Origin of the sequence: Arenimonas oryziterrae DSM 21050 = YC6267 (assembly GCF_000420545.1) — a bacterium.
GTDB lineage: Bacteria > Pseudomonadota > Gammaproteobacteria > Xanthomonadales > Xanthomonadaceae > Arenimonas > Arenimonas oryziterrae.
The window spans coordinates 900,891-957,944 of the sequence record NZ_ATVD01000001.1; the positions used below are offsets into that span (position 1 = coordinate 900,891).

The 57,054-nt window shown below is 65.3% G+C and carries 49 protein-coding genes and 2 pseudogenes (1 of these 51 cut by a window edge); 18 read left to right on the forward strand and 33 right to left on the reverse strand.

All coding sequences use genetic code 11. From position 1 onward, the window contains the following. Nucleotides 1-11: 11 nt before the first annotated feature. A complete protein-coding gene (locus G467_RS0104490; protein WP_022968538.1) occupies nt 12-380 on the reverse strand; it encodes a cupin domain-containing protein in 369 nt (122 codons plus the stop codon). Continuing rightward, the gene (locus G467_RS15405) at nt 377-1,309 is read right to left on the reverse strand and encodes a CPBP family intramembrane glutamic endopeptidase (protein WP_022968539.1); all 933 of its coding nucleotides are present in this window, start codon (nt 1,307-1,309) and stop codon (nt 377-379) included. Before G467_RS15405 ends, G467_RS0104490 begins: the two co-directional genes overlap by 4 nt. Nucleotides 1,310-1,386: 77 nt before the next feature. Here G467_RS15405 and G467_RS0104500 point away from each other — a divergent pair, with 77 nt between their 5' ends. Further along, nucleotides 1,387-2,295 (forward strand): LysR family transcriptional regulator, encoded by a 909-nt coding sequence (locus G467_RS0104500; protein WP_245559031.1) that lies wholly within the window; start codon nt 1,387-1,389, stop codon nt 2,293-2,295. A gap of 21 nt (nt 2,296-2,316) precedes the next feature. Here the strand turns inward: G467_RS0104500 and G467_RS17760 are convergent. The 4 genes and pseudogenes from G467_RS17760 to G467_RS15410 form a co-directional block, all read right to left on the reverse strand. Further along, a pseudogene (locus tag G467_RS17760) lies at nt 2,317-2,940 on the reverse strand (lysoplasmalogenase); the annotation flags it as partial. A gap of 34 nt (nt 2,941-2,974) precedes the next feature. Next, complete coding sequence (locus G467_RS0104505) at nt 2,975-3,916, reverse strand: GAF domain-containing protein (protein WP_245559032.1); 942 nt, start codon at nt 3,914-3,916, stop codon at nt 2,975-2,977. Nucleotides 3,917-4,030: 114 nt separating this feature from the next. Continuing rightward, entirely contained in the window at nt 4,031-4,885 is an 855-nt protein-coding gene (locus G467_RS0104510) for a hypothetical protein (protein WP_155844823.1), read from the reverse strand. 156 nt (nt 4,886-5,041) lie between these two features. Further along, nucleotides 5,042-5,488, reverse strand: coding sequence for a hypothetical protein (locus G467_RS15410; RefSeq protein ID WP_022968543.1), 447 nt, complete (start codon nt 5,486-5,488; stop codon nt 5,042-5,044). A 415-nt stretch (nt 5,489-5,903) separates the two neighbouring features. Here G467_RS15410 and G467_RS15415 point away from each other — a divergent pair, with 415 nt between their 5' ends. Beyond that, nucleotides 5,904-6,809, forward strand: a complete 906-nt coding sequence (locus G467_RS15415) for an alpha/beta hydrolase family protein (RefSeq protein ID WP_022968544.1) — start codon at nt 5,904-5,906, stop codon at nt 6,807-6,809. Nucleotides 6,810-6,814: 5 nt separating this feature from the next. On the opposite strand, the gene G467_RS0104525 is transcribed toward G467_RS15415, so the two are convergent. Together G467_RS0104525 and G467_RS0104530 are read right to left on the reverse strand one after the other, a co-directional pair. Then, nucleotides 6,815-7,294, reverse strand: coding sequence for a hypothetical protein (locus G467_RS0104525; RefSeq protein ID WP_022968545.1), 480 nt, complete (start codon nt 7,292-7,294; stop codon nt 6,815-6,817). Between the two features lie 113 nt (nt 7,295-7,407). Further along, nucleotides 7,408-7,626 (reverse strand): hypothetical protein, encoded by a 219-nt coding sequence (locus G467_RS0104530; RefSeq protein ID WP_022968546.1) that lies wholly within the window; start codon nt 7,624-7,626, stop codon nt 7,408-7,410. Between the two features lie 266 nt (nt 7,627-7,892). Between G467_RS0104530 and G467_RS0104535 the strand changes: the two genes are divergently transcribed. After that, nucleotides 7,893-8,333, forward strand: a complete 441-nt coding sequence (locus G467_RS0104535) for a nuclear transport factor 2 family protein (protein ID WP_022968547.1) — start codon at nt 7,893-7,895, stop codon at nt 8,331-8,333. A gap of 7 nt (nt 8,334-8,340) precedes the next feature. Here G467_RS0104535 and G467_RS0104540 read toward each other — a convergent pair whose 3' ends face one another. From G467_RS0104540 to G467_RS18400, 7 genes and pseudogenes are all read right to left on the reverse strand, one after another. Beyond that, nucleotides 8,341-9,000 (reverse strand): glutathione S-transferase family protein, encoded by a 660-nt coding sequence (locus G467_RS0104540; RefSeq protein ID WP_022968548.1) that lies wholly within the window; start codon nt 8,998-9,000, stop codon nt 8,341-8,343. A gap of 72 nt (nt 9,001-9,072) precedes the next feature. Beyond that, complete coding sequence (locus G467_RS0104545) at nt 9,073-9,651, reverse strand: BLUF domain-containing protein (protein ID WP_022968549.1); 579 nt, start codon at nt 9,649-9,651, stop codon at nt 9,073-9,075. Nucleotides 9,652-9,791: 140 nt separating this feature from the next. Next, nucleotides 9,792-10,589: pseudogene (locus G467_RS15420) on the reverse strand (TIGR03915 family putative DNA repair protein); the annotation flags it as partial. Between the two features lie 8 nt (nt 10,590-10,597). Beyond that, nucleotides 10,598-11,857: a putative DNA modification/repair radical SAM protein gene (locus tag G467_RS0104555; RefSeq protein WP_026802354.1), complete on the reverse strand. Its 1,260-nt coding sequence runs from the start codon at nt 11,855-11,857 to the stop codon at nt 10,598-10,600. Nucleotides 11,858-12,021: 164 nt separating this feature from the next. Then, on the reverse strand, nt 12,022-12,990 hold the full coding sequence (locus G467_RS0104560) for a hypothetical protein (RefSeq protein ID WP_022968552.1): 969 nt from the start codon (nt 12,988-12,990) through the stop codon (nt 12,022-12,024). 79 nt (nt 12,991-13,069) lie between these two features. After that, the gene (locus tag G467_RS0104565) at nt 13,070-13,639 is read right to left on the reverse strand and encodes a DUF4199 domain-containing protein (protein ID WP_211214042.1); all 570 of its coding nucleotides are present in this window, start codon (nt 13,637-13,639) and stop codon (nt 13,070-13,072) included. A 73-nt stretch (nt 13,640-13,712) separates the two neighbouring features. Continuing rightward, nucleotides 13,713-14,126, reverse strand: a complete 414-nt coding sequence (locus G467_RS18400; RefSeq protein WP_022968554.1) for a response regulator transcription factor — start codon at nt 14,124-14,126, stop codon at nt 13,713-13,715. Nucleotides 14,127-14,312: 186 nt separating this feature from the next. Between G467_RS18400 and G467_RS15425 the strand changes: the two genes are divergently transcribed. Further along, entirely contained in the window at nt 14,313-15,227 is a 915-nt protein-coding gene (locus G467_RS15425; protein ID WP_022968555.1) for a YHYH protein, read from the forward strand. Nucleotides 15,228-15,290: 63 nt separating this feature from the next. Here G467_RS15425 and G467_RS0104580 read toward each other — a convergent pair whose 3' ends face one another. The 3 genes from G467_RS0104580 to G467_RS0104585 form a co-directional block, all read right to left on the reverse strand. Next, the gene (locus G467_RS0104580; protein ID WP_155844824.1) at nt 15,291-16,049 is read right to left on the reverse strand and encodes a hypothetical protein; all 759 of its coding nucleotides are present in this window, start codon (nt 16,047-16,049) and stop codon (nt 15,291-15,293) included. A 194-nt stretch (nt 16,050-16,243) separates the two neighbouring features. Continuing rightward, on the reverse strand, nt 16,244-16,891 hold the full coding sequence (locus tag G467_RS18485) for a DUF6988 family protein (protein ID WP_425386818.1): 648 nt from the start codon (nt 16,889-16,891) through the stop codon (nt 16,244-16,246). 57 nt (nt 16,892-16,948) lie between these two features. Then, nucleotides 16,949-17,962: a DUF6438 domain-containing protein gene (locus G467_RS0104585; protein WP_022968557.1), complete on the reverse strand. Its 1,014-nt coding sequence runs from the start codon at nt 17,960-17,962 to the stop codon at nt 16,949-16,951. Nucleotides 17,963-18,115: 153 nt separating this feature from the next. On the opposite strand from G467_RS0104585, the gene G467_RS0104590 reads away from it, so the two are divergent. Further along, nucleotides 18,116-19,312 carry a DUF418 domain-containing protein gene (locus G467_RS0104590; RefSeq protein ID WP_022968558.1) on the forward strand — a complete coding sequence of 399 codons (1,197 nt, stop codon included), beginning with the start codon at nt 18,116-18,118 and terminating at the stop codon, nt 19,310-19,312. 92 nt (nt 19,313-19,404) lie between these two features. On the opposite strand, the gene G467_RS0104595 is transcribed toward G467_RS0104590, so the two are convergent. From G467_RS0104595 to G467_RS0104605, 3 genes are all read right to left on the reverse strand, one after another. After that, complete coding sequence (locus G467_RS0104595; protein WP_026802355.1) at nt 19,405-21,531, reverse strand: ankyrin repeat domain-containing protein; 2,127 nt, start codon at nt 21,529-21,531, stop codon at nt 19,405-19,407. Nucleotides 21,532-21,589: 58 nt separating this feature from the next. Next, nucleotides 21,590-22,450: a DUF4019 domain-containing protein gene (locus G467_RS17365; protein ID WP_022968560.1), complete on the reverse strand. Its 861-nt coding sequence runs from the start codon at nt 22,448-22,450 to the stop codon at nt 21,590-21,592. A gap of 138 nt (nt 22,451-22,588) precedes the next feature. Continuing rightward, nucleotides 22,589-23,755 carry a hypothetical protein gene (locus G467_RS0104605; RefSeq protein WP_155844825.1) on the reverse strand — a complete coding sequence of 389 codons (1,167 nt, stop codon included), beginning with the start codon at nt 23,753-23,755 and terminating at the stop codon, nt 22,589-22,591. A gap of 493 nt (nt 23,756-24,248) precedes the next feature. On the opposite strand from G467_RS0104605, the gene G467_RS18440 reads away from it, so the two are divergent. Then, on the forward strand, nt 24,249-24,497 hold the full coding sequence (locus G467_RS18440; RefSeq protein ID WP_342663004.1) for an HNH endonuclease signature motif containing protein: 249 nt from the start codon (nt 24,249-24,251) through the stop codon (nt 24,495-24,497). Between the two features lie 266 nt (nt 24,498-24,763). Here the strand turns inward: G467_RS18440 and G467_RS0104610 are convergent, their stop codons facing one another. From G467_RS0104610 to G467_RS0104620, 3 genes are all read right to left on the reverse strand, one after another. After that, nucleotides 24,764-25,555 (reverse strand): TSCPD domain-containing protein, encoded by a 792-nt coding sequence (locus G467_RS0104610; RefSeq protein ID WP_022968562.1) that lies wholly within the window; start codon nt 25,553-25,555, stop codon nt 24,764-24,766. A gap of 328 nt (nt 25,556-25,883) precedes the next feature. Continuing rightward, complete coding sequence (locus G467_RS15435; RefSeq protein ID WP_022968563.1) at nt 25,884-26,345, reverse strand: hypothetical protein; 462 nt, start codon at nt 26,343-26,345, stop codon at nt 25,884-25,886. Between the two features lie 142 nt (nt 26,346-26,487). Continuing rightward, nucleotides 26,488-28,650, reverse strand: a complete 2,163-nt coding sequence (locus G467_RS0104620) for an adenosylcobalamin-dependent ribonucleoside-diphosphate reductase (protein ID WP_022968564.1) — start codon at nt 28,648-28,650, stop codon at nt 26,488-26,490. 586 nt (nt 28,651-29,236) lie between these two features. Between G467_RS0104620 and G467_RS0104625 the strand changes: the two genes are divergently transcribed. After that, nucleotides 29,237-30,679: a Do family serine endopeptidase gene (locus G467_RS0104625; protein WP_022968565.1), complete on the forward strand. Its 1,443-nt coding sequence runs from the start codon at nt 29,237-29,239 to the stop codon at nt 30,677-30,679. A gap of 117 nt (nt 30,680-30,796) precedes the next feature. On the opposite strand, the gene G467_RS18000 is transcribed toward G467_RS0104625, so the two are convergent. Next, nucleotides 30,797-32,476, reverse strand: coding sequence for a diguanylate cyclase (locus G467_RS18000; protein WP_022968566.1), 1,680 nt, complete (start codon nt 32,474-32,476; stop codon nt 30,797-30,799). A gap of 127 nt (nt 32,477-32,603) precedes the next feature. Between G467_RS18000 and G467_RS0104635 the strand changes: the two genes are divergently transcribed. Then, nucleotides 32,604-34,265: a di-heme-cytochrome C peroxidase gene (locus G467_RS0104635; RefSeq protein WP_022968567.1), complete on the forward strand. Its 1,662-nt coding sequence runs from the start codon at nt 32,604-32,606 to the stop codon at nt 34,263-34,265. Nucleotides 34,266-34,298: 33 nt separating this feature from the next. Here the strand turns inward: G467_RS0104635 and G467_RS18240 are convergent, their stop codons facing one another. Then, nucleotides 34,299-36,374: a patatin-like phospholipase domain-containing protein gene (locus tag G467_RS18240; protein WP_022968568.1), complete on the reverse strand. Its 2,076-nt coding sequence runs from the start codon at nt 36,372-36,374 to the stop codon at nt 34,299-34,301. Beyond that, nucleotides 36,371-38,710, reverse strand: a complete 2,340-nt coding sequence (locus tag G467_RS0104645) for a c-type cytochrome (protein WP_022968569.1) — start codon at nt 38,708-38,710, stop codon at nt 36,371-36,373. The genes G467_RS18240 and G467_RS0104645 overlap by 4 nt, the downstream gene beginning before the upstream one ends. A gap of 114 nt (nt 38,711-38,824) precedes the next feature. Here G467_RS0104645 and G467_RS0104650 point away from each other — a divergent pair, with 114 nt between their 5' ends. From G467_RS0104650 to G467_RS0104680, 7 genes are all read left to right on the forward strand, one after another. Further along, nucleotides 38,825-39,952, forward strand: a complete 1,128-nt coding sequence (locus G467_RS0104650) for an AI-2E family transporter (protein ID WP_022968570.1) — start codon at nt 38,825-38,827, stop codon at nt 39,950-39,952. A gap of 53 nt (nt 39,953-40,005) precedes the next feature. Next, on the forward strand, nt 40,006-40,719 hold the full coding sequence (locus G467_RS0104655) for an HAD family hydrolase (RefSeq protein WP_022968571.1): 714 nt from the start codon (nt 40,006-40,008) through the stop codon (nt 40,717-40,719). Continuing rightward, the gene (locus tag G467_RS0104660; protein WP_022968572.1) at nt 40,716-42,113 is read left to right on the forward strand and encodes a leucyl aminopeptidase family protein; all 1,398 of its coding nucleotides are present in this window, start codon (nt 40,716-40,718) and stop codon (nt 42,111-42,113) included. Before G467_RS0104655 ends, G467_RS0104660 begins: the two co-directional genes overlap by 4 nt. A gap of 227 nt (nt 42,114-42,340) precedes the next feature. Further along, a complete protein-coding gene (locus G467_RS0104665; RefSeq protein ID WP_022968573.1) occupies nt 42,341-43,582 on the forward strand; it encodes an efflux RND transporter periplasmic adaptor subunit in 1,242 nt (413 codons plus the stop codon). A 36-nt stretch (nt 43,583-43,618) separates the two neighbouring features. Continuing rightward, entirely contained in the window at nt 43,619-44,311 is a 693-nt protein-coding gene (locus G467_RS0104670) for an ABC transporter ATP-binding protein (protein WP_022968574.1), read from the forward strand. A 10-nt stretch (nt 44,312-44,321) separates the two neighbouring features. Beyond that, entirely contained in the window at nt 44,322-45,479 is a 1,158-nt protein-coding gene (locus G467_RS0104675) for an ABC transporter permease (protein ID WP_022968575.1), read from the forward strand. A gap of 53 nt (nt 45,480-45,532) precedes the next feature. Next, a complete protein-coding gene (locus G467_RS0104680; RefSeq protein WP_022968576.1) occupies nt 45,533-46,714 on the forward strand; it encodes an ABC transporter permease in 1,182 nt (393 codons plus the stop codon). Nucleotides 46,715-46,791: 77 nt separating this feature from the next. On the opposite strand, the gene yedA is transcribed toward G467_RS0104680, so the two are convergent. The 6 genes from yedA to G467_RS0104710 form a co-directional block, all read right to left on the reverse strand. Next, nucleotides 46,792-47,676: a drug/metabolite exporter YedA gene (yedA, locus tag G467_RS0104685; RefSeq protein WP_022968577.1), complete on the reverse strand. Its 885-nt coding sequence runs from the start codon at nt 47,674-47,676 to the stop codon at nt 46,792-46,794. A gap of 39 nt (nt 47,677-47,715) precedes the next feature. Next, the gene (locus tag G467_RS15445) at nt 47,716-48,561 is read right to left on the reverse strand and encodes a methylated-DNA--[protein]-cysteine S-methyltransferase (protein ID WP_022968578.1); all 846 of its coding nucleotides are present in this window, start codon (nt 48,559-48,561) and stop codon (nt 47,716-47,718) included. A gap of 95 nt (nt 48,562-48,656) precedes the next feature. Continuing rightward, the gene (locus G467_RS0104695) at nt 48,657-50,816 is read right to left on the reverse strand and encodes a carboxy terminal-processing peptidase (protein ID WP_022968579.1); all 2,160 of its coding nucleotides are present in this window, start codon (nt 50,814-50,816) and stop codon (nt 48,657-48,659) included. A gap of 103 nt (nt 50,817-50,919) precedes the next feature. Further along, on the reverse strand, nt 50,920-51,939 hold the full coding sequence (lipA, locus tag G467_RS0104700) for a lipoyl synthase (protein WP_022968580.1): 1,020 nt from the start codon (nt 51,937-51,939) through the stop codon (nt 50,920-50,922). 7 nt (nt 51,940-51,946) lie between these two features. Continuing rightward, nucleotides 51,947-52,633, reverse strand: a complete 687-nt coding sequence (gene lipB, locus G467_RS0104705; RefSeq protein WP_022968581.1) for a lipoyl(octanoyl) transferase LipB — start codon at nt 52,631-52,633, stop codon at nt 51,947-51,949. Then, on the reverse strand, nt 52,621-52,899 hold the full coding sequence (locus G467_RS0104710) for a DUF493 family protein (RefSeq protein WP_026802362.1): 279 nt from the start codon (nt 52,897-52,899) through the stop codon (nt 52,621-52,623). The genes lipB and G467_RS0104710 overlap by 13 nt, the downstream gene beginning before the upstream one ends. A 141-nt stretch (nt 52,900-53,040) precedes the next feature. On the opposite strand from G467_RS0104710, the gene G467_RS0104715 reads away from it, so the two are divergent. The 3 genes from G467_RS0104715 to fghA form a co-directional block, all read left to right on the forward strand. Beyond that, on the forward strand, nt 53,041-55,209 hold the full coding sequence (locus G467_RS0104715) for a M3 family metallopeptidase (protein ID WP_022968582.1): 2,169 nt from the start codon (nt 53,041-53,043) through the stop codon (nt 55,207-55,209). Between the two features lie 113 nt (nt 55,210-55,322). After that, nucleotides 55,323-56,432 (forward strand): S-(hydroxymethyl)glutathione dehydrogenase/class III alcohol dehydrogenase, encoded by a 1,110-nt coding sequence (locus tag G467_RS0104720; protein ID WP_022968583.1) that lies wholly within the window; start codon nt 55,323-55,325, stop codon nt 56,430-56,432. 31 nt (nt 56,433-56,463) lie between these two features. Further along, nucleotides 56,464-57,054, forward strand: the 5' portion of a protein-coding gene (gene fghA, locus G467_RS0104725; protein ID WP_022968584.1) for an S-formylglutathione hydrolase. Its footprint extends 249 nt past the window's final position; the window shows 591 of its 840 coding nt (coding positions 1-591); it begins with the start codon at nt 56,464-56,466; its stop codon lies beyond the right edge, outside the window.

The window sequence follows — 57,054 nt, forward strand, 5'->3', positions numbered from 1 at the left end:
ATCGATCGGGTCTACAGCGGCCGCAGCTGATCGGCAATCGACCGCGTCTTGTCGGTGACCTGGTCGCCGGTATGCAGGGTCGATTTGCGCTCGATGAGCATCACCAGGCATTCGCCGGCGGCGCTCGGATTGTGCCGCACGCCCTTGGGCACGACGTACAACTCGCCCTCGCCCAGTTCGACCGCGCCACTGTCCATGTCGATGCGCAGGCGCCCCTGCAGCACCAGAAACATTTCGTCTTCGTGCTCGTGGCTGTGCCAGCCGAACGTGCCCTCTACCCGCGCAACCTTGACGTAGGAATCGTCGACGTCGGCGATCACGCGTGGAGACCAAAGTTCGGCGAGGTTGGCAGCGATTTGCCGCGGCGATACCACGCTCATGGGCTTTCCTCCGTTCGTATGCCGACGCCAGCTGCGGCCGCCGCCTCGCGCGCTCTGCGACGCCAGATCATGAGCGCGATCGCGACGACAAAAAACACGCTGCACAGGACACTGCCTTCCGGCCCTTCCGTGCCGCCGGTCAGGAGATCCGGACCGTGCGGACGCAAGGCCACCAGCAAGGCCGGAAGGTTCGCATCGATGCCGGTGACGGGCAACTCGAACCCGGTCGAGAGCAGCCAGTTCCAGCCCGTGTGCCAACCCATCACGCCCCAAATGCTCTTGGCGTGCAACGCCCAGACGCAGGCGAACACCGAGAACAGGAACGAGCAGCTCACGATACGCAGCGGCTGGTGCGGGCTGTAGTGCAAGAACGTGAAGGCCAGCGACACCAGCAACACCGCGATCGCGACATTGAACTTGCGCGCGACCGCCGACAACAGCCAGCCGCGGAAAATGATTTCTTCCGTGCCGGCCTGCAGCACGAAACTCGCCAGCAACAGCACCACATGCATCAAGCTCATCGGCGACCGCCATGCCGCGAAAAAACCACCGGCCTGCAGGCCGCCCGCGATCCAGATCGAAATCACCACGATCGATACCGTGCCGGCGCCGATGGCGATGCCGTGCAGAAACTTGTGCAGGGGCTGCGGACCGACCAGGCCGATCGTCGTGAACGGACGGCGTTCGACCCAGCGCACCCAGGCGAGAACTTCCAGCAGGTTCAGCGCGAAGGGAATGGTCAGCAGGGCGTAGAAGCCGCGCAACCCGATCGGCGCGCCCATCGGCTCGAGGAAATGATTCGCCTGCATCCATCCGTCCGTCGCCAGCACCGGCGCCGCCACGAACACGATCAGCAGGATGGGAGCGAGCAGACCCCAGGGCAGCCAGCCGCGGGCAGGTTCGGGCGAATACAGGGAGACGGGGGTCATACGGGGCTCCGGGCCGGTGAAGCGCCAATCTAGCTCACGTAAATTCGCATGGGAACCGACGACGATGAACACCTTCCATGCATACTTGCATGACGCTGTCCGGCGTCATCCGAGGGTCCGGCATGGAATGGAGCGACCTGCGCGTGTTTCTCGCGATTGCGCGCGAAGGCACGCTCGGCGCGGCCGCGCGTCGGCTCGAGCAGACGCAGCCGACGATGGGTCGGCGCCTGCGCGCGCTCGAAGACGCGGTGGGCCACAAACTTTTCCAGCGCACGAGCGCGGGCTTCGTGCTGACCGACGAAGGCAGCGCGGTGCTCGCGCATGCCGAGCGCATGGAAGAAGAAGCGCTGGCGATCGCGCGTCGGCTCACCGGCCAGGAACAGCATCTCGAAGGCGGCCTGCGCGTGACTTCGTCGGACTGGTTCGGAGCGACGGTGCTCACGCCCCTGCTCGCCGAGTTCGCGCAGACGCATCCGCGCATCACCGTCGAGTTGCTCACCGAGGCGCGCTTTCTCAGTCTGTCGCGCCGCGAAGCCGATCTGGCTTTCCGCATCCGCCCCTTCGACGAACCCGACGTGATCTCACGCAAGCTGTTGCATACCCCGTACGCGGTGTATGCGCGGCGCGGCGGCGCATTTTCCGATGTCGGCGAGGGCGAGGACACCGCCCTGCTCGCGCTCGATTCCGCGTTCGCCGGTTTTCCCGATGACAGCTGGCTGCAGACGCGCTTGCCGAAGGCGCGCATCGCGTTTCGCAGCAACAGCCGTCTGGTGCAGGCACGCATGTGCGCACAGGGCCTGGGACTGGCCGTGTTGCCCGTACCGCTAGGCGACAGCCTCGGCGAACTGATGCGCGTGGATCTCGGCGAGCCACCGCCCGGCCGCGATACCTGGATCGGTTATCACCGCGATCTGCGCCGGCTCGCGCGCCTGCGTGCCTTGCTTGATCTGGTCGCGTTGCGGTTGGGGGCCTCGGGGCAGGCCTGACTCACGACTAACCGACAGCGCGATCAGACACTGCGCGATCCAGTACGTCGTCAGCACCGCCGCCATCGCCATGGCGAACGGCGCGCGGAAACGATCGAGGGCGAGCATTGCGTCGGAGGCGACGAAGCACAGTCCGCCGATCGCTGCGAATGCACTCACGCAGTCGCGCTGTCGCCACCACATGCCGGCCGCCTGCGCAGCCATCGCCGCCAGCACCGAGACATAGACCACGACGGGCACGGCCAGCGCTGACGGCAGGGCCGGCCACAGCAGTGAGAGCACGGCGGCTGCGAGCGCTGCATAAACGAGCACTGGCCAGATCACGGCGAACAATCGCGCACGCTGTGAGAACGCGAACAGATAGGCCAGATGCGCGAACAGAAAACTCGCCAGGCCGAACACGAAGGCGTCAACCGGCAGCATCAGCAGCACGTCGCCGAGCGTCGACAGCCCCAGGCCGGCAAGGATGCCGGCGCGATAACGCGGTTCGGTCGCCGGCAGGCGCCAGACCATCGCCACGATGAGCCACGTTGTCACGGGCTTGGCGAGGTAGTGCAGCCAGGGCACTCCGCCATAGACCCCGGCGATGGCCAACAACGCCGCCATCGCCACCGCCGCGAGCCAGCGCGCGCGCTTCGCTTCCATCGATGTCTCGCCTCAAGCCGGTGTCGGAGCGAGCTTACGAGGTCAGGCCAGCCCAGTACACGTCTTTTTGCTGGCTCAACGCGATGTCGGCCCGCAGGAAAACGGATTCGACGCGCTCGTTAGCAGCCTCCGAATCGGCATGCCCCGACAGCACATGCAGGCCGGTCTCGCGTTCGAAGGCGAAGACGCGTTCCTGCAAGCGTTGCAGTGCGTCGCCGACGTCCTTGCCGTGCAGCACCACGATGACTTCCGCACTGCCGGTCGCACGACTGGCGCTGTCGCCCGAGCCCGGGCGCAGGCCATCGTGCAACGCATTCTCCAGATCGAGCACCACGCGTTCGGCGGCACGTTCGCCCAGGCGCGCACCGGCACCGGCGAGATCCTGCACTTCGAAGATCGCCACCGTGAAGGCGCTGTGGTCGATCGACGGCGCCACGGGCACGGGCTCGGGCACGGCCGATGCAAGAAACGCCGCCCGCTCGAGCTCGCGTTCGCGATGTCGGGCTTCCATGAGATTCATCGTCAGGCGCGCGAGCGATGCCAGACCTTCGCGCTGCGCCTCGTTGAGCTCCCGCGGTTCGCGGTCGATCACGCAGACCGTACCGATCGGCGCGCCGCCCGGCGTCACCAGGGGCATGCCGGCATAGAAGCGAATGCCCAACTCCCCGGTCACCAGCGGATTGTCGACAAACCGCGCGTCGCCGAGGGCATCGGGGACTTCCATGAGCCGGTCCGGCTCGCGGATGGCGTGATCGCAGAACGCCTCATCGCGCCGCGTCTGCGTCGCCGCCAGACCCGTGCGCGCCTTGAACCACTGCCGGTCACGATCGATCAGCGAGATCAACGCGATCGGCACGCCGCACAGGGCCGAGGCCACGCGCGTGATGTCGTCGTACGCCGCCTCGGGCAGGCTGTCGACCAGGTGATAGGTGTCCAGGGCGCGTTGTCTTGCCAACTCATCCACGAAAACCGACATGCATTCCTCCATGGCAGGCGCTGATGGGAAGCTCGATGCTGCCACGCCCGGAGTGAATGAAAACCTGCGACAAGCGCATGTGAAGAAGCGCTTCACTGCCTCCCGTCGGTTTGTTTACCGCGCATCACTCGGCGAGGGCCGCTCAGCAGCGGCCGAGGCCTTGAGCGCGGCGGTACTCGCTTCCAAACGCTTGGACGCAGCATCGAAACGACCCGCCAGTCGCTGGAAGGTCTCGCCGGCCGCCTGGTCGGAAAAGATCACGCCGACGCCGTTGGCATCGAGATGCCAGTCCGACCGGTGCGCGTCCAGGTGCAGCAGCAAGGCATCGAGCGCGGCCATCTGCGCGCCGATATCGGCGACCACGCCCTGCAGATGTTGCAGATGCAGCGGCTGTTTCGCCCCGCTGACCCGGCGCACCAGCACGGCGGCATCGCCATCGAGATCGGCGAGCAGGGCATCGAAGGGCGCGGCGGCGGCTTCCTGTTGCGCCAGATAAGCCGGACTGCGCTCGCGCACCTCGCGAATGCGCGCACGCATGTCGGCGAGTTCGCGCACGCTGCTGACCGGACCGAGCCCGTCGACGATGCGTCCGTTCACGCGCTGCAAGGCAACGGCGAAAGAAATTTCGTTGCGCATCTGCGCGGCGACGACCTCGCGCAGGCGCTGCAAGTCGGCGCGACGCGCGACGAACGCGGGGTCCTTCATCGTCGCGTCCAGCGGCACCAGACCAGCCTCGACGATGGGCCCGACCTGCGCCTGCTCGTAAGGCGGATTCGCCGTGTGGTAGTCCATCGTGTCGAGCGCCGCCTGCAGCGCCGATTGCAGCCGGTTGCTCGGCGCGTGATCGGCCGAGAACCAGCGCCAGGCAACGAACCCGCCAGCCAGCAGCAGCACGACCAGCAGCGCCAGCATCGCGCGCGCGCGACGGCGGCCCGAGGGGGAAGAAGACGAGGCGTTCGACGGTGACATGCGACGATCCCGGGGAGCGACGCGCGCAGTCTAGCAGCGGCCTGCCGGGCCCGAAGAACGGCCCGCGCGCAGCCGCACCGGCACGACTGGGCACGGCCCGGCGAAAAAAAGAGCCGTCGCGCGAACGCGACGGCTCCGGTCACTCACACCGCAGGATCACAGGACGGCGGACTTGCCGTTCTCGACATACGTCCAGCCATCATGCACCGCGCCGCGGGCATCGACCCAGGCCAGTTTCGACGTGCCGCGCGTGGATTCCCAATTGCGCTGCAGTTCGGCCTCGATGTCGTCGAACTTGCGGCCCTGCGAACTCGCGTACGAGCTGTAGCCCAGATCGTAGGCCGGCTGGTAGTCGCTCCACTCGCGACCGGCCTGGTAGTAGGGCTTGGCGAGATAGTTTTCTCTCCAGTAGTCGGCATAGACCGTCGGGTTCACGACTTCGGCGAGGCTGTTGCCCGCACCGGCGCCCAGCATGCTGCCGACCACCGCACCGGCCGCCATACCGATCGGTCCGGCGAGAACGCCGACCGCCGCGCCTGCGACCGCACCGGCGACCGCGCCCGTGCCGGTTCCGATGACATGTTCTTTTTTGATATCAGACATAGGTTTTGCTCCTGAAGAGTTGCCGTCCGCATCCGATGCGTCGTTCCCTGAGAGGGAGTGGATACGTTGCGCTTGTCGAAGTTACGGCACGGGGAGCGGCGCGTGAGCCACGCGTGATTCGGGCGATGCGTTTCCGCAAAGTGCCCGATGAGACTGAACCCCTGTCCACCCGGATCCAGGATTCCTGCAATACGCCCTCGAGCTTTACGCGCGGGTCCCGTCACCGCGCGAAACGAGAAGGCGATCCAGGCCAGCGGCTATTTCATGCGTGCTTCCGAGGCCGGGCACCCAATGGCCGCAGGCCGCCGCCGCGCGCCGGCAGTAGTGCAGCGCACTGATTCTTGCTATGAAGATCGCGATGCGGCCCGGATCGAATCGCCCGGCCGTCCGGGGACGACAAGGCAGACAGGCCAGCATGAGTTTCCACGTGGGTTGCCGACGGCGACAGGTCGCGGACGCGACGCAGGGCGTGGCCTTGCCGCTGACCCTGTTGTATCCGACGAGCGCGCCAGTGTCGCCGCATCGTTTCGGCCCCTACCCGCTCGAATTGGCGATGGACGCGCCGGTCACCGGCACGAACCTGCCGCTGGTGCTGTTTTCGCATGGCAACGGCAGCACGCCGCTGACACATCGCGGCCTCGCGAAGCATCTGGCGCGATCCGGTTTCGTCGTGGCGCTGGTCGAACACGTCGGCAATACGCGCGGCGACAACCGGCTGGCCGGGACGGCGGCGAATCTCCAGAACCGGCCGCGCCACGTGTCGCTCGCGCTCGATGCGGCCTTCGCCGATCCCGATCTCGGCGCAGCGATCGCGCCCGGGCGCGCGGGACTCATCGGCGAATCCCTCGGTGGCTACACCGTGCTCGCCGCGGCGGGCGGCAAACCCTGGTGCGGACCGCAGGAATCGCCCGATGGCAAACCGCAACCGATCGCCGTGACCGCCGATCCGCGCGTGCACGCTCTCGTGCTGTTCTCGCCGGCGACGCCCTGGTATCTGCCGGAAGGCTCACTCGCGAACGTGACGGTGCCGATCCTCATGCGCACTGGCGACCGCGACGACATCACCCCCGCCTGGCACGGCGACCTGGTGCATCGCGATATCGACCGCACGCGCATCGATCACCGGATCGTGGCGAACGCCGGTCATTTCTCGTTCCAGACCCCGTTTCCCGACGAGATGGTGCGCCCGGATTTCCCACCCTCGCAGGATCCGCCGGGCTTCGATCGCGCGGGCTATCAGACGGTGTTGCTGGCGGATGTTGAGAGGTTTCTGAGGAAAAACATCTGTTGCGACGGCGACGATGGATCGGCTTCCTTCTGAGGATCTCAGAAACTCCATTTGCGCCGCAGACGAAAGAACTCGTCAACCGCGTCTTCTATTTTTTGTACTTCTGACCGCAAGTCATCCAACGAAAGCCGGATCTCATCTGTCTCGGGCGATCCAGGAATCGACATCGTCAGATTGACGACTTCGTTTTCCTTGCCATCGACAATCCAATAGCCGTGAATAAAGCGATTCCGCTTCTCTCGAATCGGGGTCATGGTCACGTGCCACGCATCCAAGCTAGCGATCAGCTCTCGGTCATCCGCGAAATTCGTCGCAACTTCTTTTCGCCATCGATCGATCCGGTCTTTCAGATTCATGTTTGACACCTGAATCTCGCTGTCTTCTCCAAGCTTTTCCTTGAGAAGTCCTCGGAGACTGAGGTTGAGGTTGATCTCAAAGCGAGACATGACCAAGACCATCTTTCCGATGAGGCTCGCGATTTCTGATTCCAGTGCAGCATGTTTTTCGCGGGTGAGCATGGTGGACCGACGGCCGGAGTTGTTAGCCCAGATATTGGCAGAACTCAGGCAATAAGAAGGCGCCGAAGAAGGCGATACCCCGCCCTCCTCGACGCCCGGGTGCCGCAAGCGTCTTACTTCTGCATCTGACCCGAGAACAGGCAGGTCAGGTACTGGATGCCGCTCATCGTGTACCACGGGTCCTTGCAGGACGTGGCGAGCTGGATCGACTTGCCGCCGCCGACCTGTTTGGCCGGACCAGCGGTGTTGGACTTGGCGTCGACGGGGGCGGCGAACGCGGCGACAGCGATGACGAGCGCGGCCGAGCCGAGCAGGTTGGCAATACGGGACATCGAGAATCCTTTCTGTGATTGAGAAAGAACGAAGACACGGGCGGGGGCCCGTGCCTTCGTTCACCCGGGGGGCGGACCAAGCTTAGCGAGCGCCGACCTGCGATCGCACACCGGTCGGCGACTTGTTCGGTGCTGCTCACGGGGCAAGTGGACCGTGCATCCCGGGCCCGGGGCGATCATGTCCGAAAACGGCGAGCGGTCCCCATCGGCCGGGCGGAAAATGGCGTCCAGCGGGCCGTTTACTGCGCCCGGACCGGAGCCCACCCATGTCGCCCCACGAGACCGATCTCGCCACCTTGCGCGCCTTGAATGCGCGCTTCATCCACAACTTCGTCACGAACGACGCTGCCGGCCATTCGACGATCCTGCATCCGGACTTCATCGAGATCGGCACGACCGGCGCACGTCAGGACCGCGCGGCCTATCTGCTGGAATGGGCGTCGGCCTTCGATCCGGCAGTCATCACCTATTGGGACATGCGCGACGAGAACATCGCCGTGTACGGCGACGTCGCCCTGGTGCGCGCGGCGACGAAATGGGTCCGCCACGGCGTCACCGGCATGACCTGCTACACCGACACCTATCTGCGCGTCGGCGCGCAATGGTTGTGCGTGCAGGCGCAGCTGACGCCGGTCGCCGAGAAAAACTATCCGCCCGACCGCACGATCGTGTGCGAATACCACGACGGCGTGCAGGTCGCCCGCTAGGTCGGACTCAGTCCCGATCCGGGGCGCCGAGGGGGAAATACGACCGGTACGGTCGCGCCTCGTCCACCGCGCGTGCGAACGAGGGCCGCGCGAGCAGACGTTGGCGATAGGCGGTGAGGTTCGGCCGCGACGGCCCGATCGCATGCGTCCAGTCGGCGTAGAACAGGAAGGGCGCCGCAGCGCAATCGGCGAGACTGAAACCCGCGTCCGTCGCCCATTCGCGCGTGGCCATGCGTTTTTCCAGCCAGTCGTAGGACGTGTCGAGCATGTCGCGTGCTTGCTGCACGTCGGCAGGATTGCGATGCTCGGGCGGACGCAGCGCGTTGAACACGATGCGCTGCTGCGGCGTCGAGATGTAGTTGTCGAAGAACCGGTCGAGCATGCGCACGTCCAGCGCGGCGTCCGCGTTCTCGGGAATCAGGCGCACCGGGCCAGGCCGGTGCACGCCGAGGTAGTCGATGATGCTCGTCGCTTCGAAAATCGTCCGCTCCCCATCGACGAGCACGGGGAATTTCTTGATGGGCCACAGCTCGGCGAGCTCGCGCATGGCCGGGTTGTCGCGTCCGTCGAGGGACCGCGGCTCGAACGCGATCGCGTTCTCGTACAACGCGATCAGCACCTTCTGGCAGTACGAGGAAAACGGATGGAAGTACAGCTGCAATGCCATGACAATCGTCCAGGACGAAACCGGCGATCAGAGTACCGTTTCAGTGAACGCTGATGCCACCCCGCCCTGGATCTAAAGCACGATCGCCACAGCCAGCGCGACGACCGATCCGACCAGCGCCAGGGTCGCAAGCGTTCGCGCCCGATGCGCGATGGCCAGCGCGTCTTCGCCGCCGGCGGGACTCGCCCTGTCCTGGCGGTCGCTGACCTGGGCGTCGCGCCCGCTCAGCAACAGACCGATCATGTCGGTCATCATCGCCGGCGTGAATCGATACGGATCGAACACATTCTGTCCGTGCCGGTCGAGCAGCTCACGAACCACGGACGCATTGGGCACGTACTTCATCGACCACCCGGAGAAGGCCGGTTGTCGGATGGGTTCGCGGCTGAGCACCGTCAAGTCGCGATGGCGTGGGTCTGCGGGCAGTCGGGCGTAGAGCGCGTCGACCGCGTCTGCGGGGCCTTCGAGGCACTGGAAGAAGCAGCCGTCGCCGAAGTACAAGGCGCCCACGAGTCCATTCGCCGGATTGTTCCGGCGCGACTGCATCAGTATCCGCGCGACGTCGGAATTCAGGCTGAGCGCGTCCTGGCTCGCGGGAAAGGTGGCCCGGCTCGCATAGACGAGCCTGACGAAATTCGTGGGAAATTCCATGGCGGATCCGCTCGTGTCCGGGTTTGACCGGGCGGCACGATAGGCAAGCACCTGTGTACGGCGCGTCAGCGCCGCAGGGCCTGGCCGAAATTCTACTCTGACCCCTTTTTTTGCTTCGTCGCCGCTATCGCGCGCTCCACCATGCGCGGCTTCGCCGGTGCCTGCGCATCGCGCTCAGCCATCTCCCGCACGCGCACGCCGGCGTTGCGGATCATCTCGGGCAGGCGGTGCGTTTCCGGCAGATGCTTCCAGTATTTCTGCGGCATCTCCTGCCGCATCATGCGCGGGTTCAGCCGTGCCGGATTGAAAATGTTTGCGTAGTAGGTCTGCCACATCGTCTCGCTCGCATCCTCGGCGGGCGCGTCCGAGCGCAGTCCGCCCTCGCCCATCGCCAGCGCATCGCCGTCCCACACCGCGCTGCGGTAGGGCGTGAGGATCGCCCAGCGCATGCCGGCGAAACGGCGCACGAAGAACGGCACGACGAGGTCGAGGATGTGGTGCTCGGGCTCGAACCAGGCAACGAAATCGTCCGTCGTTCCCGGCACCGCGCGAAAGCGCACGAAAGCCTTCATCTTGTGCAGATCGCGTCCGATGGTTTTCGCGAGCGTGCGCGCCCGATGCACGTCTGCGTCGATCGGGTCGGACAGCAGACGCTTCTCCCCATGCGTCAAGCGCCACAGCAGGCGGTACAACAACGCGTGACGCTGCGGCTCGCGGTGCGCGATGACGCCGGCGGCCAATCCCAGAAACTCGGCAGACACGGACGGGGTACGCGCGGGCACCGGCAAACTGTCCACCAACTCGCTGCCGAACAAATCGCCGTCGTTGGCATCGCCCCAGGACAACTGGTCCGGTGCGATGCCGGCGCCGAGCGCCTTGCGTGCCTGCTCACGCCAGGCGGTGAAACTCCACGGCGGATCCACGCGGGCGAGGTACATGCGCGGGCTCAGTCGAACAGCCCGGCCTGCCGGGGCGGCGGCGCGAGCAACGTGCGCAGCCGATCCGGGCGATCCAGGGCGCCGTGCGGGTGATGGTCGGGCAACTGGACGAAGGGCAGCATCTTCTTCACCGGCGCGCGCAGTCGCGCGAGATCGTCCAGACGCAGGCGCCGGTGGCCGCGCGCGCTCAGGATCTTGTCGACGTTGCGTGTACCCAGCCCCGGCACCCGCAACAGGGTCTCGCGTGGCGCGGTATTGAGGTCGACCGGGAAGCAGGCCGGATTGCGCAGCGCCCAGGCGAGTTTCGGATCGATGTCCAGATCGAGCAGGGTCGCGCTGCCGTCGGCCGCCCGTGGCGCGATCTCGTCGACCTCGAATTCGTAGAAGCGCAGCAGCCAGTCGGCCTGGTACAGGCGGTGCTCGCGCACGAGCGGTGGCGATTTCAGCGGCAGGACTTTCGAGGCGTCGGGGATCGGGCTGAAGGCCGAGTAGTACACCCGCTTGAGATGGTAGTCGCCGTACAGTCGCACGCTGGTATCGAGTACATCACGATCATCGGCGGCGTCGGCGCCGACGATCATCTGCGTGCTCTGCCCGGCCGAAGCAAAGGTCGGCGCACGGGCCAGGCGCTTCGCACCCGGCTTCGGTCGCGCCTGCTTGGCTTCCTCGATGCGCCAGCGCAGCTGACCCATGGCATCGCGGATTCCACCGGCATCTTTCTGCGGCGCCAGCTGCTGCAGACCGGCTTCGGTGGGCAATTCGACATTGATGCTGAGGCGATCGGCATAGCGCCCGGCCAGCGCGAGCAGTTCGGGCGAGGCCTCGGGAATCGTCTTGAGATGGATGTAGCCGCGGAACTGGTGATCCTCGCGCAGGCAGCGCGCGACTTCCACGAGCTGCTCCATCGTGTAGTCGCCGTTGCGGATGATGCCGCTCGACAGGAACAGGCCCTCGATGTAGTTGCGCTTGTAGAAGTCCAGCGTCAGCGCCACGACCTCCCCGGTCCGGAAGCGGGCCCGCGGCACATTACTCGACACGCGATTGACGCAATAGGCGCAGTCGTACACGCAGAAGTTGGTCAGCAGGATCTTCAGCAGCGATACGCAGCGGCCGTCCGGCGTATACGAATGGCAGATACCCATGCCGCCGGTACTGCCGATGCCGCCGCCCTTGCCGAGCGAATCCTGCTTGCGCGCGCCGCTCGACGCGCAGGACGCATCGTATTTGGCGGCATCGGCGAGGATGGCGAGTTTTTCGAGGGTGGACACGGTCATGGTTCCGCCGAGAGTATCCGACAGTTTTCCGCGTCGCCTGTGTTGGGACTGAGAAGGACCCGACCCCTGGCCCGGTATGGAAAACCGGGGTCAGAGTACGTTTTCGATGCCTGTAAATACTACTCTGACCCCCTTTTCACCCTTTTCAAGCAGGGCGGTCAGTCAGGCGTTCCGATGCGATAGACCTCGGCAAACCCGGAGGGAATGCCTAATAGCTCGTCCTGCAGCTCGGCATGATTCTTCATGGCATCCAACCAGGAGAAGTAGCGCTCGATGGTGACCGTCTCGGCAACCGCACGGAGGATGGCGGCGCGATTCTCTGCCGGAAGGAAGGGCCTGCCAGCCTTGTTTCGTTCCAGATAGGACGTTTTGTAGTCACCACGTAACACGTGGTGCCATGCCCAGGTCACGTTTGGCCAGGACGATGATTTCCATCCGACCGGGCTCACCACATCGCCGATGAGCATGCCATGCGCGCCGTACAGCCATTGCATCACCTGAGCATTCCAATGTGCGGAGTCGATCGTCAGCATCGACTTCATCCAAGGCCCGATCTCCTCGGGCAGCAGGTATTTCGCGCAAAAAAAGGCTGCCGCGGAAAACTCGCGACTGAGTAGGGTCCAGGCCCAACGACCGTCTTGATGGGCACCGGGGCGAAGCAGGATTTCACCGGCAAGGCGCTGTGATTCACTCCAGCGTTCCGCACCCATGAGGTAACGGCCCATCGTCGCGAAGACATCGTCGCGGTACCCCGGATAGGGCTCTGCAATCTGTCCCGGATAGGTGACGAAGAATCCCGATGCCAGGTATTCGAAGAGAGATTCGTAGTCGCTTTCGTGGCCACGCGGCAACAGCTCAGCCAACAGATAGTGGTACCACTGCGTCCACTCCGGCTGCGGGCCGAACGAGCTGGTGCCGCTGATGATTTCTTCGAGCGGAGGCCTCAGTTCTGTAATAGACAGGTTGGCCACGCCGGGTAGGAGCTCGTCGAACATCCTCCTCTCTTCACTCGTGAACCACGCCTCACCCATGGCCTCCTTGGGCCGGCGAAAATGAGCCCTCAGACGCGCGAGAGCATCGGTGTCGATGCCCTCGCCCGGAATCCAGCGGTGGTTTGGCGTGCTCATGGCCGTCGGTAGGTAGGCGAATAGAGACGAGAATACGCGAAGGTCGCCGCACTTCCTTCCACATCACGCATCGCGCGGTTTATCCCCGCCGCGCGGGCAAAATCCGCGGATTGCACAACAGTCCTGCCGAAACCAGCGACACCAGCACGCCGACCGGGAAGATTTCGACGAAAGTCATCGGCAGGCGGAACATCGGATCCGCGTATTGGACCTTGAAGGCATCCAGTTCTGCAGTCAGTTTCGCGATAGCCTCGGCGCTCGCGCCGTTCGCCTTTTCGCTCGCGATGATCGCCTGCGCGTAGCTGCTGGCGAAGTCCATGTGGGTGATGGCCTGCACGATTTCCCAGGCGACCACGTAGAAAATCCCGGCGATGAAACTCACGCCCAGACCGACGCCGAGCGCCCGCCAGAACCCGATCACCCCGCCCCGGTCCACATCCCGGTGCCGCTTGATGCCCACGAAGACCGCACTGAGCGCGATCAGCATGGTCGTGTAACCGATGACCATGCCGTACTTCAGCGGCGGCAGGCCGCTGAAGGCGGTGAAGGTCAGAATCTCGAATCCGCCGACGACCAGACCCGCGATCAGGCCGAACTTCAGGATGGTGCGCCACATGGTGAATCTCCTCAGGAGGTTGGGAGCCGCCATTGACCGCGATCGGACCCCGTCGGGCAATCGCCCGAACGGGTGATTTTGCCGCAATCACCCCGAATCCGCGGCCTCAGGGCACGATGCCGAGCTCGCGTGCCCGGCGGATCGCGTCGGTGCGCCGCTTCGCCTCGAGTTTCTCGAACACGCGCGCGATATGCGTCTTCACCGTGTTCGGCGACACGTGTAGGCGCGCCGCGATCTCCTTGTTGGAATGACCGGCGGCCAGCTCCTGCAGGACCTCGAGCTCGCGCTCGCTCAGGCCTAGCGCCTCCAGCGCTTTCGGGTTGCCATCGAAGGCCGCCGGTGCCGGCGCGGCGAAGACCCGCACGCCCAGCACAATGCCCAGCACCAGGAAGGCCACGGCAATCAGGAACAGTGTGATGTCGGTCGAATGCGTGCGCGCCAGGCGCTGATAGTCGAGCCACTGCAGGGCGAGCGTGCCCGCCGCCAGCAGCGCGCCGTAGCCGACTATCCGCTTCCACATGATCGCCTCCGACGGCCGTGCCCACCGACATTTTAGCGCCGCGGCGCGGGTCGCAAGCAGCGGCCTTCCAGACCGATGAAACCCTACACCGACGCCTTTCACTCCGGCTTCTCCCACGCGCGGTCAACCTGCCGCCTTGGGCAACGTTGTGGTTTCTCAACGCGGTGCAGACAGGGGAAGAGCGGCATGAACTTCGGCAGAGCCATATTCACGATTGTCCTGACCGCCGCGACGAGCCTGACCGCGCTCGCCGCCGGCGCCCATGAGCTGCCCGTCGGCGATGGCCATATCAGCCAGGCGCCCCTTCGCGGCAACGTGTTTGCCTGCCAGACCACGTTCCGTGGCGGCGGCGCGCGCCATGTCGGCGACTGGTTTCATGGCGATACCTGGAACCCGCTGGAAAAACCCCACGTCGCCGGCCGCGTGATGTGGCCGCAGGCCGCGCTGACCATTCGCGCGGGCGCCGATGCCGTGTCGATCCGGAGCAATGGCCTGCCCGTCGGCCAACCGACCGGCACCTTCCCGATTTCTCCGCGTGACCCGGTGTATCAATACGACACCAATCCCAATGCGATCGCCGAGCAGTCGCTGTCTTTCGACATTCCACGCGTGCCGGCACGTGCGGCGCAGCCGGGCTGCCTGCCGATGGGCATGATCGGTTACACCACCACCGGCGTCGCGCTCTACAACGCACTGGACGCGGCCGGTCGCGATGCCGCCGCGCATGAAGTGCAGGACCTGTGCGACGGACATCCGCAAGGCAAGGGCCAATACCACTATCACAGCGCCTCGCCCTGCTTGCCCGGTGCCAATGCAAATGTCGCGGTGGGCTGGGCCCTGGACGGCTATCCGATTCTTGGCAAGCGCGACGCCAAGGGCGTGCTCCTCACCAATGCCGATCTCGACGCCTGCCATGGCCGCGCGGAAACGGTGACGGTCGACGGCCGCCGCTACGACTATGCGTACCGGCTGACCGAGGAATATCCCTATGTACTCGGCTGCTATGCCGGTACGGTCTTGCCGCAGACACAACAGGCGATTCGCCAGTCGATGGGGCCGCCGCGCGACGGGCCGCCGGGACCTGGACGGCCGCGGCGATAGCCGAAGAAAACCAGGGTCAGAGTGCCATTTCGAAAAACTGTTCTGACCGCGAAATTTCGACCGTTACTTCTTCGCCGGCACCCGCCGCAACCCCTGCAATTGTGCCGCCGCCTTGGCATCGCCCAGCGCTTTTGCCCGCTCCAGCAAGGCAAGCGCAGCTGCACGATCGCCGGCCTGATTGCGACTCAGCCTGACCTGGGCGGCGTTGTAGGCGGCGATGGCGCTACCCATCTTCGCGCCGGCTTCGAAGTCGGCGAGTGCGCCATCCGGGCACAGGAGAAAAACGTCGTTGCCGACACCGGCGAGCAACATCATCTCGGCATCTTCCGGACCGAAGCGATCTTCCAGGCCGGCCGCCCACCCGACGGTCAACGGCACCAGGACTTCCTTGCCGGTAGGCACGAAGTAGCGCCCGGCGCCACGGCGCACCGTGAACGCCTGCCGCGTCGTACGCATGCCGCCCTTGCTGTCCATCCAGAGAAAACCATCCATGCCGGTCACCGGGAATCCCTTGAGCTGCCGCGACAGCTGCGTGGCGAGCGAGGGCGTTGTCGTCGAAGGCGCCACCCCGGTCCACGACCCGTGCAGCTCGACCCGCTTGTGTTTCGGCTCCAGCTGCGGGCGCAGCATGCCGGCGAGCTCTGCCACCGTCAGGATGCGCAAATCCGCGCCATACATGCGCCAAGGACTGCTCTGCAACGCGATTCCAAAGGTGAGCGGATCATCCGGCTGCGCCTGCGTGTACTCGTAGAGCACCTCGGTCGCCGAGCGGCAACCGGGTCCCTCGCGCTCGCAGACCGGGACGTTGGCGGAGCCAGACAAGGGCAAGGAGTTTTCGCAGGCGCTTGCGACTTGCGTGGCGGCGAGCAGGATCAGCAGAGGGAAAGCGTTCTTCAATGTTGTTTCCTTGGGCGAAAACCAGGGTCAGTGTGCCATTCAAAAAAAACCGGGGTCCGAGTGCCATTACGAAATAGGGCTTTGACCCAGTCTTCACCATTCTTGCTGACTCCACCTCTTTAATCTGACTCCGGCCTCCGCGAGGAGGGAGGCAGACAGCCCGCATACCTCATTTGCAGTGCCGGCAGCTGAGGCGACGGAACCCCAGAATTCATCCGTACGAGATTGGTGGCAACCACGAGCATCAGATTTGCATTCATTATCACTCCAGCAACTTCATGCTCTGGGAATCTAGCCAGACTTTGAATGACAGGTCGAATGCCCCCGTGGACGAATGAATGCATGGCTCTCCATGTCTCCCGTTTCAGCTCGAGAAGAGATTGGTGGATATGACTGGGTTCTTTTGCTTCTATTTGATCCAACATTCTTTGTACGTTCGGGCCCATTTCAGTCTCGCCATCGGACTGCACCGCGTCGGGGTTGGGAGTGACGAACCTAGCAATCCAGCTTTCATTTGCTGCTCGACTGCACCAGATAGCGCGAACGAGCGACTCAAAGGCAGGTCGAACCAAAGTCGTGGCTGGGACGTCCAACCCAGCTCGCGCAAGAACAACCTGGCCGAATACATGTTGTCTGACCAACAGGCAATAGCCATGGACGACCATGGAACGACGAGAAGCTGGTTGCGGCAGATTCGCCCAGAGCGTCTCCACTTCAACGTGAAACTTCTCCGTCTCTTCGACAACTGGCTGCAGACGTCGTTGCATGGCCTATCCAAAGAAGATGAAGAAATTAAACTGGGAGAAGGGTGCCATGTCGAAGCACTACTCCGAACCAATTTTAGTCTTCTCCGCCGACCCCTGGATCACCGACTTCTGCAGCTCCAGCAACTCACGCTTAGCCTCATCATCCGTCGAGTAGGGGTTCTCCGACGCGCGGGCCAGGATATCGGCGGCCTCCTGCGCATGGAAATCGAATCCCTCCGCGCGTAACGTCGCGATGGCGTCGCCTGACAGGTTGATCCACATCGCCGAGCGCGCGACCTTGTCTACCTCGCGCTCGAACTCGCTCGCGGCCGGGGGCATACCCTTGCGCTGGCCAATGTAGTCGACGAGCTCTTTTTTCTGGTCGCCCAGGGTCATCGTCAGTTTATAAGTTGGATGGTCGGTCCAGCCGCCGCGATAGCTCTCGCGCAGGGACCAGATATCCTTTTCCCGCAGGCTGTCGACGAGACGCCTGACTTCTTCGACGGGCACGCGGTAGGCATGGGTTCCGCGGACATCCACGAAGTCGTCGCCCTGGTAGACCACGCGGCCATCGCCATGAATCTCGACCTGGTAGATCGGGCAGGTTCCATAACAGCCGCTCCGGCTCAACGCGATCACGACCTGATCCAGAGGTACCTGCGGAAGAGGAACGTGCTTCTCCACCGCCTCGACTTCCGCGATCTGCTCAACGACAACGGCAGGGACCGCTTTGCCCTCTTGTTCGAAGGGCTGGTAGCGCCAGTCTTTCAGCGTGCCGATCACGGCACGCTGCCTGGGAGTGAGCACCTGGACTCGATCGAGGCGGTCGCGATCTCCGTAGCAGGCGACCCGACCCGACGCATCTATTCTTAGTGTCAAGTTGAAGCCCCAATCTCCCTCAATCTCGGTGCCGAACGGATAGGTGATCACCGGCAAGGGCGTGCGGCGATGCGCGGCGGCCACATCCAGATCGACGGCTTGTGCGTCGTTGGGCTTTACGCTGCAAACGCCGACCTGCGGGGCCGGCGGCGTGCCGCAGGAGGCGCAGAGTCCGGAAAACAGTAGAACGATGATCGTGGTGAGAACGCGCATCCGCTGTTTCCTCGGTGCAGAACTGTTTCAGGAGGACCAGAATCCGTCCGCGATTGCGAAATACTACTCTGACCCCCTTTGAGGATTCCCGGACGGGGGCTTTCGCGGCACGCATGCGCTAGTCTTCCAGCCAGCTTATCGGTGGGGAACCGTATGGCAACGATGCAGGGAAGTCCGCTCGCCCGCGAGGAGCGCCTGGACGTGGTGGATGCGCTGCGCGGGTTTGCGCTGTTCGGCATCCTGCTCGCCAATATTCTTTACTGGTCGGGCTGGGGCATGGTGACCGACGAACAACGGATCGCCTGGGGTGGCGCCTCGGGAGATCTATGGCAATACCGCTTCCACCATCTGTTCGTGGACGGCAAGTTCTACACGATCTTCTCGTTCCTGTTCGGCGCCGGGTTTGCGCTGCAACTCGAGCGCCTGCTGCGTCGCGGGCAGGACGGACTGCGAATCTACCGCCGTCGCGCCCTGGTGTTGCTGGCGATCGGTGTCGTGCACAACTTCCTGATCTGGGACGGCGACATTCTGCTTTTGTACGCGCTGCTGGGCTTGCTGCTGCCGCTGTTCCATCGCTGGTCGTCGCGGGCCCTGGTGTGGACGGGGCTGGTGCTCGTGTTCGTGGTGCCGTTCGCGGGCATCGCGTTGTTCGACGCGCTGGGCTGGAAACCGCAGGACGTTTTCTATTCCCTGAGCAATGACATCGCCCAAGCGCAGGGCGTGAACACCGCACCGGAGCAGATCCTGGCCTGGATGCAGCGCGAGGATTGGCGCGGCTGGTTCGCCTGGATAAGCAGCGGTCCCGCTTACAGCCTGGGGCTGCGGCTCGAGACGTGGCGCATCCCGAAGGTGCTCGGCATCATGCTGATCGGCATGGCAGCCGGTCGCGGCTTGACCGATGGAAGTTTGTTGGCGAACCGCGCGTTGTTGCAGCGCGTAGCGATCGGCGGCTTGCTGATCGGCGTACCGGCATCGCTGGCCTACGCATTTCGCCCCGGGCAAGGCCAAGCCGACTGGCCAGCGCTCATCGGCACGATGCCGCTCGGCATGGCCTATGCCGCGGCGTTCGCGCTTGCCTGGCCGTGGGCCTCACGCTGGCTGGGCGTGTTCAGCGCGCCCGGGCGCATGGCGCTGACCAATTACCTCACGCAGTCGGTGCTGGGCGTGGTGCTGTTCTACGGTGTGGGTTTTGGACTGGTGGGGCGACTGCCGATCTGGGGTTTCTACGGGTACGCCGTCTTGCTGTTTGTCGCCCAAGTGGTGTTCTCGCGCTGGTGGCTTGCGCGGCATGAGCAAGGGCCGATGGAAGCGCTGTGGCGTCGTTGGACGTATGGGAAACAGCCGGCGTAAAACTGGGGTCAGAGTGCCAATTCGAAATACTACTCTGACCCCTAAAACCAAAAACTACTCTGACCCTGCTTTCGGTGTGCCATTTCGCAATACTACTCGGCGTCCGTTTTTACCTTGCGCGCGCGTAGTCCATACCAGTCACGCTCGGAGGTTCTCTCTTTCCTAGCTACTGGATAGCGCGGGTCATGCATGAGGAACGGTTCCGAATAGATCGCGCCGGGATAGTTGTTGATCCACAGACGGTGAAGCCGTCCTTCGTAATTCTGAAGGTAGTCGTACGAGCCTAGCGGATACAGAACCTCGCGGCTCTCGCCCGGCTTGATCTCCAGACGCGTCGACGGCGACCAGCCGTGCTCGATGATCCGGTTGCTACTCCACTGGGTGCCCCTGCGCATCCGGGTCTCGAAATGGGATTCCATATCCAGACTGCCGAGCAGATAGTCGCCGCCTTCGGCCCACGCTGGTAGCGCGAAGGTCTTGTCCGAACCATTGCCAACTGCGAAACGCGCATAAACCGTTTCGCCATCGGGATACCATTCCACGAGGTAGCCGCGAAATTCCGAGCTGATCGGGTTATGCGTCTTCTCTGCAGCCGCAAGCAAGGCGTCCAACCGCGCCTGCAGCGTCGGGTCGGCGGCGACCTCGCGAGCGTAGTGCGGCGCCCACCTCAGGCGATACGGATTTGCCCCCTGTTCGAGCAGTATCTTGGCGACCTCCAGTGCCTGCTCACCCCGCTCGGCGAGCGAGTCTTTCACCGCCTGCAAAGGCAGTACGGGTGGGGGCAGGAAGGGCGCAGTGTCGGGCGACTCGACCTGGGTTCGCTGCCAGATCCGCGGCGTACCCAGGTTCACGTCGTAACCGGCCTCCAGCAGCCGGCGGACGTTGTCGACGCGGCCAGCGCGGATCTGTTCGATCAGTGCGCTGTCTCCGTCGCGTTCAAAGCGATCATCCGCCAGGCCAAAGTCCGCGAGCAATTCCAGCGCACGTGTATTGATCGTTCGCTGACGCGCGAACTGGTCGTAGACATCCGTTCGCTCATAGCCGACCACGCTGACGCGGCTGTCGATCAGCTGTGTCATTCGCCGCTTTGTTTCTTCCTTCGCATCCGCCGGCAACTCGGCGATTTCGCAGACCTCGATGCCCTCCGTGAGCGTCCGATTGTGCCGCAGGAACAACGTTTGCTTGTCCTGCGGGAGGAAGTCGAGATTGCAGTTTCCCCGTTCGAAGACCCAGTAAGACGCCATGTCCTCGGTTTCATTGGACATGAACCGGTGGCCCATGCGTTTGGCCATGGTCATCACCAACGCATCCGCGAGCTCATAGTCGCCCGCCTCACGCGCGGCGCTGAAGCGGGCGCCGAGTTCTCTCAGGCTCTCGCCTGGCGATGCGTCTGACGAAGGCAACGGGAGATTTTTGGTGGGCATGTGCGCTTGCTCGAACTTCGTTATCCAGTCCCATCGGCTTTTCTCCGAGGACGCGGGCAGCACGTAAAAATCGCCATCCAGCGATCCCGTCGGCCCTTCATAGTTGTGCGACTCGGACGAATAGCGAAAGACGGCTTTCGGAATCAGAACGCTGTTCACCAGCGGCCCGATCTGGATTTCCGGCGTGCCGTCGCCATCCAGATCGCGCGCGCGCCAGCTCCATTCCACCGGGGCAGGCGCGCCCTCTTGCTTCCGGGGCGCACCGACCAGAATTGCCAGGATTGGCCGCTGGTCGGTGGTCGCGGGCACGACATAAATGCCATCGACGTCCCAATCGGAACGTGTGCTGTAGCCGATCTTCTGCACCACCGCGAGTGCGCCGCTGGACTGGTATGGGATGACCGCATCGCTCGCATCCAGCGAATTGGATCGTTCGAACACCGGCACCCTGCGTCCCGCCGCATCGAACAGCAGAAAGTGACCGCCGGGTTGTTTATCTTCCCGCTCTTCCTCCGACCAGCGGGAGCCGAGGAAGACACCCATCACGCCGTTGGGCTGCGCGGTGTTATCGAACGTGCCCGTGACGCGGCAGCCGATGTTGGGAACGGTTTCTCGATATGCCGGCTCGCCAACGACGTCGCCGCGCAGGATCAGGGCACACAGGGCTTCGTCGCGACGGGCGGGGTCCCGAAGCGCGGACACCCAATAGGATCCGTCGTGCGGCGGCGGAAGATCGGCGTAAGCGGACGTGGCCGCCAAGACCAGAAGCAATGCGGGATGGATCAGCTTTCTCATGGCAAGGCATGGCTCCGAAGACCGTCCACGACGAGCATCCCGACTACCTTCGACGGCGTCAATGCGTTTCGGATGTCTCGGCCGGGGCGGCATCCTCACCACCCTTTCCGCCCTGCATCTGCCGGGCAATCGCCGCATTCATTTCCTGGAACTGGCGCATCAGATCGTCGCAGGCGGCCTTGCTGGCTTCGCACAGCGCGGACATGCCCAGCGACACAGCGCCGTTGCTCTCGACGGTGTAGCGCTTCACTGCCGCGGGATAGGCCGCATGACCTGGTGGCGTGAACGACCAGATCGCGTTCTCCGACGGCACAACGACGACGAACCAGCCACCCTCCATCGGCCGCAACGTGACATCCGTGCGCGCCGACAACGCCGCCCGCGCTTCGCGGACCGAGGTGTAGCCAATTGAATTGCCGCGGCTCTCCGGTAGCGGAGCCGGCGCAGGCTCCGGGGGCCCGGACGCCGGCTGCAGGTCGGCGGTCTGCTCATGACGCATCAGCTGGAACGACGTCTCTCCCGGCGCGCGATACCAGACCAGGTATTCCTTCGCATCGACGACCGTCACATGCTGCGCGACAAAGTCGACCGCGACATACAACCCCGGCGCCTGCGCATTCGGCGGATCGAGATACCAGGTAACGCCCGTGCGCGTGCGCGCCTTCACCGGTCCGCGTCCAGCCGCGCCGTCCCGGTTCATCGCCTCGAACTGCGCGAAGCTCATCATCGCTTTCAGGCCGGGCGTCTGCATCGCGTACGCGGCGCGATAGTTTCCGGTATCCAGAGCGTGATAGTAGTCGCCGGTGAGGCGATCGATCTCCGCGAAGTCGGCAGGCGTGGGGGAATAGTCGGCGGCGCGCGCGGGCACGGGCGCGAAAGACAGGAGGAGTTGCAGGGCGAGAAGAAGGGCGAGGCGCATGGGGATCACTTCGGCAGGACTAGCCCTAGGTTACAGCGCTCAAGTCGGTAAAGACCCGCCTCGCGAAGTGTTTCTACTGTTTCTGCGGAGCAATCCACAGTCGCGATGTGGAAATCGCCCTGCGACCGCTACCTCGCCTCAATTCCAACTCAACAGATGGCAGGTGTACTTTTCACCATTGCTGCCATCGTCGAATCCGCCGCCGTTGCGACCTTTGCAGGCGCCCCAGCGCAGGTCCTGACCACCTTCCTGGATCGACCACGAGTTTCCCGCCCCAATGGTCCACGTGCCCCCGTTCTTGCATTGACCGTCCGGACTGACAACACACCAGAACGCCTCGATCGGCACGCCGCAATGGTTGGCCAGTTGCCAGCCGCCGCGGGTGCTGATGGCCGCCATCTGTCCATTGCCGGTAATGACGGTGCAGGACTTGGCGTCGGCGGCCGGGTTATGAACCTTACGCGTGCGACTGGAATCGCGTGATGCCGTCGCATTGCCCGATGATGCCAGCGGCAACACCCCACCTCCGGCGCCGTCCGGATTGCCGCCATACCCGATCATGCGGTTGGCGCTGGCGATATACGCCGCGGCCTCGGGGTGGCCCGCGCATCGCCCCTCAAACAAGGCCTTCTGGAACTGCCCCAACTTCGCGGCCACGTCATCGCTGCTACCAGACCACTGCTGCGAGCTGATTTGTACCTTCTGAATCTCTTCCGAGCACGCGGCGGCATTCGTTTGACCCGATTCTTCCGTCGGCCGACTCGGACTGACTGGAGCAACGGGCGACGACGTTCGCTGGCTGGCGTTTTCGGTCCTTGCTCTCGATTCCACGCGTGCCAGTGCGTTCGAAAAGATCATCCAGTGGGCGCGAGCACCGTCCGGATTCCCAATGCCATTCTGCACCTGGAAGCCTCGTGTCGCGGCAACACAGGCCCGAATCAAGCCGGCAGAACGCGCCACGTTCCCCTCGGTGATGGCCTGCAGTGCGGCTCCGCGATGTTGGGCAAGCATCTCCACGTCGCTTCGGGTGGGCAAGATGCCGATGACATTGTCGGTCAACCCGTCCTTCGGACCGGCCTCATAGGCCGCGAACTCGGCGGCGCATACCTGTCTGATTTCCTGGCGACTGCGATCGGTCTCTGACTGGGAATGCACGATCGGCGCGAACAAAAAGCCCAGACAAGCCAGTGAGTAAGCGATGGTGGTTGCTTTCATAAACCTTCCTTTTTGAATCTTCATGAGAGGTTTACTGGCGATGCCATTTAAAGCGGAACAAATGAGCAATTCGCCAGGAAGAAAAGACACGGCAATTCCGCAGCGCGAATCTGGTCGCTGGAACAGGGGTCTAGGACAGGACTCAGTGTGCCATTTCGAAATACTACTCTGCCCGCTTTTTCGGCGGCGGAGCAGTCAACGGCCCCCATTTGCAAACGCGATTGAAGTGAGGTTCAATTCGCACAACGTCGGAAAATCCGGCGCAGTTGGGGCGACTGGGCTGAGCCCGTTGCCACCCGGACCTCTTTAGAGCAACCGGGAGATGTCGGGCGGTTTGCCGACATCGTGCCAGGCGGGATAGAACCCCTGGTGTCTGCGGCATAGGCCGCCTGACGTTGGGCTTAGCCGGCGTCGTTGGGCCAGTACGGCAGAAGCCGACTGGTACCCGTCATGCACCCTAAGGGGCATCGGGATCCATTTTTCTTTCTCATGGATCTTCGATATGTCAAACAAGAGACTAGTGAATCGACGCTTTGCCGCGTTCCAAGGACAGCACGGCCGTTGCTATTACTGCGATCACCCGATGTGGCTACAGGACCTGCCCGCATTTGCCAAGCAGCTGGCAATTCCGTTAAACAAGGCACGGTTGCGTCAATGCACGGCCGAACACTTACTCGCCCGATGCGATGGCGGTGGCGACCTCTCAGAGAACATTGTCGCCGCTTGCGCTTTCTGCAATAAGCAAAGGCACAGGCGCCGACAAGCCCCTGATCCGTCTGCCTTCAAAGAACTAGTCCAACGACGGATCGCAGCGGGGCGATGGCTGCACTGACGAGAATATGGCGACAACAGTGGTCAGAGTGCGGCTATCAAATACCACTCTGACCACTGATTTCGCAACTATGAAATATCTCTCTGACCCCTGTTGCGGCTCGTGAAATTGGAGAGCCGCCCCTCACCCCTACCCTCTCCCCGCAGCGCGGGGAGAGGGGGTCGGCTGGCGAGGCGATTGTTTGATTCGGGAGGCGCTGCGCTGAATTTGTTCTACAAAGAAAAGGCGGCCAATAGGCCGCCTTTCTGGTCACAAGTACGGGGCAATCACCCGCACTTCGAATACCCACAATTCAAACAAGTCTGACACCCATCCATCAACACGAGCGCCTTGGTATTGCACTTGTGGCACAGGGTGGCGGTCGCGGGAAAAGAGGCGCCCTCGCCGGCTTCGGATACCGCCTCGTCAGCGCGTGACGCGCTGTCGGCACCGGCACCGGCGAGGTCGCCGCTCAACTCGTTGTCAGGCTTTTTTTTTGACTTGTTCTCGTACGCGGCGCGCTTTTCGGCGAGCATCGCGCGGGTGGCGTCGCTCATCTCGGGGTCGACGATCATGCCGATCGACTTGAGATGTTCCTCAACCACCGAGCCGATCTCGGCAACGATCGACGGCATGTACACGCCGCCCGACTTGAAGTAACCACCGCGCGGATCGAACACGGCCTTCATCTCGTCGACCAGGAAGGTGACGTCGCCGCCCTTGCGGAACACGGCGGACATGATGCGGGTCAGGGCCACGATCCACTGGAAGTGGTCCATGTTCTTGGAGTTGATGAACACCTCGAACGGACGGCGCAGCTCGTGCTCGGTACCGTGGTTGAGCACGATGTCGTTGATGGTGACGTACATCGCGTGCTCGACCAGCGGCGACTTGATCTTGTACGTGGAGCCGATCAGCACCTCGGGGCGCTCGACCTTCTCGTGCATCTGGATGATGTCGGCGCTCGGCAACGCGATGGGCGTGGGCGCGACAACGATGGGTCCAGCGGTCTCGCGGGCCTTGTCTTCCGGCTTCTGAACGCTGTAACCCTTGATTTTCTTGGTGATCTTGATGGCCATCGGCCGTGCTCCTGGGCTTTGCTTTATTAGTTGCCGACGACCTTCCGGGACGTCGTGCTGTTGCGGGTGACTCACCGGATCCGGACGCTCGGCCGGGGTGGGCGCGAGGAAGGGGCGGATTCGGCGATGGACGCTTTGCCTGGCTAACTCTTTTGGCCCTCGCCCTCCCCGCGAACGGGGAGGGCTCGGGTTTTTTCGTCGGGGCAGCTTGTTTTTAGTCCGGCCCCTCTCTGCTGCCGTGGAGGGGTTCGGTGGTGCAACTTTTTTGGGCTGAGGCGAATGGAGCTGCCCTCACCCTGCCCTCTCCCGGAGGGAGAGGGGTATTGCGTTATTTACGGCGACTGGTCTTCTTTGCGGCCTTTTTCGCCGGGCGGCGTGCGACTTTCTTCGCGGCCTTTTTCGGTGCGGCTTTGCGGGCGGCCTTCTTCGGAGCTGCCTTGCGGGCGGCTTTCTTCGGTGCGGCTTTCTTGGCGGCTTTCTTTGGTGCGGCCTTCTTCTTCGCGGCCGGCTTCTTGGCGGCGGCAACGCGGGCCTTCACGGCTTTCACGGCGGCGCTGCCTTTCTTCTTGGCACCGGCGACGGCTTTCTTGACGGCCTTGCCGGCGCGCGACTTCTCGGCTTCCGATACTTTCTTGGCGACTGCCTTGCGGGCGGCGGCGGTGCGCTTCTTGACGGCCTTGACGACCGGGCTGGCCTTCTTGGCGATCGCGTTGCCGATCTCGGTGGCTTTTTCGCTGACGCTGTCCATGGCGTTGGACAGGGTCTTGCTTACCCCATTGCCGTTGCTCATTTGGTCACTCCTCGTTTAGTGATATTGCGTCGCGGTTATCGCACAAAAATTTGGGTGTCGCACTTGCCCCTCACCCCGGCCCTCTCCCCGGTGGGGAGAGGGAGTCATCGGGTGCGACGAGTGGGGGCGAAGGCGACGTGCATCAGAATTTGCCGTAGTAGCCTTCTTTCAGGGCGTCGAACAGGTTCGCGGCGCTGTGCATCTCGCCGTCGTATTCGATTTCCTCGTTGCCCTTGGCTTCCACGATCGTGCCGTCTTCGAGTTCGAAGCGGTAGGTCGTGTTCTCCAGGTCCGCTTCCTTCACCAGCACGCCCTGGAACGCGGCGGGGTTGAAGCGGAACGTCGTGCAGCCCTTCAAGCCCTGCTTGTGGGCGTACATGTAGATGTCCTTGAAGTCCTCGTACGGGTAGTCCGTCGGCACGTTCGCGGTCTTGGAGATCGACGAGTCGATCCACTTCTGCGAGGCGGCCTGGATGTCCACGTGCGCCTTCGGCGTGATGTCGTCGGCCGAGATGAAATAGTCGGGCAGGCGGCCCTTGTCGTCGGTCGCGAACGGCATCGCGTCGGCATTGACCAGGGTGCGGTAGGCGAGCAGCTCGTAGCTGAACACCTCGACCTTTTCCTTGGACTTCTTGCCTTCGCGGATCACGTTGCGGCTGTAATGGTGCGCGAAGCTGGGCTCGATGCCGTTGGAGGCATTGTTGGCCAGGCTCAGCGAAATCGTGCCCGTGGGCGCGATCGAGCTGTGGTGGGTGAAGCGCGCGCCCACGTCGGCGATCTCTTCGACCAGCTCCGGCGCCACGGTGGCGACCCGCTGCATGTAGCGGCTGTACTTGGCGTGCAGCACGCGGCCCTTGATCTTGTGGCCGAGCTTGTAACCGTCGACCTTCATCTCCGGGCGCTGGCGCAGCATTGCGGCGGTGACGGTGAAGTCCTCGTCCATGATCGGGGCCGGGCCCTTTTCCTTGGCGAGCGAGACCGCGACTTCCCAACCGGCGATCGCCATCTCGCGCGACACGTCTTCGGTGAAGCTGCAGCTCTCGGGCGAGCCGTATTTCATCTTCAGCATCGTCACCGTCGAACCCAGGCCCAGGAAGCCCATGCCGTGGCGGCGCTTGCGCATGATTTCCTGGCGCTGCTGCTCGAGCGGCAGGCCGTTCACTTCGACGACGTTGTCGAGCATGCGGGTGAACACGCGCACGACTTCCTTGTATTCCTCCCAGTCGAAACGCGCCTGGTCGGTGAACGGGTCGCGCACGAAGGTGGTCAGGTTGATCGAGCCGAGCAGGCAGGCGCCGTACGGCGGCAACGGCTGCTCGCCGCAGGGGTTGGTCGCGCGGATGTTTTCGCACCACCAGTTGTTGTTCATCTCGTTGACGCGGTCGATGAGGATGAAACCGGGCTCGGCGAAGTCGTAGGTCGACGCCATGATGCGGTTCCACAACTGCTGCGCGCGGATATGACCGAACACCTTGCAGGCCACGAGCCCGTCTTCGCGGGTCACGTACGGGGCCGTGGTCGGCCATTCGCGCCAGACCACCTGTTTCGGGTCGTTGAGATCGACCTCGTCTTTCTCTTTGATGTTCACCGGGAAAACCAGCGGCCAGTCGGTGTCTTTCTCGACCGCAGCCATGAATTCGTCGGTGATGAGCAGGGACAAATTGAACTGACGCAGACGACCGTCTTCGCGCTTGGCGCCGATGAATTCCTTCACGTCCGGATGGCTGACGTCGAAGGTACCCATCTGCGCGCCGCGGCGACCACCGGCCGAGGACACGGTGAAACACATCTTGTCGTAGATATCCATGAAGCTCAGCGGGCCGCTGGTGTAGGCACCGGCGCCGCTGACGTACGCGCCGCGCGGACGCAGCGTGGAGAACTCATAGCCGATGCCGCAGCCGGCCTTCAGGGTCAGGCCCGCTTCGTGGACCTTGTCCAGGATGCCGTCCATCGAGTCGGTGATCGTGCCCGAGACGGTGCAGTTGATCGTCGAGGTCGAGGGCTTGTGCTCGAGGGCACCGGCATTGGAGGTGATGCGGCCGGCCGGGATCGCGCCGCGGCGCAGGGCCCAGAGGAAGCGCTCGTACCAGTATTTCTGCTTCTCGGTGCCGGTTTCGGCGTCCGACAGGGCGCGGGCGACGCGCTGGTAGGTCTCGTCGATGGTGGCATCGACCGGTTCGCCCTTTTTGGTCTTGAGGCGGTACTTCTTATCCCAGATGTCGTAGGACGCGGGCTGCATGGCAATGCCTTGCGCCGACTCCGTCCCTGCTTCCTTCTTTACCGCCTCCAGGCGAACCGTGCTCATTGTTCTTGAATCCTCCGCTGGTGCCCTGGCCTGGGCTTGTTGTTGTATGTGATTGCGTTTGTGACCGGGGTCTACTTCCGGGGCCCGAAAGACAGGTAAGCGCGCTGGGAGGCAGGGCCTCGAAGCGTTCTAGCTGTCCTCTGGTTCAAACCCATGCCGTAGCGCTCGTCGCGTCGTGCAGGCTTCATGCCGGACCCCAAGGCTTGGGGCCTCCCCCGGGCTCCCCACACAACATGTTGGGTGAGGGCCGGGGGTCAAAACTACGCGCCGTCCGGGGTGCTGTCAACCACAAATTTTACCTGATTTCCGGTCTGAATTCTCTTTTCACATCAGTCAGTTAGCTGAATATCCTGCGGTTTTGGCCGACTTCTTCCGCGGCCTGCGTAACCGGGCCGCGGTGAGCGATTCTGCCCTCCCCTGTTGTGCCGCCGGGCGGGTTTAACTTTCTGTTCAATCGGGGCTTGGGATAGTCGCTCGCCGTCATCGGCAACCGGACGGCCCGTCCGGGCATCCGAACTTGCGTGGGGCGGGGACTGCCCCAACGCTGGTCTGAACGACCCCACCGACCCCGACCCGAGCCGCCCTCATGCGCAAGTTGACCGCCTTCTCCTGCCTGCTGCTGGCCGCCCTCGGCGGCGGCGTCACCGCCCGCCTGCTGACCGCCGTACCGGGCGAAGCACCGATCGCGCAAAGCCCGGGCGGGGAATTCGCCGGCTCGGCCGCCGACGCCGCGATCGCACCCGCCGAAGCCGCCTTGCCGGCCCAGGTCGGCTCGCCGGTGCCCTCGCTGGCGCCGATGCTGGAAAAGGTCACCCCGGCGGTCGTGAACATCTACACCAAGCAGGTCGTGCGCGTGCGCAACCCGATGGCCGAGTTCTTCGGCGGCGGACGCTTCCCGCAGGAACGCGTGCAGCAGTCGCTGGGTTCGGGCGTCATCGTCGACGCGACACGCGGCCTGATCCTGACCAACAACCATGTCGTCGAAGGCGCGGATGCGGTCTCGGTCACGCTCAGCGACGGCCGCACCTTCGAAGCGCAGCCGGTGGGCTCGGACGCCGACACCGACATCGCGGTGATCCGCATCACTGCGCCCAACCTCACCGCCCTGCCGCTCGCGGACACCAACAGCCTGCGCGTGGGCGATTTCGTCGTCGCCGTCGGCAATCCGTTCGGCCTGGGCCAGACGGTGACCAGCGGCATCGTGTCGGCGGTCGGCCGCAGCGGCCTGACCGGTTTCGGCTACCAGAATTTCATCCAGACCGATGCCTCGATCAATCCGGGCAATTCCGGCGGCGCGCTGGTCAACCTCAACGGCCAGCTGATCGGCATCAATGCCGCGAGCTTCAATCCGCAGGGCAGCGCGGCGGGCAACATTGGCCTCGGCTTCGCGATTCCGGCGAACCTGGCCAAGGAAATCATGCGCCAGCTCATGGCCTACGGCGAAGTACGCCGCGGCTCGCTGGGCCTGGACAGCATCGACATCACGCCGGCGACAGCGCAGCAGCTCAAGCTGGCGAATGTGCGCGGCGCGCTGGTCAACCGCGTGTACAACACCTCGCCGGCCGCCGCGGCGGGCATCCGTCCGGGCGACGTGATCACCCAGGTCAATGGCCAGCGCATCGACAGCGCCGAGGGCCTGCACAATCTCGAGGGCCTGCTGCCGGTCGGTTTGCCGGTCACGCTGCAGCTGCTGCGCGATGGCAAGGCGCAGACCGTGCAGGCGACGCTGAAAGCACAGGCGCGCGAGATCGACGGCGCGCAGATCGACCCGCGCCTGACCGGCGCGAGCTTCAGCGAATTGCCCGAGCGCTATCGCAGCGAAGGCCTGCGCGGCGTGGTCGTGAGCAAGATCGCGCGCGGCAGCCGCGCGATGCAGAACGAACTCGCGCCGGGCGACCTGGTGCTGGCGATCAACCGCCGTGGCATCGAGGATATGAATGCGTTCCGCGCCCAGCTGGGCCAGCCGCCGCAGCGATTGATCCTGCTGCTGCAGCGGGGTAGCGCGCGGGGTGAGTTGGAGATGCGCTGAGAGCTACCCCCTCATCCGCCCTGCGGGCACCTTCTCCCCGGTGGGGAGAAGGGAATCTCACCGCGGCAGACGACTCCCTCTCCCGCTTGCGGGAGAGGGCCGGGGTGAGGGCAGCCCTTAAGCCGCCGGCGCGTAAGTCTCGACCCGATTCCGCCCCAGTTCTTTCGCGCGATACAGCGCGCCATCGGCCGCTTCGAAGAACTCCGCTTCGTTGATGAACCGATGCTCGGCCGTGCTCGCCAGGCCGATCGACACCGTCACCGGCAAGCGGCCGGCGAAGCGCTTCTCCACCGCCGCGCGGATATTGCCGGCCACACGCTGCGCATCAGCCAGGCTCGACGACGGCAGGATGATCGAGAATTCTTCGCCGCCATAACGGCAGACCGTCGCGCCCGCCGGCACCTGCGTGCGCAGCAGGCGGCTGAGTTCGACCAGCACCTCGTCGCCGCGCGCGTGGCCGTAGGTGTCGTTGATGCGCTTGAAGTGGTCCAGGTCGATGACCAGCAGGGCGACCGCGCCCTCGCGCGAATGCGCGAAGAACAGCTCCAGCTGACGGTCGAAATAGCGACGGTTGGACAGGCTGGTCAGCGCGTCGGTCAGCGTCTGCCGGTGCAGCTCGTTCACGCGCGCGGCCAGGGCGAGCGACAGCAGCACCATCTCGAGCAGGGCGCCGGCCTGGAAGCCGTTCTGCGTGAGCGGGTTGTGCGGCAGCAGGCCGAAGGTCTTGAACATGTAGATCAGCACGCCGACCAGCAGCGCGAACCACGCGAGCATGAAATAGATCGCCGGCCGGTAGCCCTGGATCACGCCGATCACGCCCAAGGCCATCATCACGAACACGGCCGCGATGGTGACGTAGGCCACCGGCTGGATCAGCACCGCGTACGGCAGCACGAACGACGCCGCCAGGCCGACCAGGCTGAGGATCTGCAGCGCGAATGCGGCGCGGTCCAGGCGCGGCGAATGCTCGCGCGTGCTCAGGAAGTGCCGGGTGAACAGCAGGCCCGAGAGCAGCGACAGGCACAGCAGCACGAGCAGGGACTGGTTCGCCCAGCGCGGACTGTCCGGCCACAGGAACTGGAAGCTCAGGCCGTCATGCACGCCGAAGTACAGACCGTAGCTGGCCGCGTACGCGAGGTAGAAGAAGAACGCGCGATCGCGCACCGCGATGAAGATGAAAAGATTGTAGAAAAACAGCACGCAGAAGCCGCCGAAGTAGAAGCCGTAGGCGAGCTGTTCGAGGCTGATGGTTTCCAGCAGGCGGTGCGGACTCGACAGGGTCAGGCCCATGTTGAGCGAGCCGGAGGTCTCGAAGCGCAGGTACACCGTGCGCGTCTGCCCGGCGGCGATGCGCAGCGGAAACACGAAATCGCGGTTGGCGATCGGGCGCGAGGCGAACGGCAGGCGGTCGCCCGTGCGGATGACCTGCCATTGCCCGGCGGCGTCCTGCGACCACAGGTCGAGGTAGTCGATCAGCGGATAGTCCTGGCGCAGCGCGACCTCGCGGTCGGTGGTCGTGGCGTTGCGCAGCTCCAGGCGCACCCACCACACCGACTTGCTAAAACCGAAACTGGTGTTGCGCGTGCCGACCGGCACGAAGGTCGCGTGGTCGCGCACCTGTTCGAACGGCAGTTTCGCGCTCGCGTCCTCGAACAGGGTCATCGCCGGCGCGGCCGGCATCTCGGAGAAAAAATCGTCGATGGTGATCGCGGGCTGCGCCAGGCACGCCGTACTCAGCGCCCACCACAGCACCAGCAGCAGGCCGGCACGGAACGGCAACGACATCGGTTTGCGCATGAGGCTAGGTTTCCCGCATCGGCAAGGTGATCTGTGCGCTGCTGTGGCCAGCACATCCCCGGATCGCCGCTGAGCTTGCCACAACCGACCGCGGTGTGAAATTGTTGGCCGTCTTCGGGGGAAACACATGGAAATCAAGGGACGGCCGGCCCGCTCGGCATTGCTGTTGTCCGCGCTGGCGCTCGCGAGCGCCTGCCACAAGACGCCCGACGCCCCACCGACCCCGAAGCCGGTGGGTCCCGAAGAACCCGGCCTGGTGCTCATGGACCAGGGCTGGTCGGCGGGCACGCGCGAAACCGCGTGGTTCAGCTCGTTCGGTTCGCAGCTGATGCCGTATCGCTGGCTGGCCCTGCTGGAGAAACCCGATTCCACCGAACGCTTCGCCAGCGACACGAATCTCGGCCGCCTCGGTTTCCTGCCCGCGCCCGCGTCGGCGAAAAACCCCGGCGGCTATCCGGTCGGCTTCGCACCGACGAGGGGCAGCGACGGCCAGTCCTGGGTCGGCCTGGGCTGCGCGGCCTGCCACACCGGCGAAGTGCACTACCAGGGCAAAGAGTTGCGCATCGACGGCGGCCCCGGCCTGCTGGATTTCACCCATTTCGAAGCCGAGCTCATCGCCAGCCTCAGCGCGACCGCGACCGACCCGGAAAAATTCGACCGCTTCGCGAACGCGCTCGGCGCCACCGGCAATGCCCGCCTGGCTCTGCAGAACCAATTGATCCGCCTCACCCAGATCATCGACACGACCCATCGCATCAACGAGACCGACATCGACTACGGCCACGGCCGCCTCGATGCCTTCGGACAGATCTTCAACGCGGTCGCAGTCACCGGCCTGGGTATTCCGGAAAACGCGCGGCCCCCGGATGCGCCGGTGAGTTTTCCGGCGCTGTGGTCGGCCTCGCATCTGGATGTCGTGCAGTGGAACGGCTCGGCGCCGAACGCCGGCCCCGGACCGCTGCTGCAGAACGTCACGACCGCGCTGGCGGTGTACGGCACGGTCGATCTGCACAAGGGCCCGCTCGGCGGTTACCCCTCGGGCGTGAATTTTTCCGATCTCGGCGCGATCCAGGATCGTTTCTACCAGCTGCAGTCGCCGCAATGGCCGAACGCGATCTTCGGCACGCCCGATGCGACCAAGGTCGCGCGCGGCGCGACGATCTATGCCGCGCAATGCCAGTCCTGCCATGCCCTGTCCGATCGCAGCGACCGCAAACGCCAGCTGCCGACCACCCTGGTGCCGCTGCAGGACATCGGCACCGACCCGCGCATGGTGCAGAACTTCCTGCGCGGCGAAGTCAAAACCGGCGTGCTGCAGGGACGCAAGCAGGCCCTGCTCGCCGGTCCGGTGTTCGGACCGAAGGCGCGCAGCATCGATGTCGTCGTGCACGCCGCGATCGGCGCGACGATGCGGCATCCGCTCGCGGCGGTGAAGGACGCCGTCGTCGGTTATCACCGCACGATCAAAGCCGGCATCGACCAGCACCCGAACCATTACAAGGCGCGACCGCTCGACGGCATCTGGGCCAGTGCGCCGTATCTGCACAATGGCTCGGTGCCCAACCTCGCGTCCTTGCTGCTGCCGCCCGCGCAGCGGCCGACCGCCTTCGATGTCGGCCAACGCGAATACGACCCGGTTGGCGTCGGCTATGTGCTCAAGGCCGAGGGCGCGCCGGCGAGCGCGTTCGACACCGCGCTCACCGGCAACAGCAATGCCGGGCACGTGTACGGCACCACGCTCGACGCGGCAGCGCGCGCGGACCTGCTGGAATATCTGAAGACGCTGTAAGCCGGCGACGACGCGCCGGTCACGGTGGCCTGCTCAGGCCACCGTCGGCGCATGCGCGGCCGCGACGGGCCAGGCGTCCTGCGCGGCTTCGAGCGCATCGAACCAATCGGCGACCGACCCGATCTCGCGATTGGGCGAGGCCGCGCGCACGGTCTCGCGCGCCAGCCAGCGATACGCCTCGAACTGCGCCTCGCAGAAAAACTGGTTGCTGGTCGGCTCGTTCGGAAAGCTCGGGCTGCGGCGCTGGTAGGCGATGACATCGACGCTGACCGCGCCGTGCAGGCAGGGTTTGAAGTACAGCAGGCGACCGCGCGTGCCGTCGGCATAACGCACCTGTCCCAGACGCCAGGGCCGCGGCGGATCGTCGGGCGAAAACGCCAGCTGGATCTCGGCGCCGAAATCCACGCGCACGCGCTCGATCGCATTGCCCAGGTCCGCGTAGCTGTAGTCCGGATCGGACCCGGCATCGATCGCGATCAGGTACGGCAGGCGCCGACGGATAAGTTCGTACAGGCCGAGATTCTCGAACTGGCCGCCGTCGGACAGATGGATGTCGCGCCAGCGCTCGTCCAGGTGCAGGCCGGTGATCTCGCGGCCGATGCGCATCCACCAACGCGGAATCGGCAGCGCGCGGCGCGCGTCCGGGTTCGGATTGAAGCCCCAGTAGCCCAGGCGCAGGTTGAACATCGCCATGAGGATCGACAGGGGCCGGTTGCGCGTCATCGGCGAATCGGGATCGACCGCGGCGCCGGCGATCGCGATCGAGGTCGCCAGGCGCGCGTCGAAATTGCGGTTCGTACGCGCGTCCGCCCAACCAGTCGCACTGCTGCCGTAGTGCAGCGGCGAAAAGCTGAAGCAATCGCCTTCGCGACTGCGCCGGCGTTCGTCGGGCGAGGTACGGGTATTGAGCGTCGCGCAGACCAGATGCAGGGGCGCACCGGTGGTCGGCGTGATGTCGTCGTTGCGAAAGCCGTAGGCATCGGCCTTCGGCGCGGCGGCGGTCGCCGGCATCAGCGCCTGGCGCAGGCGGTCGCGGTAATAGCCGTGGATGGAGATCGCGTTGAGATTGCAGAACACGCCCAGCAGCAGCGACAGCGCGAGAAACCCGAGGAACACCGGCGAATGCAGGGTGTCGATGTGCTCGGCGACCGAATACGCGAACACGAACAGGCCGTACACCAGAAACGCGAGGCCGATCATCGCCAGGCGATCGCCGCCGATCGTGCGCCGCACCTGGCCACGCCAGAACGCCGCGGCACCCGAAGCGATCGCACCGAGCGAGGTCAGCGGGCCCCCGCCGCCGGTCAACGTCGGCGCCGCCTGCATCAGCCAGTGATCGAGCCAGTGCGCGACGACCGGGATGGAACCGACCAGCAGGAACATCGTGCCGAACATCGGCAACAGACCCAGGCCGATGCGCGCGCTGTCGACGCGACCGGAGCTGGACAGTCCCTGTCGTGTCGCGATCCAGGCAAAGCGCAGCGCCGCGAACGGCCACAGCGCGAAACACATGCCCGCCGCACCGAGCAGCAGCAGATAGCCTTCGTGATGGCTGGGCATCGGCAGGTCCGTGCTCAGCGCCGGCCAGGGCACGCCGATGAAGCCCAGGGTCATTACGTCGGTGATCAGGATCAGCGGTGCGACGACGACCAGCAGGTTGAGGAACACCGCCGCGCCGATCGACGCGAGTAGGGTCCACATCGAGAAGCCGCGTTCGGCGATGAGGTATTGCACGTGGCGCCGGAACCAGTCGAGCGCCGTGCCGCCGCCATCGGCGAGCGGCGTGCCGAAGGTGTCGGGCTGCGCCGCATCGAGCTGCGCGCGCAGCCAGCTGTACGCGCCGGCGATGTAACCGCCGCCGGACACCGAACTCAGATAGTCCACGCGCGACATCAGGCCACGCGATTCCAGCGCTTCGATCACGCCCAGATTGAACACCGCCGAACGGATGCCGCCGCCGGAAAACGACAGACCGACTTCATCGCCCGCCGGGGCCGGCAAGCCTTGCGCCGTGCGGCGCTGCGCGAGCCAGGCCGCTTCCTCGGCACGGATCGTGTCGAAGTCGCCGCTGTGCAGCGGATGCGCCGCGCCGGCATCGCCGCCGCTCATCGCGAGCCCACCGGCAGGCCGCAATCGGGGCTGGCGAAATCGGCCGGGGTCGCCGGCAGGTCCTGATGCACCTTGAGGTATTCGAGCAGCTCGAAACGCTGCGCATCGGTGAACAGCGGACCGATCACACCCGGCGGCAAGGGATGCAGGCGCGGATTGGCCAGATGCGCCTGCCATTGTTTCGGGCTGGCGACGAAGGCATGGCCGGTATTGCGATTGCCCGCCTGCGTGGTGTCGAGCCAGAAGCCGTCTTTCTCGTCGGGATCGGCCGGCTCGGTGAGGAAGCCCAGGTGCTTGGCGTCGTAATCGCGACGACCGACGAAGAAACGCACGCTGCGTTTTTCCGGCGGCAACAGCATCTGGTAGATGCTTGGTACCGAACCGTTGTGCAGGAACGGCGGCGTCGCCCACACGCCCTGCAGCGGCCGCGGCTTGTAGCCGGCGATCTGCTGCGGCAGGTCGAGCGCGCCGAAGCCTTCCAGGCATTGCTGGGTCGGATAGTCGATGCCGTTGTCGCGGTAGTACTTGGACTTGATCAGCAGGCCGAGCAGGTTCAGGCCTTCGCCTTCGCGCAGTTTGCGCAGGTCCAACGCGGCGATCTGGCGGTCGATGTAGTCGTCGGCGCCGTGCAGGTCCCAGGACAGCCACTGCTGCTGGCAGGCGAGCTGGCACTGGAAATCATCGTTCGGCGGATGCGTGGCGTTGGCCTGCGAATCGATGCCGAGCGTCTGCAGTTCCGCAGCGATCTCGGCCAAGGCGGCCTCGGGCAGGGACGGCGTGGCGTTGGCATCGGGATCGGGATAGGCCAGCAACAGTGCCGGCAAGCGGCCGACGTCTTCGGCCTTGGCCTGACGGCCGTCGATGACACTGCGCAGGCGATAGCGCACGTCGCGCGCGAGATCGCGCGTGAGCAGCGGCCAGAACACCTCATGCACTTCCTTCGGCGTCAGGCCCGTGGCCGAGACGTCGAAACGGCGTTCGATGAACGCGGTCGCGGCGGCGGGATCGGTGCCGATATGCGCGAGCGGAATCACCTCGATGATCCATTCCTCGCCGGCCGCGCTCTTGAGCGGCGACCCGGCCTGCTGCTGCGCGGCGCTGGCGACGTGCGGGCCGTGACAGCCTTGGCAGCGTTCTTCGAACAGGGCCTGGCCACGCGCGGCGCGCGCGGCGTCGACGTGGCCGAGCAGGTCCTCGGGCCACGGCGGCGGCTTCAGGCGCTGCAGCGTGTGCTCGATGCGGTCGAGGTTGCCGATCATGACCGAGCTGTCGAAACGGCGGCCGGCCGGCAGCGGATTGCCATAGGTGTCGGTCATGCGCAGCACCGCGCCGACGCCGAGCGCCTCGCCGATGTTGCGCGCGAGCGGCTGGCGCACCGAGCCGTTGTACTGCACCCAGTCGAATTTCCAGATGTTCCACAGGTACGGATAACTCACCGGCGCAGTTGCGTCGGCATAGTTCTTCGACACCAGGTGATCGCCGAACACGGTGTTGGCGATGCGGCCGAGCGCGTCGGTGCGGCCGAAACCCTCGCGCACCGGATACAGCTGGCGCAGCGGATTGTTCTGGCCCTGGCTCACCAGTGCGACCAGCGACTGCCGCAGCGCCGTGCGCAGTTGCGAACGCCCCTGCGGATAGCGCGGACCGATCACGCGGCGCGCGAAGCGGTTGAACTTCACCGGATTGGCGAGCGTTTCGGTCATCGAGGCGATCAGGGTCGGACCGAAGGCACCGCGTTCCATGCTGGTGAACGCATGCATCGCCTGGCCGCCGTCGATGCGGATGGCGACGCGACGGCCGTTTTTCTGCGCGTGGATCTCGCCGGTGTGGCAGGCCGCGCAGGTGATGTCGAGCACGTTTTCGCCAAGCGCGGCTTCGTAGTGGCGCGCGAAGCCGACCGGCAGCTGGTCGGGATTGGCCGGCGTCGGCTGCGGGTCGACGATGAAGCGATAGCGGCGCAGGTGTTCGGGATCGGCGAAGCGCTGTTCGCTGAAGGGCAGCTCGAGATTCACGAACCAGCTGTAGCGCATCGGATACAGGGCCTGGCCCTGCGGCAGGGTCGTACCCTGCGGCGTGTAGTAGTACGCCTGGCGATCGGCGCTGGCCGCGCCGCGGCCCCAGCCCTGGTCGAGATAGACGTAGTCGTCGACCGGCTCGGCCGCGGGAATGCCGCGCGTGGGCCAGAGCACGAACAACGAGAACGCGATCACTGCGAGCACGGCCAGCACGAGGGCGGTCAGCAGCAGTCGACGCAACAGAACCCCGGTCGGCATCGCCAGAAAACGCGCGATCAGCCCCGGTCGGCGCGGCATGGCCGCACTTTCGATATCAGACATCCGATTCCCCAATCCTTGTCCCCGCGCCTACGCTAGCACCAAGGCGCGGCGCGGCAAACGTGGCCGCCCGGCCCGGCGACAGCCGCATCACCAGGCTTGCTCTATGCTTGCGCGATGACCGAGCCCGCCACGACCGATCTTCCGCCCTCCGCCGAGCCGCCTCCCGCGGCGACCAGCGCACCCGCGAGCGAGGAAACGCACGCGGCCCAGGGTCCGGCCTCGCTGCGCGTCCTGGCCCTGATCGCGGTCCTGGCCACCTGCTGGCTGGCCCGCGACCTGCTCATTCCGATCATGCTGGCGATGTTCCTGGCGCTGATCGCCAACCCCCTGGTGACCCGCCTGCGCAAGCTGTGGATTCCGCGCTGGCTGGGTGCGTTGGCCGTGGTGTTCGGCGGCCTGGCGATGACGATCTTCCTGGCCAGCCTGCTGGTCGCGCCGGCCGCGGACTGGGTCCGGCAGGCGCCGACGGCGCTCAAGCAGGTCGCGCCGAAACTGCGTGCGATCACCCTGCAGGTCGAACAGGCGAACAAGGCCGCCGCCTCGATCGCCAATGCCGCCGGCGCGGCACCGGCCCCGGCCGCCGTGACCGCCGACAAACCGCATGCGCCCAACCTGTGGGGTGCGATCGCCAAGGCACCGCAGTTGCTGGCGACCCTGGGCGCGGTGGTCCTGCTGAGCTATTTTTTCCTGGTCTACGGCGCGGGACTGCAACGACAGGCGATCTCGCTGCTGCCCGATCGCCAGAAGAAAAACCTCACGACCGACATCCTGCGCACGATCGAGGCTGACGTCTCGAACTACGTGCTGACCATCACCGTGATCAACATCGTGCTCGGCCTGCTGCTCACCGGCGCCCTGTACTGGCTCGGCCTGAGCCTGACCGATGCGCTGCTCTGGGGCACCGTCGCCGCGCTGCTGAATTACGCGCCCTATGTCGGGCCGCTCAGCGGCGTGCTGGCGTTGGGCGTGGTCGGTGTGGTCGCGTTCGACGAGCCCCAGCGCATGCTGCTGCCGCCGGCGATTTTCCTGGGCCTGCACGCGCTGGAATCGCAGTTGGTCACGCCGATCGTGCTGGGCCGGCGCATGGCGATCTCGCCCCTGGTCATGCTGCTGTGGCTGATGCTCTGGGGCTGGCTGTGGGGTATTGCCGGCCTGCTGCTGGCCGTGCCGATGCTGGCCTGCTTCAAGATCCTCAGCGAGCGCGTCGACGGCTGGGAAGGCTGGGCCCGCGTCATCGAGTAAGCGCGAGCCCGCGCCCCCAGGCCCGCTCACACAAGAAAGGGTAAAGTTGCGGGATGGATTTCGTACCACGCGCCCTGAGCCTCGACCTCGACGACACCCTGTGGCCGATCTGGCCGGCCATCGAACGTGCCGAGCTAGCCCTGCACGCCTTCCTGAGCGAACGTTGCCCGCGCACCGCCGCGAAATATCCGATCGTGGCGATGCGCGAACTGCGCGAACGCATCGCCGCCGACTATCCCGAATACGCCCATGATTTCACCCGCCAGCGCAAGCTGTCGCTGGAACATGCGCTGCGCGATTCCGGCGACGACCAGGGCCACGCCGACGAGGCATTCGAGGCTTTCTACAGCCATCGCAACCGCATCGATTTCTATCCCGACGCGCTTGCCGCGCTCGAACGTCTGGCCGCGCGCTATCCGATCGCGGCGCTGACCAATGGCAATGCCGACCTCGCGCGCATCGGCATCGCCGGGCATTTCGCGGTGTATGTCTCGGCGCGCGGCGAAGGCCATGCCAAGCCCGATGCACCGATCTTTCACGCGACTTGCACGAAACTGGGCGTGAGTCCGGACCAGCTGCTGCACATCGGCGACGATCCGCTGCTCGACATCGCCGGCGCCGCACGCGCCGGCATCCGCAGTTGCTGGATCAACCGCCGCGAAGAAACCTGGCCCGATCACTTGCCGCGACCCGATCTCGAATTCACGACCCTTGCCGCGCTGGCCGACTGGCTGGACGCGCACCATTCCCTTCCGGAAACCGCATGAGCCTGCCGTCCTGTTTCGTTCCCGCCACGGAAGCCGCCGATGCGCGCGCGCTGATCGCCCTGGACCGCGCCTCGCTATCGAGCTGGCGGGAAGCGCAGTCGCCGGCGATCCGCGCCTGGCTCGATGGTCACGGCTTCAACGCCAGCGCGGGCAGCTTCCTGACCCTGCCGGGCACGGACGGGAAACCGCAGTCGGTCATCGTCGGCGTCGCCGACAGCGCCGATCCGCTCGCGCTCGCGCATCTACCAAGCCTGCTGCCGGCCGGCACCTACCGTCTCGCCGCCGACGCGCCGGTGAAACTCGACATCGCCCTGGTGCTGCTGGGCTGGGGTTTGGGCGCGTATCGTTTCGAGCGCTATCTGAAAACGCCGCGCGCGATGGCCAAACTCGTGCTCGAGGACGCGGCGATCGAAAGCGCCGAAGCGTTCGCCCTGCTCAAAGCCAGCACGCTCGTGCGCGATCTGGTGAACACGCCGACCGAGCACATGGGCCCGGAAGAACTCGAGGCCGTCGCGATCCGCCTCGCCCAGGCCTACGGCGGCCAGGTGAACACGATCGTCGGCGAGGCCTTGCTCAAGCAGAATTTTCCGGCGATCCACGCCGTCGGCCGCGCCAGTCACCGCGCGCCGCGCCTGATCGAGTTGAGCTGGGGCGATGCGGCGCATCCGCATGTCGCGATCGTCGGCAAGGGCGTGTGCTTCGACACCGGCGGTCTGGACATCAAGACCGCCGACGGCATGCGCAACATGAAAAAGGACATGGGCGGTTCCGCGCATGCACTCGCTTTGGCGCAATTGGTTATGTCGCGCAAGCTGCCGGTGCGCCTGACCCTGCTCGTGCCTGCGGTCGAAAACGCGATCGGTCCCAATGCCTTCCGTCCCGGTGAGGTCATCGCCACGCGTCAGGGCCTGAGCGTGGAAATCGACAATACCGATGCCGAAGGTCGCGTCGTGCTCTGCGATGCGCTGACCTATGCCGCCGAGAAAAAACCCGAACTGATCCTCGACTTCGCCACCCTCACCGGCGCGGCGCGTATCGCGCTGGGCCCGGATCTGCCGGCGCTGTTCTGCAACGATGAAAGCCTGGCCGCCGACTACCTGCACGCCGGCGAGCGTGCACGCGACCGCCTGTGGCGTATGCCGCTGTGGCGTCCGTACCTGAGCATGCTCAAGTCCAACATCGCCGATCTCGCCAATGCCGGCGCCTCGCGCCTGGGCGGTGCGATTACCGCCGCGCTGTACCTGGAGCGGTTCGTGCCCGAAGGCCTGCCCTGGGCACATATCGATGTGTACGCCTGGAACGACGGCGAGCGCCCCGGCAAGCCCGCGGGCGGCGAAGCCCAGGGCTTGCGCGCCGCCTTCGCCCTGCTCAAGGCGCGCTATCCCGGCGCATGATTCGCGCGGCACACACCGAGCGGATGACAAGCGTCACGCCGGGGTGATGACGCGGCGCACTTCCGTGAAAGAATGCGCTCCGGCACGCTGGGCGCCAGGTTCGCAGGCCGGGATCGGCGCCGAGTCTCACAATCTGACTTCCGGCACGAGGATCTTGGTGCCGGTTCGTCCAGACTCGCCACGCTGTCGCGCCCCCTGTCCGCCGATGCGGAACCACCGGAGTGTTCATGTCCCGCCCCAATGAATTGTTGAACGAACTGCGTATCGACCGCTCCGCGCCGGCCCCGTCATCGGGCAATGGCCTGCGCTGGATCGTGATCGCGGTGATCGCCGTCCTCGTGCTGGTGGCCGCGGTGATGTTCTTCACCCGCAGCAAGCCGATCGAAGTGAAGACCGCGCTGGCGACCGCGCAGACGAGCGGCAGCGGCGGCAGCGCCTCCGTACTCGACGCCTCCGGTTACGTCACCGCACGCCGCATCGCGACGGTGTCGTCGAAGATCACCGGCAAGGTCCACGAGGTGAACATCGAAGAAGGCCAGCGCGTCGAACAGGGCCAGATCCTGGCCACGCTCGAGCGTGCCGACGCCGATGCGCAGACCACGCTGGCACGTTCGCAGCTCGCGTCGGCGCAGTCGCAGCTCGCCGATGGCCAGGCGCAGCTGCGCCTGTCCGAGCGCAACCTGCAGCGCCAGCGCGAACTGGCCGCGAAGAAACTCGTCGCGGCGTCCGCGCTCGATGCCGCGATCGCCGAACACGATTCCACCGCCGCGCGCCTGGACGCCTTGCAGCGCGGCGTGACGGTGGCGCGCGATCGCCTGGCCATCGCCAACCTGGATGCGGAAAACACCATCATCCGCGCGCCATTCGCCGGCGTGATCGTCGACAAGGCCGCACAGCCGGGCGAGATGATCTCGCCGATCTCCGGCGGCGGCGGCTCGATCCGCACCGGCGTGGGCACGCTGGTGGACATGGATTCGCTGGAAGTTCAGGTCGACGTCAACGAGGCCTACATCGGCCGCGTGCAGCCGAAAATGCCGGTCGAAGCGGTGCTCAACGCCTATCCGGACTGGAAGATTCCGGCCGAGGTCATCGCGATCGTGCCGACCGCCGACCGCGCCAAGGCCACGGTCAAGGTGCGCATCGCGCTGAAGTCGAAAGACCCGCGCATCGTGCCCGACATGGGCGTGCGCGTGTCCTTCCTCGAAGATCCCAACAAGGCCAAGGCGGCCGGCGCACCGCCGCCGATCACCGGTGTCGCGGTGCCTGCCGATGCCATCGTCGATCGCGACGGCAAGACGATCGTCTTCGTGGTGGTGGATGGGCGCGCGCAACAGCGCGAAGTCACCGCCGGCGAAACCCGCGACGGCAACCGCCGCGTCACCCGCGGCCTGGCCGTCGGCGAACAGGTGGTGCTTTCGCCGAAGAGCGAACTCACTGACGGCGCACGCGTCGCCGTCGCCACGAACTGATCCAGTCACGAACCCGCTTTAACGAACGAGGCGACCATGTCCGATTCCCTGGTAACGATCCGTCAGCTAACCAAGAACTACACCCGCGGCAAACAGACCGTCGAAGTGCTGCACGGCATCGACCTCGAGATTCCGCGCGGTGATTTCGTCGCGCTGATGGGGCCTTCGGGTTCGGGCAAGACGACCTTGCTCAATCTGATCGGCGGTCTCGACACGCCCAGCGGCGGCAGCGTCAGCGTCGATGGCAAGCGCATCGACCAGTTCAAGGGCGGCGAGCTGGCGAAATGGCGCGCCGAGCATGTCGGATTCGTGTTCCAGTTCTACAACCTGCTGCCGGTTCTGAGCGCACTCAAGAACGTCGAGCTGCCCCTGCTGCTGACCAAGATGGGCGGCGCCGAACGCGCCAAGCGTGCGCAGGTCGCGCTGACGCTGGTGGGTCTGGCCGATCGCGGCTCGCACAAGCCCAGCGAATTGTCCGGCGGCCAGGAACAACGCGTCGCGATCGCGCGCGCCCTGGTCACCGACCCGACCCTGCTGGTCTGCGATGAACCCACCGGCGACCTAGACCGCAAGACTGCGGACGAAATCCTCGGGCTGCTGCAGGTGCTCAACCGCGAGCACGGCAAGACCATCATCATGGTGACGCACGATCCCAAGGCCGCCGAGTTCGCCAGTCGCACGGTGCATTTGGACAAGGGTCAGCTGGTCGACGACGCACCCGCTCACTGAGGAAGGCGCCATGACCCGCATCGGATTCATCCTCGCCAACCTGTTCCACAAGAAGACGCGCACCTTGCTGACGCTGGCGTCGATCATCGTGGCCTTCATCCTGTTTGGCCTGCTGCAATCGCTCAACCAGGCGTTCAGCAGCGGCGGCGATTTCGTCGGCGCGACGCGTCTGGTCACGCAATCGCGGATTTCCTTCACCACGTCGCTGCCGATGCGCATGGTGCCCGAGATGGACGCCGTGCCTGGCGTGCAGCGCGTGATGTACCAGCAATGGTTCGGCGCAAAGTTCCGCGAAGACACGCAGATCTTCGCGTTCGCCGTCGAGCCGCAACGCCTGCACGACGTGTATCCCGAGTGGGTCATGCCCGAGGCGCAGTGGAAGGCCTTTGCCAATACCCGGACCGGAATCATCGTCGGGCGCAAGCTGGCCGAAAAATACGGCTGGAAAGTCGGCGACAAGCTGCCGATCCAGTCGACGATCTTCCCGCAGAAGAACCGCAACATGACCTGGGACTTCGACCTGGTCGGCATCTACGACGGCAAGGACGCCGAGTGGCAGGCGCAGACGGCCGGCGGCATGTACGTCAACCACGCCTATTTCTCCGAGGCTTCGCAGTTCGGCAGCGGCCTGGCCGGCATTTTCGTCCTGCGCCTGCAGGATCCGAACATGGCGCAGTCGGTGGCGACCACCGTCGACAAGCGTTACGAGAACTCCTCCGACGAGACCAAGACGCAGACCGAAAAGGATTTCCAGGCCGGCTTCCTCAAGCAGCTCGGCGATATCGGCCTGATCGTGCGCTGGATCCTGTTCGCGGTGTTCTTCACCCTGCTGCTGGTGGTCGGCAACACGATGGCGCAAAGCGTGCGCGAACGCGTGCCGCAATTCGCCGTGCTCAAGACCCTGGGCTTTTCGGACAACGCCGTGCTCGGCTTCGTGATGGCCGAGACCACCGCGATGTGCGCACTCGGCGGCCTGATCGGCCTGACGCTGGCGACCTTGCTGGGCGGGGCGATGGCCAAGGCCAGTCCGATGATGCCGTTCGCGATCGATTGGCGCGTCTGGATCGCCGGTGTCATCGCGATCGTGGTGCTCAGCCTCATCGTGGGCCTGATGCCGGCCTTGCGGGCGCGGCGCCTGAAGATCGTCGACGCCCTGGCCGGTCGCTGAGCGCGCTCACGGCGCGCCGCTGACCGGACCCCCATTACCAAGGATGCTTTGACATGCTCAGCCAGATCTTTGCCATCACCCGCCTCAACCTGCTCAGCGTGCCGCAGCGCTGGGGCCCGTCTTTGGTCATCATCATCGGCCTGGCCGGCGTCGTCGCGGTGTTCACTGCGTTGCTCGCGATGGCGCAGGGCTTCCAGACGACGCTCAAGGACACGGGTCGCACCGACAGCGCGATCATCCTGCGTGGCGGCTCCGGTGCCGAACTCAATTCCGGCATCGGTGGCGACACCGCCAATCTCGTTCGCCTTGGCCCCGGCATCCGCAAGGGTGCCGACGGCAAGCCGCTGGCCTCGGGCGAACTGATGGTGATCGCCGAGCTGATGAAAAAAGGCGAAAAGGTCAACGGCGCCAACGTGACGCTGCGTGGTGTCGAGGCCGCGTCGTTCGAGTTGCGCCCGCAGTTGAAGATCGTCGCCGGCCGCAAGTTCACCCCGGGCCTGCGTGAACTGATCGTCGGCGCCGGTATCGTGCAGCAGTACGACGGCGTCGGCCTGGGCCAGACCATCCGCATGCGCGGCTCCGAGTGGAAGGTGGTCGGCCACTTTGCCGCCGGCGACGCCAATGACAGCGAGATCTGGGCCGATGCCGGGTCCGCGCAATCGGCGTTCAACCGCGGCAACAGCTTCAGTGCGATGCGCGTCGGACTCGAGTCGCCGGCGGCGCTCGACACGCTCAAGGCGGCGCTCACGTCGGACCCGCGCGTGCAGGTCGACGTCCTGCAGGAACAGGCGTACTACAGTTCGCAGAGCAAGAATTTCCGCATGATGATCACGATCCTGGCCGGATTCGTGACCTCGATCATGGGCCTGGGCGCGATTTTCGCGGCCTTGAACACGATGTACGCCGCCGTCGCCACCCGCACCCGCGAGATCGCCACCCTGCGTGCGATCGGCTTCGGTGCGTTCCCGGTGCTGGTTTCGGTGATGATCGAGGCGATCGTGCTGGCCGGCATCGGCGGCATGATAGGTGCATTCATCGCCTGGGCGATGTTCGACAATCTGTCGGTATCGACCCTGGGCGCGAGCTTCACGCAGGTCATCTTCGCGTTCAAGGTCAGCTGGGGCCTGGTGATGACCGGTCTGGAAATCGCCCTGATCATCGGCCTGATCGGCGGCCTGCTGCCGGCGATCCGCGCGGCGCGCATGCAGGTGACGACGGCGCTGCGTTCGGCCTGAACTGGATCAGCTGCCACGACGTAAGAGGCCGGCGAAAGCCGGCCTTTTTCTTGCCCGATGCGGCGAACGCCGATCGCTCAGCGCGCCTTCGCCCGCGTGATGATGATCACGCCGAGCAGGATCACGGCCATCGCGCCGATCACGTGGGCATCGACTTTCTCGTGCAGCAGCAGCGCGCCCAGCAACACCGCGATCGGCGGATTGACGTAGGCGTAGCTGGTGGCGAGTGCCGGCCGCACGTGATGCAGCAGCCACACGTACGCGGAAAAACCGATGATCGAGCCGAACACCGCGAGATAGCCGACCGCAAGCGTGGGCTTCAGCGCCGGCATTGCATACAAGCGCTCACCCAGCGCCAGGCCGACGATCAGCATCGCGATACCGCCGCAAAGCATCTGCGCCGCGGTGCTCATGAACGGGCCCGGCAGATCGCGGTCGCGGCTCCAGACAGAGCCGAAGGCCCAGCTCACCGGCGCCATGATCAGCGCGATCATGCTGACCAGGTTCGCCGACATCGCGCTGCCGAAATTGAGCCAGACCACGCCGGCAAACCCGATGACCAGGCCCAGCCATTCGCCGCGGCTCGGATGCCGGCCCTTGAGCGCGCCGAACAACCCGGCCCACAAGGGCATCGACGCGACGGCGATCGCCGCCAGTCCCGACGACACGTTCTTTTCCGCGAGATTCACCAGGCCATTGCCGAGCAGCATCATGAAAAGACCCAGGACCGCGGCATTGCGCCACTGCGCGCGCGTCGGCGCGGCATGCCCCTGCCAGCGCAGGAACGCGTAGAACACCAGGCTGGCCGCGACGAAACGCAGGCCGCCCATCAGGAAGGGCGGATAGCCTTCAAGACCGACGCGTATCGCCAGATAGGTCGACCCCCAGACCAGGTACACCGACAGCAGAGCGATCGCGACTTTGCCGGCGCTGGCGCCGGGGGCGGAAGGCGGGGAATTCATGGTCGTCCTTGAGCGCAGCCGCCCGATCGGAAGCGGTAATTATCCGCGTTGTCGCGCCGTTTTGCCGCTCTCTGCGCGCAACAGTGCATCCTTCCTGGGCAGGCCCCAGCGATAGCCGCCGAGCGACCCGTCGGCGCGAATGATGCGATGGCAGGGCACGATCACCGCCAGGCGGTTCTGCGCGCAGGCACGCGCAACAGCACGGGCCGCGCGCGGCTGGCCGACCTGGGCGGCGAGTTCGGCATAGCTGCGGGTTTCGCCGCGCGGAATCTTCATCAGCGCTTCCCACACGCGCTGCTGGAAGGCGGTGCCGATCAGCTCGATCGGCACCTGCCCGCGCTTGCCAGCGAGCAGGTCGGCGACAGCCTGCACGCGCGGTGCGAGGAAATCGTCGCGGCCGGCCTGCACGCGCGCGATCTGCGCCTGCGGAAATTCGTCGCGAAGTTCGGCCTCCAGCGCGGCTTCGTCGTCGCCGAGCGCGATTGCGCACAGCCCGCGCTCGGTCGCGGCGATCAAGGCCTTGCCCAAACGCGTGTCGATCGGCGACCAGTGAATCGTCAGGCCTTCGCCGCCGCGCCGATAGGCGCCGGGCAACATGCCCAGACGCGCGGCGCCGTCCTCGTAGACGCGACTGGCCGAGCCGTAGCCGGCTTCGTACAGCGCGCGCGTGACATCGCCGGGGCCGCGCAGTTCGTGCTTGAGGCGGGAGAGTTTTTTCTGCGCGCGATACTCGGCCGGACTCAGGCCGAACGCGTCCTTGAAGCGACGCTGCAGATGCGTCGGGCTGAGGCCGACGGCGGCACCGAGTTGATCGAGCGTGAGCTCATCCGCGTCGAGCAGACGGCGGGCGTGTTCGAGACGGGGGTCGGGCGCGGCGGTGTTCATGGCGGCAGGTTAGCCGGTGCCTGGGGCACCGGCTATCCGCATCTTGCGACCCTGGTGTGCTGCAACGTCACAGGTGTGCCCGCAGCAGAGAAAACTCACTCGCTCCAAACAGTCGCGCGCTTGGTCACCGGCAACACCTGCGTGGTCAGCTGGGCGCTGCCATTGAGCAGGTTGAGGGCGTCGGCGAGGATCGCCGCGCTCTCGCGCAGCAGCGGATCGGGACGATTCTTCGCCGCTTCCTCGCGCGCGACCTGCTGGGCCACGTTGCGCTCGTCGGCCTGCAGGCCGTCGTCGTTGCGATCCGAATCGATCGCCAGACCCAGGGCCTTGCGCTCGGCTTCGCGCTGCTTGCGGTCGGCTTCGTTGCGATCGCGCTCGGCGCGGCGTTCCGCCTCGTTGAGCGAGATCACTTTCTTGTCGCGTTCCGTGCGGAATTTGGCGACGTCGTCGGCCCACCACTGGTATTCGCGATCCTTGGCCACGCGCGCGTTGTGCAGCGCCATCAAACGCGGCGTGATCGGCGCGAAGTTGCCCAGGTTCGTGTGCGCGGCCATCGCGATATGCGTCGCCGGCAGCGCGTTGTCGTAGGTGCTCTCGCCGAACTCGGTCGCGTCGACCGTGACCGGGAACTGGATTTCCGGCACCACGCCCGCATGCTGGGTGGTGTCGCCGTCGACGCGGAAGAACTGCGCGATGGTCAGCTTGACCTGGCCGAACTGCGCGCCAAGCTTGCTCGGCCAGCGATCGAGGTCGATGAGGTTCTGCACCGTGCCCTTGCCGAAGGTCGGTTCGCCGATGATCAGGCCGCGGCCATAATCCTGGATCGCGGCAGCGAAGATTTCCGACGCCGAGGCCGATGAGCGGTTGACCAGCACGGCCAGCGGACCATCCCAGGCCACGCCCGGCTGCTCGTCGCCTTCGACGCTGACGCGGCCGCCGGATTCGCGCACCTGCACGACCGGGCCCTTGTCGATGAACAGGCCGGTCAGTTCGACCGCCTCGACCAGCGAACCACCGCCGTTCTCGCGCAGATCCATGACCACGCCGTCGACGCGGGCCGCCTTGAGTTCGGCGAGCAATTTGGCGACGTCGGCCGTGGCCGAGCGCGCATCGGGGTCGCCGCGGCGCGCGGCTTCGAAATCGAGATAGAAGCCCGGCAGCGTGATCACGCCAATGCGCTTGTTGCCGGCATTGATGATCGACTTGCTCGCGGCCTGTTCTTCGAGCTTGACCTTGTCGCGCACCAGCGTGACCGCCTTGTGCGCGCCATCGACGCCGGCGTCGGCCGGCAGCACGTCCAGACGCACGCGCGTGCCCTTGTTGCCGCGGATGAGATCGACGACGTCGTCGATGCGCCAGCCGACCACGTCGGTCAGCGCACCCTTGTCGCCCTGCCCGACCGCGACGATGCGATCGCCGACCTTGATCTTGCCCGACATCGCGGCCGGACCACCCGGCACGAGCGTGCGGATCACCACGAATTCGTCCTGGCGCTGCAGCACGGCGCCGATGCCCTCGAGCGAGAGGCGCATCTGCATGTTGAAGTTCTCGGCGCTGCGCGGCGACATGTAGCTAGTGTGCGGATCGATCGAGGTCGCGTAGGCATTCATGAAGCTTTCGAACACGTCGTCGCCGCGCAGCTCATGCACGCGCGAGGCGAGCGTGGCGTAGCGCTTGTCGAGGGTGCGACGGATGTCGTCGGGCGAACGGCCGGCGAGCTTGAGTCGCAGCACGTCGTTCTTGACGTATTTGCGCCAGATGTCGTCGAGCGCGGCCTGGTCGTTGGCCCAGGTGGCTTTTTCGCGATCGTAGGCCCAGGTTTCCTTCGCGGAGAAATCGAAGGGCTTGGCCAGCAGGCTGCGCGCATAGGCGACGCGCTGGTCGACGCGCTTGATGTAGGTGCCGAAGATGTCGTACGCGGCCGTGAGGTTCTGGCTCTTGATCGAATCGTCGAGCGTGGTGCGGTAGGGCTGGAAGCGCGTGATGTCGGCCTGCGTGAAGAACAGCTTCTCGCTGTCGAGCGAATCGAGATAGCGGCGGAAGATGTCGGCCGACAGGGTGTCGTCCAGGGCCATCGGCCGGTACGCGTAACGACTGTCGGACAACAGACCGTAGACCAGGCGCGCCGCAGCGGCCTGGGCTTCGGTCGGCGCCATCGTGGTCGGCTTGGGAGCCGGTGCGGGCGCGGTGGTCGCTGCGATCGCCAGGGTCAGCGGCAGGACGGCGGACAGGGCGAGCAGCTTGGAGTTGAACATGGTTCGGTCCTCTTCTGACCGGAGTAATGGGTTTAGCTTGCGCCGCCCGGGAGTGAGCGGCCTGTGCAGATGGTCATGGAACCGATCCTACCGGGCGCGCCGTTCAGGCGTGCGCCTCGACGAAACCGGCTTCAGCCGCCATTCGGTCGGCGTGGTAGGACGAACGCACCATCGGGCCGGACGCGACGTGCGTGAAGCCCATCGCGAGTCCGAGCACCTCCAGTTCCTTGAATTCCTCCGGCGTCCAGTAGCGGATCACCGGGTGGTGGTGCGGGGTCGGCTGCAGGTACTGGCCGATCGTGATCATGTCGACGTCGTGCGCGCGCAGGTCGCGCAGCGCGCCGAGCACCTGGTCCTTGTCCTCGCCCAGGCCGAGCATGATGCCGGACTTGGTCGGCACGTCCGGGTGCTGGGCCTTGAACTTCTGCAGCAGCTGCAGCGACCAGTCGTAGTCGGCGCCCGGACGCACGTTCGTGTACAGCTCGCGCACCGTTTCCAGGTTGTGGTTGAACACGTCGGGCGGGTTGTCCTTGAGGACCTCCAGCGCGCGCTCCATGCGGCCCTTGCCGCGGAAATCCGGAGTCAGGATCTCGATCTTGATATTCGGCGACAGCAGGCGCGTCTCGCGGATGCAGTCGGCGAAATGCTGGGCGCCGCCATCGCGCAGGTCGTCGCGGTCGACCGAGGTCACCACCACGTAGCGCAGGCCCATGTCGGCGATCGTGCGCGCGAGGTTGGCCGGTTCGGAGGCATCGGGCGGCTTCGGGCGGCCGTGCGCGACATCGCAGAACGAGCAGCGGCGCGTGCACACCTCGCCGAGGATCATGAAGGTCGCGGTGCCGTGGCTGAAACACTCGTGGATGTTCGGGCAGCTGGCTTCTTCGCAGACGGTGACGAGGCGGTTCTCGCGCAGCTTGGACTTGAGCTTGGCGACGGCATTGCCGGCCGGAATGCGTACGCGGATCCAACTGGGCTTGCGCAGCACGGGCGCGCTTTCGTCGAACTTCACCGGGCTGCGCGCGATCTTGTCTTCGCCCAGCTGCTTCACGCCTTCCTGCAGGGCCGGCGCGGCGGCACCGACGACCAGTACGGGAATGGATTTGCTCGCGGACTCGGTCGACATGGGCAGCTCAGGCGGGGAGAGGAAGGGCGTGCAACAAGGGCGGCGGCGCGGCGGTCGCTTCGGGGCGCAATCCGAGCTGTGTCGAGAGTTCCGAGACCAGCACCGAGGCAACCTCCGACAGCGTCGCCGGACCCCCGGATTTTAGCACCGAGGTCACCTGCAAACCGGCATAACCGCAGGGATTGATGCGCGAAAACGGTTCCAGATCCATGGCGACATTGAAGGCCAGGCCATGGAAGGTGCAGCCATGGCGCACGCGCAGACCGAGCGCGCCGATCTTTTCGCCGTGCACGTACACGCCCGGGGCGCCGTCCTTGCGCACGGCGGGAATCTGCCAGCGCGCCAGGGTGTCGATCAGGGCCTGCTCGATGCGATGCACGAACTCGCGCACACCGATGCCCCGGCGACGCAGGTCGACCAGCGGATACGCCACCAACTGGCCCGGGCCGTGATAGGTCACCTGGCCGCCGCGGTTGGTGCGCACGACCGGGATGTCGCCCGGGGCGAGGACGTGCTCGGGCTTGCCGGCCTGGCCCAGGGTGAACACCGGATCGTGCTCGACCAGCCACAGCTCGTCGGCGCCATCGTCGCCGCGGGTGTCGGTATAGGTTTCCATGGCCGTCCAGACCCGGTCGAAGGGCTGGCGGCCAAGCTCGCGGATGGTCCAGGCAGGTGCGTTGCTCAGAGCGTCCACTTCACTTCCGGGTGCTCGCGCAGCGCGACATGGGCGGCGTCGTAGTCGGCGCGGCTTTCGGCGCGGAAGCTGATCGCGACCGAGACATAGCGACCGGCGCTGGACGGCCGGGTGCGCACGGTCTCGTGCAGAACCGTCAGGCCCGCCGCAGTCAGCAGGCGCGGGATCTCGGCCTCCAGATTGGCGCTGGCCGGGCCCATCGCGGAAATTTCGAACACGCCGGGGAACTGGAAACCCTGGTCTTCGCTGGTCTTCTTCATGTCCACATTATCGGGGCTCTGGCAGGCTTTCCCAAGCCGTCCCGAGCCGCGCCCAGCCCTTCCGGCACATGGCGCGGATCGCAGGCGCAGCCTACCCTCGGGAGCCCGGGTCCGCGACCCGTCCTCCGACCCTGAACGGAACCGTCCATGACCAAGAAACCCCTTGCCCTGCTGATCGCCGCCAGCCTTTCGCTGGCCGCCCTCGGCCCCGTCCTCGCCGCCGAGCCCGCCACCATGTCCTCTGCCAGCCAGCCGGCCACGGCCAGCAATCCCTTCTTCGCGCCGAGCAGCCTGTACCTGCAGGCGCCGGCCTTCGACCAGATCAAGAACGAGCACTACCGCCCGGCGTTCGAGGAAGGCATGCGCCAGCAGATTGCGGAAGTCGAAGCGATCGCCGGCAACAAGGCCGCGCCGACCTTCGACAATACGATCGTCGCGATGGAGCGCAGCGGTCAGCTGCTGACCCGCGTCTCGAACGTGTTCTTCAATCTCAGCGGCGCCAACACCAATGACGAGATGGAAGCGATCCAGCGCGACCTCGCGCCGAAGCTGTCGGCCCACGGCGATGCCATCGTGCTCAACGGCGCGCTGTTCCAGCGCGTGAAGACGCTGTACGACGCCCGCGATTCGCTCGGCCTCGACGCCGAGTCCAAGCGCCTGCTCGAGCGCTACCACACCGATTTCGTCCGCGCCGGTGCGCAGCTGTCGGATGCCGACAAGGAAAAGCTCAAGGCCTACAACGCCGAGATCGCCACGCTGGCAACGACCTTCAGCCAGAACCTGCTCAAGGAAACCAACGCGTCCGCCGTGGTCGTGAACTCGCGCGCTGAACTCGCAGGACTGTCCGATGCCGCGATCACCACCGCCGAAGCCGAAGCCAAGAAGCGCGGCCTCGACGGCAAGTTCGTCATCGCCCTGGTCAATACCACCGGCCAGCCGCCGGAAGCGTCGCTGAGCAATCGCGCCGTGCGCCAGCGTCTGCACGAGGCCTCGGTCGGCCGCGGCAGCCACGGCGGCGAGTTCGACAACCGCGCGACCATCATCCGCATGGCCAAGCTGCGCGCCGAGCGCGCGACCCTGCTTGGCTATCCCAACCATGCGACCTATGTGCTCGAGGACGAAACCGCGCGCACCACGACGGCGGTGAACAAGCTGCTCGCCGACCTCGCGCCGGCGGCCGTCGCCAACGCGCGCAAGGAAGCGGCCGACATGCAGGCGCTCATCGACAAGGAAAAGGGTGGCTTCCAGCTCGCTGCCTGGGACTGGGCGTACTACGCGGAGAAGGTGCGCAGCGAGCGCTACAACTTCGACGAGTCGCAGCTCAAGCCCTATCTGGAAATGAACAATGTCATGGAGAACGGCGTGTTCTACGCCGCCCATGAGCTGTACGGCCTGAGCTTCAAGGAGCGCAAGGATCTGCCGGTGTACAACCCGGACGTGCGCGTGTTCGAAGTGTTCGACCGTGACGGCAAGACGCTGGCGTTGTTCTACGCCGACTATTACGCCCGCGACAACAAGCGCGGCGGCGCGTGGATGAACGAGTACGTCGGGCAGTCGGGCCTGATGGGGACGCGCCCGGTCGTCGCCAACCACCTCAATATCCCCAAGCCTGCGGCCGGCGAGCCGACGCTGCTGACCTGGGATGAGGTCACGACGATGTTCCACGAGTTCGGTCATGCGCTGCACGGCATGTTCTCGGACGTGAAGTACCCGCGTTTCGCCGGCACCAATGTGCCGCGCGACTTCGTCGAATATCCGTCGCAGGTCAACGAGATGTGGGCCGACTGGCCGTCGGTGCTGGCCAACTACGCCAAGCACTACCAGACCGGCGCGCCGATGCCGAAAGCGTTGCTGGACAAGGTGCTGGCCACGCAGAAGTTCAACCAGGGCTATGCGACGACCGAGTATCTCGCCGCGTCCCTGCTCGATCAGCGCTGGCACCAGCTCGCGCCCACGCAGATTCCGACCGACGCGCTGGCCTTCGAAGCGAGTGCGCTCAAGCAGGCCGGCGTCGATTTCGCGCCGGTGCCGCCGCGCTATCGCAGCACGTACTTCTCGCACATCTTCTCCGGCGGTTATTCGTCGGGCTACTACGCTTACCTGTGGAGCGAGGTGCTCGATGCCGACAGCGTCGAGTGGTTCAAGCAGAACGGCGGCCTGACCCGTCAGAACGGCGACCATTTCCGCGAAACCCTGCTGTCGCGCGGCGGCAGCGAAGACGCGATCACGCTGTTCCGCGGCTTCAGCGGCCGCGAGCCGTACGTGGAACCGCTGCTTGAGCGTCGCGGTCTCAACACGGGCGCCGGCAAGAAATAGAGCCGCCCCGTGGTCACGACAAAGCCGCCGAAAGGCGGCTTTGTTTTTTGTCCGATCCCGGCGGCCGGTCTTGCTAACATCGCAGGCCTCGACACCTCGTCCTGGAGCCCGTCATGCAAGTTCGCGCCGCCGTCGCCTATCAAGCCGGAGCTCCGCTGAGCATCGAAACCGTCGAACTCGAAGGTCCGCGGGCCGGCGAAGTGCTGGTCGAGATCAAGGCGACCGGCGTGTGTCACACCGATCTGTACACGCTGTCGGGCGCCGATCCGGAGGGACTGTTCCCGACAATCCTCGGCCACGAAGGCGCGGGCATCGTCGTCGACGTCGGGCCGGGTGTGACCTCGCTGAAGAAAGGCGATCACGTGATCCCGCTGTACACGCCCGAATGCCGTGAATGCGAGTACTGCCTCAATCCCAAGACCAACCTGTGCCAGGCAATCCGCAGCACCCAGGGCCAGGGTCTGATGCCGGACGGCAGCAGCCGCTTCTCGCTCGGCGGCAAGAAGCTGCATCACTACATGGGCACCTCGACATTCGCGCAGTACACCGTCGTGCCGGAAATCGCGCTGGCAAAGATTCGCGAGGACGCGCCGTTCGACAAGGTCTGCTACATCGGCTGCGGCGTCACCACCGGCATCGGCGCGGTGATCTACACCGCGAAAGTCGAGCCCGGCGCGAAAGTCGTGGTGTTCGGACTCGGCGGCATCGGCCTGAACGTGATCCAGGGTGCGCGCCTCGCTGGCGCGGGCATGATCGTCGGTGTCGATCTCAATCCGGCCCGCAAGGCGATGGCGGAGAAGTTCGGCATGACGCATTTCGTCAATCCGGCCGAAGTCGAAGGCGATCTGGTGCCCTACCTGGTGAATCTCACGAAGGGCGGCGCTGACTACAGTTTCGAATGCATCGGCAATACCAAGGTCATGCGCCAGGCGCTGGAGTGCTGCCACAAGGGCTGGGGCACGAGCATCATCATCGGCGTGGCGGAGGCCGGCGCGGAAATCTCCACGCGTCCGTTCCAGCTGGTCACCGGTCGCAACTGGCGCGGCAGCGCTTTCGGTGGCGCCCGCGGGCGCACGGACGTGCCGAAAATCGTCGACTGGTACATGGAAGGCAAGATCGATATCGATTCGCTGATCACGCATACCATGCCGCTGGAAAAGATCAACGAGGCCTTCGACCTGATGCATCGCGGCGAATCGATCCGCAGCGTGGTGATCTACTGATGCGCATGCCATCGACGCCCGGGCGGCAGCCATGACGCTGGAAACCCTTTCCGAACAGCGCTGCTTTGGCGGCGCGCACGGCGTCTACCGGCACCCGTCGGCGGCCTGCGCCGGCCCGATGCGGTTTTCGGTGTTCCAGCCGCCGCAGGTCGCGCAGGGCAAGCGGCCGGTCCTTTATTTTCTTGCCGGCCTGACCTGCAACGAAGAGACCTTCATGATCAAGGCCGGCGCGCAGCGGGTCGCCGCGGAGCTCGGCCTGATTCTCGTGTCGCCCGATACCAGTCCGCGCGATACCGGCATCGCCGGCATCACCGAGCATTGGGATTTCGGCGAAGGCGCCGGCTTCTATCTCGATGCGACGCAGGCGCCGTACGCGTCCCGTTTCCGCATGCGCCGCTATGTGACCGAAGAACTGCCAGCGATCATCGCCGCGAACTTCAATGCCGATAGCGAACGCAGCGGCATCAGCGGCCATTCGATGGGCGGTCATGGCGCTTTGACGATCGCGCTCACGCATCCGGATCGCTATCGCTCGGTGTCGGCGTTCGCGCCGATCGTCGCGCCCACGCGCGTGCCCTGGGGCGAAAAGGCCTTCTCGCGTTATCTAGGCGAAGATCGCGAA

Bases quoted from the DNA above. Each gene is read 5' to 3' on its own strand.
- G467_RS15425 (WP_022968555.1), top strand. From the start codon at position 14,313: ATGAACTTCGGCAGAGCCATATTCACGATTGTCCTGACCGCCGCGACG.
- G467_RS0104655 (WP_022968571.1), top strand. From the start codon at position 40,006: ATGGATTTCGTACCACGCGCCCTGAGCCTCGACCTCGACGACACCCTG.
- G467_RS0104620 (WP_022968564.1), bottom strand. From the start codon at position 28,650: ATGAGCACGGTTCGCCTGGAGGCGGTAAAGAAGGAAGCAGGGACGGAG.
- G467_RS18240 (WP_022968568.1), bottom strand. From the start codon at position 36,374: ATGAGCGGCGGCGATGCCGGCGCGGCGCATCCGCTGCACAGCGGCGAC.
- G467_RS0104670 (WP_022968574.1), top strand. From the start codon at position 43,619: ATGTCCGATTCCCTGGTAACGATCCGTCAGCTAACCAAGAACTACACC.
- G467_RS0104610 (WP_022968562.1), bottom strand. From the start codon at position 25,555: ATGGCCATCAAGATCACCAAGAAAATCAAGGGTTACAGCGTTCAGAAG.
- G467_RS0104595 (WP_026802355.1), bottom strand. From the start codon at position 21,531: ATGAGAAAGCTGATCCATCCCGCATTGCTTCTGGTCTTGGCGGCCACG.
- lipA (WP_022968580.1), bottom strand. From the start codon at position 51,939: ATGTCGACCGAGTCCGCGAGCAAATCCATTCCCGTACTGGTCGTCGGT.
- G467_RS15445 (WP_022968578.1), bottom strand. From the start codon at position 48,561: ATGAACACCGCCGCGCCCGACCCCCGTCTCGAACACGCCCGCCGTCTG.
- G467_RS0104565 (WP_211214042.1), bottom strand. From the start codon at position 13,639: ATGGCGGCTCCCAACCTCCTGAGGAGATTCACCATGTGGCGCACCATC.
- G467_RS0104540 (WP_022968548.1), bottom strand. From the start codon at position 9,000: ATGGCATTGCAGCTGTACTTCCATCCGTTTTCCTCGTACTGCCAGAAG.
- G467_RS0104645 (WP_022968569.1), bottom strand. From the start codon at position 38,710: ATGTCTGATATCGAAAGTGCGGCCATGCCGCGCCGACCGGGGCTGATC.
- G467_RS15405 (WP_022968539.1), bottom strand. From the start codon at position 1,309: ATGACCCCCGTCTCCCTGTATTCGCCCGAACCTGCCCGCGGCTGGCTG.
- G467_RS0104510 (WP_155844823.1), bottom strand. From the start codon at position 4,885: ATGTCACCGTCGAACGCCTCGTCTTCTTCCCCCTCGGGCCGCCGTCGC.
- G467_RS0104545 (WP_022968549.1), bottom strand. From the start codon at position 9,651: ATGGAATTTCCCACGAATTTCGTCAGGCTCGTCTATGCGAGCCGGGCC.
- G467_RS0104505 (WP_245559032.1), bottom strand. From the start codon at position 3,916: ATGTCGGTTTTCGTGGATGAGTTGGCAAGACAACGCGCCCTGGACACC.
- G467_RS0104560 (WP_022968552.1), bottom strand. From the start codon at position 12,990: ATGAGCACGCCAAACCACCGCTGGATTCCGGGCGAGGGCATCGACACC.
- G467_RS0104675 (WP_022968575.1), top strand. From the start codon at position 44,322: ATGACCCGCATCGGATTCATCCTCGCCAACCTGTTCCACAAGAAGACG.
- G467_RS17365 (WP_022968560.1), bottom strand. From the start codon at position 22,450: ATGCGCCTCGCCCTTCTTCTCGCCCTGCAACTCCTCCTGTCTTTCGCG.
- G467_RS18400 (WP_022968554.1), bottom strand. From the start codon at position 14,126: ATGTGGAAGCGGATAGTCGGCTACGGCGCGCTGCTGGCGGCGGGCACG.
- G467_RS0104535 (WP_022968547.1), top strand. From the start codon at position 7,893: ATGTCGCCCCACGAGACCGATCTCGCCACCTTGCGCGCCTTGAATGCG.
- G467_RS0104715 (WP_022968582.1), top strand. From the start codon at position 53,041: ATGACCAAGAAACCCCTTGCCCTGCTGATCGCCGCCAGCCTTTCGCTG.
- G467_RS0104590 (WP_022968558.1), top strand. From the start codon at position 18,116: ATGGCAACGATGCAGGGAAGTCCGCTCGCCCGCGAGGAGCGCCTGGAC.
- G467_RS18485 (WP_425386818.1), bottom strand. From the start codon at position 16,891: ATGCAACGACGTCTGCAGCCAGTTGTCGAAGAGACGGAGAAGTTTCAC.
- G467_RS15415 (WP_022968544.1), top strand. From the start codon at position 5,904: ATGAGTTTCCACGTGGGTTGCCGACGGCGACAGGTCGCGGACGCGACG.
- G467_RS0104585 (WP_022968557.1), bottom strand. From the start codon at position 17,962: ATGCGCGTTCTCACCACGATCATCGTTCTACTGTTTTCCGGACTCTGC.
- G467_RS0104625 (WP_022968565.1), top strand. From the start codon at position 29,237: ATGCGCAAGTTGACCGCCTTCTCCTGCCTGCTGCTGGCCGCCCTCGGC.
- G467_RS0104500 (WP_245559031.1), top strand. From the start codon at position 1,387: ATGCATACTTGCATGACGCTGTCCGGCGTCATCCGAGGGTCCGGCATG.
- G467_RS0104680 (WP_022968576.1), top strand. From the start codon at position 45,533: ATGCTCAGCCAGATCTTTGCCATCACCCGCCTCAACCTGCTCAGCGTG.
- G467_RS0104490 (WP_022968538.1), bottom strand. From the start codon at position 380: ATGAGCGTGGTATCGCCGCGGCAAATCGCTGCCAACCTCGCCGAACTT.
- G467_RS0104525 (WP_022968545.1), bottom strand. From the start codon at position 7,294: ATGCTCACCCGCGAAAAACATGCTGCACTGGAATCAGAAATCGCGAGC.
- G467_RS0104635 (WP_022968567.1), top strand. From the start codon at position 32,604: ATGGAAATCAAGGGACGGCCGGCCCGCTCGGCATTGCTGTTGTCCGCG.
- G467_RS0104530 (WP_022968546.1), bottom strand. From the start codon at position 7,626: ATGTCCCGTATTGCCAACCTGCTCGGCTCGGCCGCGCTCGTCATCGCT.
- G467_RS15435 (WP_022968563.1), bottom strand. From the start codon at position 26,345: ATGAGCAACGGCAATGGGGTAAGCAAGACCCTGTCCAACGCCATGGAC.
- G467_RS0104720 (WP_022968583.1), top strand. From the start codon at position 55,323: ATGCAAGTTCGCGCCGCCGTCGCCTATCAAGCCGGAGCTCCGCTGAGC.
- G467_RS0104695 (WP_022968579.1), bottom strand. From the start codon at position 50,816: ATGTTCAACTCCAAGCTGCTCGCCCTGTCCGCCGTCCTGCCGCTGACC.
- G467_RS18000 (WP_022968566.1), bottom strand. From the start codon at position 32,476: ATGCGCAAACCGATGTCGTTGCCGTTCCGTGCCGGCCTGCTGCTGGTG.
- G467_RS0104660 (WP_022968572.1), top strand. From the start codon at position 40,716: ATGAGCCTGCCGTCCTGTTTCGTTCCCGCCACGGAAGCCGCCGATGCG.
- G467_RS0104650 (WP_022968570.1), top strand. From the start codon at position 38,825: ATGACCGAGCCCGCCACGACCGATCTTCCGCCCTCCGCCGAGCCGCCT.
- G467_RS18440 (WP_342663004.1), top strand. From the start codon at position 24,249: ATGTGGCTACAGGACCTGCCCGCATTTGCCAAGCAGCTGGCAATTCCG.
- G467_RS15410 (WP_022968543.1), bottom strand. From the start codon at position 5,488: ATGTCTGATATCAAAAAAGAACATGTCATCGGAACCGGCACGGGCGCG.
- yedA (WP_022968577.1), bottom strand. From the start codon at position 47,676: ATGAATTCCCCGCCTTCCGCCCCCGGCGCCAGCGCCGGCAAAGTCGCG.
- G467_RS0104665 (WP_022968573.1), top strand. From the start codon at position 42,341: ATGTCCCGCCCCAATGAATTGTTGAACGAACTGCGTATCGACCGCTCC.